42 protein-coding genes, 4 pseudogenes and 3 CRISPR repeat arrays (2 of these 49 only partly in view) are annotated in these 57671 nt (G+C 36.9%); of the genes and pseudogenes, 23 read left to right on the plus strand and 23 right to left on the minus strand.

The window, feature by feature from the left end; all coding sequences use genetic code 11:
- Both SSOP1_RS07440 and SSOP1_RS07450 read right to left on the minus strand, forming a co-directional pair.
- Nucleotides 1-121, minus strand: a pseudogene (locus SSOP1_RS07440) (IS110 family transposase); its annotated part reaches 107 nt to the left of the window's first position; the annotation flags it as partial.
- A 609-nt stretch (nt 122-730) separates the two neighbouring features.
- Nucleotides 731-1692: pseudogene (locus SSOP1_RS07450) on the minus strand (transposase).
- 374 nt (nt 1693-2066) lie between these two features.
- Here SSOP1_RS07450 and SSOP1_RS07455 point away from each other — a divergent pair.
- Nucleotides 2067-3296: an ATP-binding protein gene (locus SSOP1_RS07455; protein WP_009988833.1), complete on the plus strand. Its 1230-nt coding sequence runs from the start codon at nt 2067-2069 to the stop codon at nt 3294-3296.
- 102 nt (nt 3297-3398) lie between these two features.
- Here SSOP1_RS07455 and SSOP1_RS07460 read toward each other — a convergent pair whose 3' ends face one another.
- Nucleotides 3399-5009, minus strand: coding sequence for a S9 family peptidase (locus SSOP1_RS07460; RefSeq protein WP_009988830.1), 1611 nt, complete (start codon nt 5007-5009; stop codon nt 3399-3401).
- Nucleotides 5010-5457: 448 nt separating this feature from the next.
- Between SSOP1_RS07460 and SSOP1_RS07465 the strand changes: the two genes are divergently transcribed.
- The 15 genes from SSOP1_RS07465 to SSOP1_RS07535 all read left to right on the plus strand — a co-directional run bounded on the left by SSOP1_RS07465 (nt 5458) and on the right by SSOP1_RS07535 (nt 18667).
- Nucleotides 5458-6417, plus strand: coding sequence for an IS5-like element ISC1234 family transposase (locus SSOP1_RS07465; protein ID WP_010923364.1), 960 nt, complete (start codon nt 5458-5460; stop codon nt 6415-6417).
- A gap of 1345 nt (nt 6418-7762) precedes the next feature.
- Complete coding sequence (locus SSOP1_RS07470) at nt 7763-8287, plus strand: hypothetical protein (RefSeq protein ID WP_048054220.1); 525 nt, start codon at nt 7763-7765, stop codon at nt 8285-8287.
- Nucleotides 8284-8544, plus strand: coding sequence for a hypothetical protein (locus tag SSOP1_RS07475; protein WP_048054221.1), 261 nt, complete (start codon nt 8284-8286; stop codon nt 8542-8544). Before SSOP1_RS07470 ends, SSOP1_RS07475 begins: the two co-directional genes overlap by 4 nt.
- A gap of 1 nt (nt 8545) precedes the next feature.
- Nucleotides 8546-9268 (plus strand): CRISPR-associated endoribonuclease Cas6, encoded by a 723-nt coding sequence (gene cas6, locus SSOP1_RS07480; protein WP_048054222.1) that lies wholly within the window; start codon nt 8546-8548, stop codon nt 9266-9268.
- A gap of 11 nt (nt 9269-9279) precedes the next feature.
- On the plus strand, nt 9280-9882 hold the full coding sequence (locus SSOP1_RS07485; protein WP_010923389.1) for a helix-turn-helix transcriptional regulator: 603 nt from the start codon (nt 9280-9282) through the stop codon (nt 9880-9882).
- A 7-nt stretch (nt 9883-9889) separates the two neighbouring features.
- Nucleotides 9890-10267: a hypothetical protein gene (locus SSOP1_RS07490; RefSeq protein WP_048054323.1), complete on the plus strand. Its 378-nt coding sequence runs from the start codon at nt 9890-9892 to the stop codon at nt 10265-10267.
- A gap of 11 nt (nt 10268-10278) precedes the next feature.
- Nucleotides 10279-11016, plus strand: a complete 738-nt coding sequence (gene csx7 / locus SSOP1_RS07495) for a type III CRISPR-associated RAMP protein Csx7 (RefSeq protein WP_173645065.1) — start codon at nt 10279-10281, stop codon at nt 11014-11016.
- Nucleotides 11009-11845 carry a type III CRISPR-associated RAMP protein Csx7 gene (csx7, locus tag SSOP1_RS07500; RefSeq protein ID WP_048054225.1) on the plus strand — a complete coding sequence of 279 codons (837 nt, stop codon included), beginning with the start codon at nt 11009-11011 and terminating at the stop codon, nt 11843-11845. The genes csx7 (SSOP1_RS07495) and csx7 (SSOP1_RS07500) overlap by 8 nt, the downstream gene beginning before the upstream one ends.
- Nucleotides 11817-12644 carry an RAMP superfamily CRISPR-associated protein gene (locus tag SSOP1_RS07505; protein WP_010923393.1) on the plus strand — a complete coding sequence of 276 codons (828 nt, stop codon included), beginning with the start codon at nt 11817-11819 and terminating at the stop codon, nt 12642-12644. The genes csx7 (SSOP1_RS07500) and SSOP1_RS07505 overlap by 29 nt, the downstream gene beginning before the upstream one ends.
- A gap of 1 nt (nt 12645) precedes the next feature.
- A complete protein-coding gene (locus tag SSOP1_RS07510) occupies nt 12646-12810 on the plus strand; it encodes a hypothetical protein (RefSeq protein ID WP_231918238.1) in 165 nt (54 codons plus the stop codon).
- A complete protein-coding gene (locus SSOP1_RS07515; protein ID WP_231918241.1) occupies nt 12797-15286 on the plus strand; it encodes an HD domain-containing protein in 2490 nt (829 codons plus the stop codon). Before SSOP1_RS07510 ends, SSOP1_RS07515 begins: the two co-directional genes overlap by 14 nt.
- Nucleotides 15283-15903, plus strand: a complete 621-nt coding sequence (locus tag SSOP1_RS07520; protein ID WP_063492811.1) for an RAMP superfamily CRISPR-associated protein — start codon at nt 15283-15285, stop codon at nt 15901-15903. Before SSOP1_RS07515 ends, SSOP1_RS07520 begins: the two co-directional genes overlap by 4 nt.
- A complete protein-coding gene (locus SSOP1_RS07525; protein WP_010923397.1) occupies nt 15900-16814 on the plus strand; it encodes an RAMP superfamily CRISPR-associated protein in 915 nt (304 codons plus the stop codon). The genes SSOP1_RS07520 and SSOP1_RS07525 overlap by 4 nt, the downstream gene beginning before the upstream one ends.
- A gap of 1 nt (nt 16815) precedes the next feature.
- Complete coding sequence (locus SSOP1_RS07530) at nt 16816-17574, plus strand: RAMP superfamily CRISPR-associated protein (RefSeq protein WP_010923398.1); 759 nt, start codon at nt 16816-16818, stop codon at nt 17572-17574.
- A 511-nt stretch (nt 17575-18085) separates the two neighbouring features.
- Nucleotides 18086-18667, plus strand: coding sequence for an alpha/beta hydrolase family protein (locus tag SSOP1_RS07535; RefSeq protein ID WP_048054325.1), 582 nt, complete (start codon nt 18086-18088; stop codon nt 18665-18667).
- A 621-nt stretch (nt 18668-19288) separates the two neighbouring features.
- Here SSOP1_RS07535 and SSOP1_RS07540 read toward each other — a convergent pair.
- From SSOP1_RS07540 to csa3 (SSOP1_RS07585), 10 genes and pseudogenes are all read right to left on the minus strand, one after another.
- Nucleotides 19289-20227 carry a DUF973 family protein gene (locus SSOP1_RS07540; protein ID WP_010923400.1) on the minus strand — a complete coding sequence of 313 codons (939 nt, stop codon included), beginning with the start codon at nt 20225-20227 and terminating at the stop codon, nt 19289-19291.
- A gap of 232 nt (nt 20228-20459) precedes the next feature.
- Nucleotides 20460-21406 (minus strand): annotated as a pseudogene (locus SSOP1_RS07545) (IS1 family transposase).
- A 225-nt stretch (nt 21407-21631) separates the two neighbouring features.
- Nucleotides 21632-22495: a CRISPR-associated endoribonuclease Cas6 gene (gene cas6, locus SSOP1_RS07550; protein ID WP_010923402.1), complete on the minus strand. Its 864-nt coding sequence runs from the start codon at nt 22493-22495 to the stop codon at nt 21632-21634.
- Nucleotides 22495-23574, minus strand: coding sequence for a type I-A CRISPR-associated protein CsaX (csaX, locus tag SSOP1_RS07555; RefSeq protein ID WP_010923403.1), 1080 nt, complete (start codon nt 23572-23574; stop codon nt 22495-22497). Before csaX ends, cas6 (SSOP1_RS07550) begins: the two co-directional genes overlap by 1 nt.
- The gene (locus tag SSOP1_RS07560; RefSeq protein WP_010923404.1) at nt 23555-24289 is read right to left on the minus strand and encodes a CRISPR-associated endonuclease Cas3''; all 735 of its coding nucleotides are present in this window, start codon (nt 24287-24289) and stop codon (nt 23555-23557) included. The genes csaX and SSOP1_RS07560 overlap by 20 nt, the downstream gene beginning before the upstream one ends.
- Entirely contained in the window at nt 24286-25791 is a 1506-nt protein-coding gene (gene cas3, locus SSOP1_RS07565; protein WP_063492813.1) for a CRISPR-associated helicase Cas3', read from the minus strand. Before cas3 ends, SSOP1_RS07560 begins: the two co-directional genes overlap by 4 nt.
- Nucleotides 25775-26497 carry a type I-A CRISPR-associated protein Cas5a gene (gene cas5a / locus SSOP1_RS07570; protein WP_010923406.1) on the minus strand — a complete coding sequence of 241 codons (723 nt, stop codon included), beginning with the start codon at nt 26495-26497 and terminating at the stop codon, nt 25775-25777. The genes cas3 and cas5a overlap by 17 nt, the downstream gene beginning before the upstream one ends.
- 15 nt (nt 26498-26512) lie before the next feature.
- Nucleotides 26513-27478 (minus strand): type I-A CRISPR-associated protein Cas7/Csa2, encoded by a 966-nt coding sequence (gene cas7a / locus SSOP1_RS07575; RefSeq protein WP_010923407.1) that lies wholly within the window; start codon nt 27476-27478, stop codon nt 26513-26515.
- Entirely contained in the window at nt 27475-27927 is a 453-nt protein-coding gene (gene csa5, locus SSOP1_RS07580) for a type I-A CRISPR-associated protein Csa5 (RefSeq protein WP_010923408.1), read from the minus strand. The genes cas7a and csa5 overlap by 4 nt, the downstream gene beginning before the upstream one ends.
- Before the next feature lie 78 nt (nt 27928-28005).
- A complete protein-coding gene (csa3, locus tag SSOP1_RS07585) occupies nt 28006-28617 on the minus strand; it encodes a CRISPR-associated CARF protein Csa3 (RefSeq protein WP_010923409.1) in 612 nt (203 codons plus the stop codon).
- A 158-nt stretch (nt 28618-28775) separates the two neighbouring features.
- Between csa3 (SSOP1_RS07585) and SSOP1_RS17830 the strand changes: the two genes are divergently transcribed.
- The gene (locus SSOP1_RS17830) at nt 28776-28904 is read left to right on the plus strand and encodes a hypothetical protein (RefSeq protein WP_269454385.1); all 129 of its coding nucleotides are present in this window, start codon (nt 28776-28778) and stop codon (nt 28902-28904) included.
- A gap of 224 nt (nt 28905-29128) precedes the next feature.
- Nucleotides 29129-31253: direct repeats of the CRISPR family, unit length 24 nt; unit sequence CTTTCAATTCTATAAGAGATTATC.
- 300 nt (nt 31254-31553) lie between these two features.
- A complete protein-coding gene (gene csa3, locus SSOP1_RS07590) occupies nt 31554-32267 on the plus strand; it encodes a CRISPR-associated protein Csa3 (protein WP_010923410.1) in 714 nt (237 codons plus the stop codon).
- A gap of 518 nt (nt 32268-32785) precedes the next feature.
- Here csa3 (SSOP1_RS07590) and SSOP1_RS07595 read toward each other — a convergent pair.
- The 5 genes from SSOP1_RS07595 to cas4a form a co-directional block, all read right to left on the minus strand.
- A complete protein-coding gene (locus SSOP1_RS07595; RefSeq protein ID WP_048054228.1) occupies nt 32786-33877 on the minus strand; it encodes an ISH3-like element ISC1359 family transposase in 1092 nt (363 codons plus the stop codon).
- A gap of 919 nt (nt 33878-34796) precedes the next feature.
- Entirely contained in the window at nt 34797-35324 is a 528-nt protein-coding gene (gene cas4 / locus SSOP1_RS07600) for a CRISPR-associated protein Cas4 (protein WP_009990819.1), read from the minus strand.
- Entirely contained in the window at nt 35312-35578 is a 267-nt protein-coding gene (gene cas2 / locus SSOP1_RS07605; protein ID WP_009990820.1) for a CRISPR-associated endonuclease Cas2, read from the minus strand. Before cas2 ends, cas4 begins: the two co-directional genes overlap by 13 nt.
- Nucleotides 35579-36502 (minus strand): CRISPR-associated endonuclease Cas1, encoded by a 924-nt coding sequence (cas1, locus tag SSOP1_RS07610; RefSeq protein WP_010923412.1) that lies wholly within the window; start codon nt 36500-36502, stop codon nt 35579-35581. It abuts the gene before it with no gap.
- The gene (gene cas4a / locus SSOP1_RS07615; RefSeq protein WP_010923413.1) at nt 36499-37347 is read right to left on the minus strand and encodes a type I-A CRISPR-associated protein Cas4/Csa1; all 849 of its coding nucleotides are present in this window, start codon (nt 37345-37347) and stop codon (nt 36499-36501) included. The genes cas1 and cas4a overlap by 4 nt, the downstream gene beginning before the upstream one ends.
- Nucleotides 37348-37738: 391 nt before the next feature.
- A CRISPR array of direct repeats spans nt 37739-38711; the repeat unit is 24 nt; unit sequence GATAATCTCTTATAGAATTGAAAG.
- A 436-nt stretch (nt 38712-39147) separates the two neighbouring features.
- Between cas4a and SSOP1_RS07620 the strand changes: the two genes are divergently transcribed.
- Together SSOP1_RS07620 and SSOP1_RS07625 are read left to right on the plus strand one after the other, a co-directional pair.
- A complete protein-coding gene (locus SSOP1_RS07620; protein WP_231918243.1) occupies nt 39148-39513 on the plus strand; it encodes a hypothetical protein in 366 nt (121 codons plus the stop codon).
- A gap of 98 nt (nt 39514-39611) precedes the next feature.
- Nucleotides 39612-48543: direct repeats of the CRISPR family, unit length 24 nt; unit sequence GATAATCTCTTATAGAATTGAAAG.
- Between the two features lie 16 nt (nt 48544-48559).
- Nucleotides 48560-48790, plus strand: a complete 231-nt coding sequence (locus SSOP1_RS07625) for an ATP-binding protein (RefSeq protein WP_009989264.1) — start codon at nt 48560-48562, stop codon at nt 48788-48790.
- Between the two features lie 242 nt (nt 48791-49032).
- Here SSOP1_RS07625 and SSOP1_RS07630 read toward each other — a convergent pair whose 3' ends face one another.
- Both SSOP1_RS07630 and SSOP1_RS17625 read right to left on the minus strand, forming a co-directional pair.
- Nucleotides 49033-49344 (minus strand): AAA domain-containing protein, encoded by a 312-nt coding sequence (locus SSOP1_RS07630; RefSeq protein WP_231918322.1) that lies wholly within the window; start codon nt 49342-49344, stop codon nt 49033-49035.
- Nucleotides 49333-49552: pseudogene (locus SSOP1_RS17625) on the minus strand (PaREP1 family protein); the annotation flags it as partial. The pseudogene SSOP1_RS17625 and the gene SSOP1_RS07630, both read right to left, overlap by 12 nt.
- A 636-nt stretch (nt 49553-50188) precedes the next feature.
- Between SSOP1_RS17625 and SSOP1_RS07635 the strand changes: the two are divergent.
- On the plus strand, nt 50189-51448 hold the full coding sequence (locus SSOP1_RS07635; protein ID WP_009989136.1) for a Glu/Leu/Phe/Val family dehydrogenase: 1260 nt from the start codon (nt 50189-50191) through the stop codon (nt 51446-51448).
- Nucleotides 51449-52087: 639 nt separating this feature from the next.
- Here the strand turns inward: SSOP1_RS07635 and SSOP1_RS07640 are convergent.
- From SSOP1_RS07640 to SSOP1_RS07650, 3 genes are read right to left on the minus strand one after another with little or no spacing between them, the layout of a single operon-like run.
- Nucleotides 52088-52663 (minus strand): hypothetical protein, encoded by a 576-nt coding sequence (locus SSOP1_RS07640; RefSeq protein WP_009989137.1) that lies wholly within the window; start codon nt 52661-52663, stop codon nt 52088-52090.
- Nucleotides 52657-54324, minus strand: a complete 1668-nt coding sequence (locus SSOP1_RS07645; RefSeq protein WP_009989138.1) for a DNA polymerase domain-containing protein — start codon at nt 54322-54324, stop codon at nt 52657-52659. Before SSOP1_RS07645 ends, SSOP1_RS07640 begins: the two co-directional genes overlap by 7 nt.
- Nucleotides 54270-54536, minus strand: coding sequence for a hypothetical protein (locus SSOP1_RS07650; RefSeq protein ID WP_009989141.1), 267 nt, complete (start codon nt 54534-54536; stop codon nt 54270-54272). The genes SSOP1_RS07645 and SSOP1_RS07650 overlap by 55 nt, the downstream gene beginning before the upstream one ends.
- A 433-nt stretch (nt 54537-54969) precedes the next feature.
- Between SSOP1_RS07650 and SSOP1_RS07655 the strand changes: the two genes are divergently transcribed.
- Both SSOP1_RS07655 and SSOP1_RS07660 read left to right on the plus strand, forming a co-directional pair.
- On the plus strand, nt 54970-57465 hold the full coding sequence (locus SSOP1_RS07655) for a penicillin acylase family protein (protein WP_010923415.1): 2496 nt from the start codon (nt 54970-54972) through the stop codon (nt 57463-57465).
- 5 nt (nt 57466-57470) lie between these two features.
- Nucleotides 57471-57671: the 5' portion of a hypothetical protein gene (locus tag SSOP1_RS07660; protein ID WP_014511652.1), read on the plus strand. It continues 141 nt past the right edge of the window; the window shows 201 of its 342 coding nt (coding positions 1-201); the start codon lies at nt 57471-57473; the stop codon falls past the right edge of the window.

Here is a 57671-nt window from a genome sequence, read left to right on the forward strand (position 1 = left end):
TCACCTCGTTGACCTCTACTTCCCTTTTCTCTTGCGTTATTACAAGTTCAGCTTTCGCTACCGTCAACTTGTCCCTTGAAACGTCTATTGCGAAACCCCTTGTCTTAATCTCACTTTCCATGATAGAATATTACTCGTGTATGCGAGATATTCTTTACTATCATAATACCACGTTTTTCTCGCATAATATTAACTACCTTCAGCCCCTAGAAAAATTTACTTGCGCACTCCTACTCGGGGTTTTGTCCCCTCTTGTTAGATCGTTCTAGGGGCTTCACAGCCAGCCTATTATCTGGGGTTTTTATCCCCATGTTGCGACTGGGCTTATGTTGTTTTTCTCCTTCCTTGCTTATTTGTTTTTCTCTTGTAATACTTGTTTTTACTAGTTCTCTAGTTTTGCGTGAATTCCCCGTAGGAGATGCGAAGGAGAAATTAATATTTCCCAATACAAAATATAGAAGAACACTCGAATAAGTCTGAATAGTTAAGGATATGTATATTAAAAGAAAACCAGTGGTGTTTCACCAAATTATTTCATATGAAAGATATAATATTAGCCCTTTCAAAAAGAGATTGATATAGAGAAAAACAATAAAATTATTATGAAACATAACATGTTAAGGTAATTTGCAAAAAATATAGCGTACAATTCTAATAATAAGAGGAGAATTCTGAATTTTTCTCACGTGGTGAAAACGACGTGCATAGTCTCCTCTGAACACCGAGAAAGTTAGAGAAGCTTGACGAATGAATCGAAGGACAAACCCTTCTTACACGTGGACTTGAAGTTAAAGAGAAGATGATTCACTAGATTCCACGCAGAATCCAGAACCGTGTAATAGAGGAACAAGAAGATCTTATTACTCAACTTCCTAACATACCTTATCCTTGCCTTCCTAACCTTGAAACCCTCCTCAACCTGCCACCTCAACCTATAGAGTTCAGCCAGTTCATAGGGATCTCCCTCGAAGTTCGTCACGAACATAAAGTGCCTCGGCTTTCCCTTAACGTAAACCACATCGTAATAATAAAGCCCTTCAAATTTCAAGACCCTATACGCAACGTAAACCCTGTCCTTAACCTCGTATCTCTTCTCAACTAATGGAACGTTAGATAGTTCCTTGAATCCCTTCAAGTTCGACTTTCCTCTCACAATGGTCTTCACGGGCATTTCCTTGATGACCCCTAGGTTCAAGAATCCGGCGTCAGCTACAACGTAATCTATTTCCATGTATTGGCTTACTTCCATCACGCTCCTGAGTAGGAACTGTGATGGACTGTCGCTTCTCAAATCTGCTATCTCCACTAGGAGGGGTAACCTTAAGGGATATACGAGGTCCAAGGATCTCATCTTTATTCCTTTTCTCTTCCAGTTGTAGAGTAGAAAGCCCTCTGCTTTTTCTTGTTCCTTTTCTCCCACGGTTAATCCGGTCTCATCTACACTACGTTGATCTCTCCCTTTACTTCTCTGTAGATTGGGTAGAACTTGAAGGTTCTCTGACCTTTACTAATTACTTTCTCGCCTTGTCTTACTACCTTCAAGTAGTATTTTCCTCTGTTTCCGGTTAGCAAGGATGGTGCTGCTTTCACTATTTCCAAGTCTAGATCTTGAGAGATAACGTTAATATTGTTTGTTGCTAAAGTTATAGCGAGGGACTTCAGCTCCGTTTTGGATACTTGTATGGTTTGCATAACGGAGTTATGGAGTCCCTCGCTTTAACCTTTTCTTGTTCATCTCGTCCTTCCACCTACTCTCTCTCATTGATAATACTAGACAAATGGTATTACTCTTTATATATAAACTCGTTTTCTGTTAGTTTCTTCAACAAATATGAAAATTTTTTGCTTCTTGTGTTGAAATAAGCCGATTTTTCTAACTCCGCTCTGATATTTTTCTCTTCCATAGAAATTGTATCATTTTGAGTAAAATTGGTGAAACACCACTGAAAGAAAACTTTATTTAACTTTTGGATTTGCCATTATATTGAAAGACCTAAACGCATTTTTAAATCCATTGATACTTAGACTATCAAGATTTTTTAAACCCTTTGATATTCTAAGTATCAATGGAAGAAAACATTTGGTGGAGAGGGAAGGACTATATAGAGGAAGATGAAGATATTAAGAAGTGGAACTCTGCTAAATTTAAGTGGATTCCAAAGGAAATAAACAAGATCTCTCTTCAACCCTTCTCCTTGAACTTTATCGTAGGCCCTAGACAAGTTGGAAAGACCACTCTGATAAAACTCCTAATTAAGAAGCTACTTGAGTCGAATCACAACCCCTTATCAATATTCTACTGTAGTTGCGACCTCGTGTCCGATTACGAAGAACTATTGAAAAGGACAAGGGACTATCTAAAAATTAGGAAGCAGGAGGGCATTAAATCCTCATTCATTTTCCTTGATGAGGTCACTTTTGTTAAGGAGTGGTATAGAGCAGTAAAGCACTTAATTGATACCGGTGAACTAACAAGCGATGTAGTTACGGTTTCAGGTTCAAGTTCATTAACGATTCTAAAGCAGAAAGAGAGTTTTCCCGGTAGGAGGGGAAATGGAACTGATGTAATCTTGTACCCTCTCAGCTTCTCTGGTTATATTAACGTAATTAATCCGAAAATTGAAGTCAGACCAGGTTGGTATAGTGAAATTGAAGAACTCTTTGAGAGTTATCTAAAGGTAGGAGGACTACCCCCGTCGATTAACGGTCTGTCTCCACTGAAAACATATACAGAGTGGATCATTTATGAGATAAATAGGGTAGGAAGAGATGAGATGCTCGCTAAGCAGATACTTTCCGCAGTCCTCTCAACGACACCTAGTAAGGTGAGCTATAACTCAATTGCCAAAGAGATAGGAGTAAATCACAGAACTGTTGCGGAGTATATTAAGCTCTTTAATGATATGTTTTTGACCTTAACACTTCACTTCATAGATGTTAATACCGGTTACTATAACTACAGAAAGCAGATTAAGATACACTTTGTAGACCCGCTGTTTTATGACGTAATGTCTACATGGACTGGAGTCAAGAGACCAGATGATCCAATAATCGTAGAGGGGATAGTTGCATCGCATCTCTCGAGAATTTACAGCATAGGTTATACTGAGGTGGGGAAGGAGGAGATAGACGTCGTAACACTGCCAGAAGTTATCGGCTACGAAGTAAAATACAGAGAGAGGACAAAACAGGTAAAAGTTATTGCTGGAAAGATGAAGAAAGTGATCACATTATCAAAGCACGGAGAAAACGACACATTCCCGGTTCATTTATTCCTCGCCGAGTTAAATATATGAAAATCTTTTAAGAAATTTTCATTTACTTCGACTCTTTTTTAGTAATATTGACTTTTGTACAAATAATCAATTGTCAGAAAATCCGTCATTTGGAAATCGACTTCAGCAGTGACTAGTAATAAACTCCACAGCCTCTTTTATCGAGTCAACATAGTTTTCTATTTTTGCAAATCCGTGTCCCTCATCTTTGTATATCTTATATTTCACTTCTCTACCCAACTTTCTAAGTTCTTCAACTACTTGCAAAGTTTCCTCAGCTGGACATCTTGGGTCATTTTCACCAGCTAAGAGAAGCAATGAAGTTTTTATCCTATCAATAAAGAATATAGGTGATCTATCCCTCAATAAATTTTCATCATTACCAACCTTTATTTCGTCATATAGTTGAAGTATTTCCCTTTCAAGCTTCTTTTCGGTAAACCAATTAACAAAAGGTACTACAGCCACAGCCGAACACCAAAGGTCCGAGAACTTAGTAGTAGCCATCATGGTCAAATAGCCACCATAACTTGCACCAGTTATTGCAATCTTTTTAACTCCTAAGACCTTCACTGAATTTATAACATCTAACAACTCACCTCCTCCTGGGTCTTTATCGTTCAAATGGTTAAACCTCCTTCCATAACCTATAGATCCTCTGTAATTGGGACAAATAACCTTAAATCCTCTCTCCATAAAGAACTGAATTTCTGGGTTGAATGAGTTTACGCATTCCCAATCTGGACCTCCGTGAATATAAACTATACCCTTATCCTCACCACCTTTTTCATAGAGTAAGGCGTAAATCCTCAACCCATTGGAGTCGTAAGAGACAACCTTAGGTTTTATGAAATTCCCTTTAGCATCGTTCATTGAGTCAGTTAACCTCTCTACCTTTTTCCCATATCTGTATAGGTCTGCTGATCTATCATGTTTAGAGTTTACAAAATAAATATAATCTCCATCAACCTTTAAGGAGTAGGTAAAGCCTTCATTAACTATCTCTTTTTCGTGAATTAAGACAAAGTTGCCGTGTCTATCCTCAACATAAGCGATAGAACCCTTATATGGAATAGCCTCAAAGATTTCGTAATCGCTTTCCCTTATTTTTCTGATCTCTCCCTTTAAAATATTAAACTCATAAACCTTAGATAAATCCTCGTGATTTGAGAGAAAGATGAATGATGAAGGAGAAGTAAAACAATTCTCATTTGCAAGCTCTTGCTCTGAGTTTGGGATATTAATTACATTAATTTCATTACCACTGAGATCCATCACGTGAATGTTATTATCATAAATCCCAGTCGAGTAAACTATGTATTTGCCATTAAAACAGTAATTGTTTACCGGTCCTTCACCCTTGCTTAGCTTAATATATTTTCCTTCATTGTAGAGGTAAAGATGTAATGTCTTTTTATCATAGTTTGAGATTACTAGAATCCCTTCGTTTGTCTCGCGAGGAGATAAATTATCAAACTCATTATCAATAATTTTCTCTATCTTCCCGTTATCGTAAAGGTAAATTTTCCTAATTTCACTACCGTTAGGGTCTACTGTGATAAACATTTTGTTTCTATTTATCCAGTCTACTTCTTTGGCATATCCTTCGAGTTGGACTTTTTCCTTGTTGACGTAAAGGACGGGTTTTTCATCTCTTATAATTGTTGCTATTTTTCCGTTATATACGTCGTAATCGAGTACAGGTTTTATCTTAAATAAATCTTCATATTTCATAAATAATAAAAGAGGAGTAGAAATAAAAAGTTATTCAGATAGCAGGCCTCATATCACTAATCGCTCCCATTCGAGTTCATCAACAGAATATGGTATAAATTCCCCATATTAAATTATTATAGTAATTTTTATAATTATTGAAAAGAAGTTAAAGGATTAGTTCTAACCTAAGATATTGAAAATGAATGAATTAATGAAGCAATAATATATATTTTGTATTAACAATTGTCATTTTCCTTATCGCGTTTACTGGGCACTACACACTTAGCTTCTGACAAATCTAAGTTTGCAACGGTGGGAAGAAAAAGACTATATTTCTTTGAGTCTCATTATTGTATGAAAATTTTTGACGAGAGAGTGTCCGGAATGTAAAAAATTGAATTTTTATTGGCAAGAATAAATTGGTTTTTAGCATTATCTTGGATTAAATTGGAGTAACACTTAAGTTATGGGAGTAGAGGGTAGTACCATGGCAAGAACATTAAGACACATACCAAACCTGATGTACTACCCTCTTCCCCCAATAGAGGATATGCCGTGGAGGGAAAAATGGTTAACGGAGATCAAGCCCGTGCTGGACGCCATGGATTTGGAGAGGGTTCTGGGCGAGGGCGCGCTGGTTTACTTGAAGTTGTTAATCGTCATGGTGCTCTACTCTTGCTCCTATAGGGACGCGGTGAAAATGGTTAACGTGAACGTGGTCGTGGCCTGGTTCGTGGGGAGGAAGGTGGGGAAGAGCACGCTGCACGACTTCGTGGGCAGGTTGTACGGGGTGAGGAAGAAGTTGTTGGAGATTTCCTTCAAGCTTGAGGAGAAGTGCCTACCCAGTTACCTCCCTGCGAGCGCGCATCTCGTGGACTTCATGGCGTGGCTAGTGGACTCCTTCCTACTGGACTTACCTCCTGGGAAGAGGAGCGTGGAGACCTTTCGGGAGAAGGCGGAGCTGGAGAGGAGGGAAGGTAACCTGGAGAGGGCCAGGAAGCTGCTCTCCCTGGGGAGAACCAAGAGGAGGTTCGAGGGAAGGTGGACCAAGAAGAGAGGGGTCTCGCACTACGGGCTCAAGGCCATAGCCGTGATCTCCGTCTCCCTCTTCGTGAGGTCCATCACGGTGAAGCCGGCCAACTTCTCGGACAAGAGGTTCAAGTCACCGCTCAAGGGGATTAAGATCGCGGACAGGGGATTCTCTCCCTCCCCGACACAGCTCATAGCGCGGGAGAAGCCCTTCACTACCCTGAGGGCCCACGTGGAGTTCTTCGGCACCTACCTGAACGCGTTCTGGAGGCCCTACGGGACCACGACCTGGAGGAACGACGTCTTCCTTCACGTCCTGGGAGTGATCTACAACATCAAGATGTTCCTCGCGATCCAACGGAGGACTCCTCCAGGACGTAGAGCCGTTCAGCTCTGAGACGCGCCTCCTCGCGATCAAGCAACGCTATGCGCGATAGGTAAATCCTCTCGTCTTGATATTTTTCCATTATAAAGTTTTTCTCGGTGATCCAGGTCCTACCCTTCTGGCAATATTAATATTTATCATTCTGTTTATCTATTCGTTCAGATAATTACATTCCGGACACTCTCACGAATTATACTTGCTTATAGTCTGAAGGGCAACAACATTTCTAAAATTACACAAGACCTTTCTGTATGATAGGAATAGAGTCTTGCCCTTTAAAGTCTCAGAAAGTATAATAGAAGCTTTATGATTTATCTAAAACTTTTAACCACTGGCATAAGATAATACAGAATACCAAAGTGCACACTTTTAATTCCTTTAGGAATTTATCATCATAGTTCAGCGGGACTGGCCTATCTTCATTAAATCCTTTCCAATTCCTTATATGGAGTTATTCATTTTTAAATTCACATGCCGAATACTATAAAAAGTAGCTACTTTCAATCCATTTTAGGATTCATCGGTGTGTCTTTATACTTCTGCCTTTCTTTTTTCCCGTTATTGTTGGGCGATTCAGGTCTCCTTTGCTAATTATAATTTGTAAACAATACGTTGTAAAAATGTTAATATTAATAATCATGCATCTTTGCCAGTTAATCATCTTTATTTAGTTAATTTCGTAGTAATCTTTAAAATAAAGTGAATTCGCAACGGATAACTGAATCGCCCTCTGGATATAAAGGATGTATCATGTGACACCCATTACCAATATCTTAAGGATAATCGAATTTGCATTACGATATATTAAAAAAGTAGTTTCATAGCGCTTACTCTCATTTATTACCCTTAGTCTTCAATTAGACTGTTTCGTATGGGCAATTATACAAAAATTCTCTCATCTTAAGATTTTCTATGAATTTTCATAATATTGAAAGGATTTAGAGTGTGATGAAAAGGGATAGTTTGCTTGTTCTAGCTCGTGTTTCTCATATTCATTTAACTAACAAGTCTTTATGAGGATTCAGTTAAGCTTATAAGCTACGAACGGGCTAATAATAATGTGCCCCAAAATGAATTGATATAAACGAGCGACTTTGTATCTATATTCAATATTATCTACCGCCCAATTTGTCCTACAATGAGTATTTTTTAGTCTTCTTTCACGGGATAAATTACGTCAGATAATGGATTAGAAAAATATTTAAATATCCAGCCAGACCATTCTATACTGGTGGATAAAAATGACTATAAGTACAAGATCGAGTTTGGTATTAGATATAATTTTTCTGAAGCTAAATAAAGGTAAAGAGGAGAAGAAGAAGGTTAATCTACAATAAGGAACTGAGGGGTGAACCCTATGACGTTCCTATTTAAGGGTATAGAATGCGAAGTCTATAAAATTACGTCAGTCAAATTAAATTACAGAGCTAAATTTACCTATACTGACTATTATGTTGAATATCATGATAACTTCCTCTCAGTTAGCGAAATAGCTAACAAGATGCTTAAAATTAAGGAAATTGGACATGACAACGGTAGGACTTTAGAAGATAGTGTGAGGGAACTAATGAATGTTGTTCCAGCACAAAAAGTTTGTAAGCACTATATCTGTGGCAAGGCTGACTTCGTGAGAGAAGGAATTCCGGGTGAGATTAAGACTTTCAAGGAAGAGGTTAATCCAATTTATGAAGAGAAGGGAATACTTCAAGCAGTATTTTACGCAATGCTTTATGGAACAAAAATGTCGGAGTACGTTTCGGCGATTTACGAGGAGGATCTGAATAACGAGGATTACGCTATAATCAAAAGGATTGACTTTCATAGGATAATTCTGAGGAAACTAAGCTTGAAATATTTGCCTAAAGTTGAGGTGGTAGCATGAACATAGATATGGAGTACGTTTACATTTTGGTAACGAGACGCCCTATAACTGACAGTTTTGGAGTAGCGGTTATCTTTGAGGGACTAGGTTTGTGCTTCAACGTATTCGTCTATAAGCCTAGCCGAAATGCCATAATAATGAAAGTAGGCGAATTCAAAAAGCTTCTGAGATTCCTTAAAGAGGTAACGAATGCAGAATACAAAATGCGTGATTTCGGATATAACTCAGCACTCATATACTTTCTCAGGGAGATTTGATATGATAGTTGCGGAAATTTTCGTTAAACCTGAGAGCGACGCTATCATACCGTTTAGTAGTAAAGTGGGGAAGAGTTTGCTTTTGGATCCTAAGAACGTTTCAATATCTCCTCTAAAATACAAGGGCAAATACTTGATAAAGTACGGATCAGTTTTAACTTTTCTGGAGGTTATTGGGGGTAATGTTTACTCTTTTGAGGTAGGTGGGGATGAGAGGAATGTGTACTCTGCTCTAATTAATTTGGGTGATAAGAGTTTATTATTCAATACTTATTGGAAAGTTGTCGACGTTGAGGTTCATGAAGTTGAGGTTAGTTCGATACCGAAGAACTTTGGGGTTGATATTTTAACACCGGCTTTGATAGTCTCTCCCTATGTGAAGGAAAAGAGGAAGGTGTTCACTAATAAGTCTGAGTACGTTTTCTTCAATAACATTATTGACGCTACCGGGTTCAATAGAGGTGATGTAAAGTTAAGTGAGGTGATTTCTCGTTTTGCTCAATTACTTTGGGAGGAACCGTCAATTATAGGATATGCTAATGTGAGGTATGGTGATAAGTTGGTTATTGGGATGATCGGTAAATTGAGGTACTCGGTTAAGGGGGAGGATGAAGTTTTAATTAAGGTATTGGAGGACGCAATTGTGAGGGGTATTGGTTCGTCCAGAAGGAATGGGTTTGGTGTTGTAAGAATTAAGGGGGTGGAGGCAAGCTGGTTACGATAATCGGGTCTGATTTGGTTTACCTTAATTATGAAATAGAGAATTATACGAGGAACGTTAAAAGGGTTATTGTCTGCGGAGACGTTAAGGGATTTAGGTTGAGGGTTAATAGGGTTGAGGTAATTGATAATTGTTTGTCTCTAGATGTTGAGGGAATAGCTGAGAGTATTGCTAGGAGGATTGGAAATAGTAAGGATAGTTATGTTGTTTTGCTTAATGGGAATTCCAATAAGTTCGCTGCAGCTATGTTTTACTTGTTTTCCATTATTTGCAAAAGGGTGAAGTTTGTAATCTACGATAGGGAAAGGGTTGAACTGGATGGAGATGTTTTTAGAAAGGTTGAGATTGACGATAAAATGATTACTGTACTGGGGGAGATAATGAATGGACGTTATAAGATAGAGGAGATTGAGAAGGATACTGGGATTAGTAAGGCTACAATTTCGAGGGTTAGAAGGAAGTTGGAGGAGATGGGGTTGGTTAAAAAGGTTGATGGTGGGAAATATTGTATTAGTGAAAGGGGAAAGATAGTTGTTTACGATGGAGGATTTTTCAGAAATGTGAAAAAGGGAGGAAGGTATTATGAGAGTAAAACATTATATACAGAGAGAGTTTAATTATAGTGTGTCTTCTCAAGATTTACTTGACATTGCTACAAGGATAGCAATATCTGCAATTAAACCTAAACCCAAAAGTAATAAACCAGAACCATATGTGGATTCTAGTACGATAAATAGTTTGTTGAGTTTTCTGCAAAGTAGAAGGAATGTAAATGAGTTGTTACTTTACATTATGCGTCAAGCTGGGAGAGATGAGATAGATGAGGAAACCGGGAAGTTGTTGTTGGCCAGTTTAAAGGATAGGGAGTTAAAGGATGCTGTGAATCTTTTGGGATATGTGAAGTGGGTTTACGATACTTTAACGGGGTTAAAAGTTAATTACAATAATGTGAAGGGTGTTAAGACCTTCAAGGAGCTTGTTAACATTTTGAGTAAGGTGTGAAAATGTCTTGTATGGATCTTGATGTTATAACGACTGTTGTGAAAATTGAGGGTAAGTTGCGTAATGAAACTCTCTTAAGAGTAGGTAAGGGTAAGACTCAAGATTTCGCTGAGGCTACTGATAATCCAATAATTAAATATAGGGATAGACCTTTAATACCCGGTTCTAGTTTGAAGGGGGCATTCAGGAGTTTAGTAGAGTCCTACACCAAGTCATTAAACGACAGTAAATATTACGTGTGTGATTTGGACGATAATAGTTGCGTTAGCTGTGAGGAGAAAAAGAAGGATAATGGGATTGTAGAGGGGAGATATTGTATTCCTTGTATATTATTTGGCTTTAAGGATTTGGCTTCCAGGGTTTATATTTTAGACGCTATTGCTGAGAAGTACTCAATTTCCCAGAGAACGATGGTTGCGATTAATAGGGTTTTCGGCGGACAAATGCCTGGCCATTTGTATACTTTGGATTACGTAGACCCTGGTAGTGAATTTAGTTTTATGATGATGATTTATAATCTTAACTTGATCGAGGGGGAGAAGGATTGGAAGGCGAAGTCTGTTGAAGCCTTGAAGTTCCTTTTAGCGACACTGGTTAGAGAGGGGATTTTCGTAGGAGCTAGGAAGAGTGTTGGTTATGGTTTAATTAAGTTAGTTGACGCTAAGGTGAGTTTATATAAGGCACCAGATCACCTAGTTTCTCCAGTTATTGTGAAGAAATTGGAAGAGGTGATTGGTACTAATGGTTAACTATACATTTATTGATAAGAGAGTGATAAAGAGGACTACTATGATTGAGGGAGATGTGGAAACGGTATCTCCATTAAAGATTGGTGGGGGAAAGGATAATTTCGATCCATCTTCCCTGGCTAAAGATTCCATCCTAAAGGATGTTGAAGGTAGACCGATAATTCCAGGATCATCATGGAAGGGGATATTTAGATCTACTGGTGAAAGAATTTTAAGGTTAAGAAATATAGAAGTTTGTAGCGGTATAGGAAAGGATTACTGTTTGAATAATAATCGAAAAGAAAGGGACTTCAATAGTGCGTTGAAGGAAAACGTTGATCAAGCATTAGAGATATTTTGGGATTATACTTGTTTGAACTGTAAAGTTTTCGGAACGATGAGTGTTATAGGTGCTGTGAGATTTCTAGATTCACTTCCCATTAGTTACTCATTGAACACTAGATCGATGATAGCGATAAGTAGGACGGAGGGAGCTGTAGCTAGGAGGGCCTTAGTAACTGTTGAATACGTTGATGTAGGGTCTAAATTTAGTTTTAAGATGATGGGGTACAATTTGCCTAATTACGCTATTGGTTACTTAATTACGATAATGAAGAATATTCATGATGGCTTTACACAAGTCGGAGGGCATAAGAGTAGGGGGTTCGGTTTTGTGAAGTTCGGTAAGGTTAAGTTTACCGATCTTGGAGAAAAGAGGATTGGTGATGAGGATATTCAAGTTAAGGATGTAGGTGATTTAGTGGAAGGAAATGGAGATGAGTTTTTCGGGAGAATGAAACCTTTTATGGAGGCTTTCAATAATGCAAAGATCCCCTATCCGAAGAAGTAACTATACTCCTAGAAATGAAAAGGGATTAGAAGGGGTTATAGAGTTACAGCTAAATGTAGTTTCCGATTACTTACACGTAGGTTCTGGGAAGTATGATGTGGAGGTAATGCGTAGCGTTAGTGACGTTAAACGATTGGTTGAGGATTATTTAAGCGGAGGTAATAAAAGAATCCCTAATAATGTTGATCAGTATTTCTCAATGGTAGCTTTTCTAATGGTTAGAAATAAGGATAATGTTGTTATTCCCGGGTCAACTATTAAGGGAATGGTTAGGAGTAGGTTGGAGTTATCTGTACCGGGTTCATGTTATATAGTTACTGGGCATTCTACTTCATCTTCTGCAGTTTATAAGAGGATTTTCAATCCTGATCCAAATAGGGGTAGTGATAGGTTTGACGTTAATAAATTTCCACAAGTTTGTCCAGTTTGCGATTTATTAGGCAATATGGGATTAGCTAGTAGGGTATCGTTAAGTGATTTCGTAATGACGTCTGGTAAGGTAGATTACGTAAACGTTAAAGGAAGGGATTATGAAGTTGTTACTAAGGGTTCGATTTTCGCTGGAAAGGTTTTGTATAAGTCTCTGAAGCCTGTTGAAATTGGGATGTTATTATATGGTTTTGGTTTCGTTAAGGATTGTAATGGGTCTAAGGTTATGCTATTGGGTAGGTTTAAGTTTTCTGATAAGAGGTTTGGAAGGGTTAAATTTAGTTTGAAGACTCCTATAGCAGATTGTAATAAACTTGTTTCTGATTTTGTTAAACAATTTAATCCTAGATATATTAATGAGGAGTGGTAGAATGAAGAAGTGTATTAGATATGATTTATATATAGAGGAGTGTAAACCGGGCAAGGATTACCTCTATGAGTTGGATTGTAAAGAAAGTGAGGAGGGCGATATAAGGAAAATTGAATGTAATGGGATAAAGTATATTGAGATGGTGGTTAGGTATGATAAGAGGTAAGTTGTTGTTACCAGAAAAAAAGGTTGTTTTCATTAACGAGAGTGAAGTGCAGAGTTTGAGGAAAGACGTTGTAGATGCATTAAAGGTATTTTCATCCTTAGCGTGTGAACTAGCTGATAATAACGAGACTAAGGCTACCAATATTTTCGCTGATCTAATTTCAATGATTTATAAGCTCCCTATGTTGATTTCTTACGTACCTAGTGATAAGTTATCAACCCCCCATGAGTACTTCTTTGCCTATATAGTGTTTAGGCATCTAGTAGAGGACTCTATGCCAAGTAACGATATTGCCAAGTTATTGGAGATATTAGAGGAGAAGAAAAGAGATGAGATTAAAGAGGTTTTAGATTACGCGAGGACTTTGAGGAAAATTTACGAGAAATTGCTTTACGTTCCAGCTGATACTAGGCCAGGGTATAATTTTACGTCATTGGCCTCTCATCTTCAATTGTCATCAATTTTAGTTTGGCTATTGCAAAAGGGATCAGTGGATTTAAACTACTTGAGGATTTCGGCTTTACTTCATGATATAGGTAAGTTATTTAACCCAACTAACCACGTGAGTGAATCTATTAAGATTTTGGATGAGGTTATTGAGGGATCGGAATGTCTAAAGACCAATTTGAGTAGGGTGAAGAGTTTAGTTGAACAGCATCACGCTCCTTTGGAGACTATTTTGAACGATGCCGATAGATTGGCTGCATCTACTGATAGGTTTAGTGAGATAGTGAAAGGTGCTTTAAATAACACGAAGATAGGTGAGTGTTATAGTTTGTGTTATGGTAGGGATGTGAGAACAAAGGAGTGTATGGAGTGTTTAGAGGAATACGGCGAAGAGACGTATAGTGAGGAGAGCAAGAGGTTGTATGATGTAATAAGTAATTCTGTTGTTAGTCAGAAGGTTGAGGGTAATGCGATAGGTTATTTGGTTTACATTGATTTTCCTGGAATACAGAGATTCATAACGAGTTTTCCAAAGTTAAGAGAGATGAGTTTCGCTAGTTTTCTAGTGGACTTTGTAACTTCAATTTACTCATTTATAGTCTTGGATCAAGCCTATTACGAGAGAACTGGTAAAAAGTCAAGAATCCCCGCAGAGGCTTTGTTAAGTGGTTATGGTGGACATTCATATATTATAGTTAGGAGTGATTTCGGTTCTAAGGATGAGGTTAAGGCGTGGTTGGAAAGCGTTTCTTCTTCAGCTCTTAGTAAGTTAGGTATTAGATTAGACGTTAAGGTCGCTAACTTTGCCTATGAGAACTACGTTAGGAATTATAAGGAGGTCTATGAGGATATGATGTCTAAGAGTTATGAGAGATATTTAATTCGTGATGAGGGGAAGGTTTACTCTTATGGTTTGCATAGAGTTTGTGATAATTGCGGTATAAGGCCTGCTGTTAATAGAAGTGATGATGGGGAGTATTTATGTGAGACTTGTAATTTAGTTAGGGATCTATCTAAGAATAGAGGTTTTATTGCTAAGTATAAGTCAAAATACACTCTATATGAGGAACAACGTATTGAGATTTCACCTAAGGAGGATATAAAGTTTAAGCTTGATAAGAATCAAGACCCTACCAGCTACGCCATGGAGATTATTGCGGGTTATCGTACTACTTCTGACAGTAGGTATATTGCCTTGATTAAGGCTGATGGAAATAACGCTGGAAAGATCTTTGGAAATACCGTTACGTTTTCGGAGTATGTAGATAAAAGTTTTAGGCTAGATTTCGGAGTGAAGAAGATGTTCTACGATACGTTACTGGACATTATGAGGGCTTCTAGTGATGAGTCAATTAAGAAGGACTTAGTCTCAAGGATCTTACTTGGTGTGCTTTATTTGGGTGGAGATGATATAATGTTATTGTCGCCCTCAGCAATTGCAGTGCCATTTGCTGTTAAAATGTTTAAGAGGAGTTTAGAGTATACGGGGTTTACGTTTAAGGTGGGTATTATATCAGTTAAGCCAGATCACCCAGTGCAGTTCGCTTATGGGGCTGTAAATGCGCTTATGGAAGAGAGTAAGATTCATACGGGTGAGAAGTCTTCAATAGGCGTTTTGGTGTTTTCTTCAACTTTAGCCAGTGAGGGTGTTGTTAAGAGCGATTTGAAAAATTATAGGAAAGAGAAGGAGAGTTTTTTGGTAGTTTCCAATGACGTTGATGATGTAGAGAGGCTTTTGAATCTGATGGAGTTGGATGACTTTGGAAAGCTTATGGAATTATATTGGAATCCTGAGGAGGGAAGAAAGGTGATTAGAGATAAGATAAGGTCTTTAGAACGTTTCGTAAATTATGCTGACACTCACGACTTTTACAATACTTTGGCTTACTTAATAAGGTCTAAGGCTAAGAGCGAGGAGAATAGTTTGATTAAGAGGATTATTGATTTGACTATAAAGGGTAGGGACGATTTCGTGTTTCCGCTTTACGATTACTACTTTATTTTAAAGTCAATTAGGGTGGGAATATGATACCGATTAAGGTGAGTATGAGGAATTTGAGTTCACTTACAATAGCTGGAGGTAGTACTATAAGCTCTATCGATATTCCTCTTAACCCACTTGGAGTTCCGCCATCAACGATAAAGGGTACAATGAGGACGGCAGTGCATAATTTACTACCTAATGGGTATACGTCATGTGGGGAAGTAGAGCCTGAAAGTATTAGGGAAGCTCATAAAAATGGAGTTTGTGACGTTTGTAAATTATTCGGTTATCCAGATTCCCTTACGGGGTGTTTTACTATAGAGGTTTCCAAAACTGATTATCGTACATCTTATATAACTAGGGTTTCAATTGACGATAAAACGCAAAGGGCCAAAGAGGGTTCCCTCTTTACCCAACAAATCATATTGCCAAATAGCGATATTTCCTTTACTGTTTATTACAATTGTAATGATGAGAGATTGTTTAAACTTCTACTTTACTCTATCCTGGATTTAAGGTATTGGAGGTTGGGAAGAAATACTATGATTGACGTAAAGGTTAATAATGTTGAGGAGATTTGTAAGAGCGTTAAGTGTGATGAGGAAATTAATGGAATATTAAACCAACTTTCCAGATATTTGTGGGAGGCTGAGAATAAATGATCTTAATAAAGTTAAAGGTTAAAGGCTACATAACTACTCAAATGAGGAGAATTAGGAATTACTACTTCTCAATAACAAATTACATTCCTTCAACAACTCTTAGAGGAGCCATACTAGCTGAGTACTATAATCAAACTGGGAAAATTGATGAAAACTTTTACGTATCTCCAGCCTATCCAATTAAGACTGCCCCAGCCCATTACTTCAGCCCAGCTAAGGAGAGGAAGGGTGATGAGTTCATTGAGGTTAAAAGGATACTTGAGAAGAAGGAAAAGGAGTTTGAAGCCAATAAGCCAATTGAAGAGATAATGAAATTGGAGATTGATGGTAAACATCCCAAGCCTAAAATAGGATCTTTAATAACTTATGAGGGGGAGACTGATAAGGAGAATAAATATAGGGAATTCTCGAGTAAATCAATTATTCAAATGCACGTAGCTATTGATAAGACGTCAATATCCTCATATAAGGGAATGCTGTTCGCCTATGAATACAAGGAATTCGATGAAATGTGGGCTATTGCCTCAGACTCTGAAGTTATTGACACTGTTAAGAGAATAAAGATTGGTAGGGGGAAGAATAGGGGCAATAAGGTTGTTGATGTTGAAAAGGTTAGGGAAGTATCATTGGATCAGTCCAAAGGGTTATTATATTGTCTATCTCCTTGTATAGGATCACTATTTGGTAAAACGTTCTTTAAGGCGAAATATATCATAGGGGATAAGTCAATTTACTCTGGTTGGTTTACGGTAGATAGTTTCAGTGGTCAAAAGCCAGTCTTTGAGACGTTAAGAGAGGGTTCCCTAGTTTACGTTGAGAGTTTTAGTAACGAGAAAAGTTTAATGCCCGCAGGGCTTAATTTCATGCTAAGAATATCAGACTTAAGCTCAATACTTAATAAGGTGAGTTAAAATGGTCATTCAAGTTTTCAGGTTAAATTTCAGATTAAGAACTGGTTTCAGAGTAGGTGGAGGTCAAGAGGTAGGCGATAACGTAATACGTCAATTGAGAATAGGAGTAGAAGGCGTAATGATCCCTGCCAGTAGTTGGAAGGGAATGTTTAGAAGGGTGAGTGAGATCGTTTTGAACAGTGAAGATCATTTTGAAGAGCATAGCAAAAAAGAGGTAGATACTAGGACAATAAACGCTTTACTGAAGAGCGATGAGAAATTCAGAAGGATAGCTATAAGCAAGGTTGGTAAGGAGGTTATTACACAAAATGGTATAAATGTTGATAAGCTAGATAGTGAGAGTTTAAGCGATCTGAGGAGGATTTACAATGAATATAATTGTCCAATTGAGAGATTATACGGAAGTAATTATTTCGCTGGAGGTATTACTATTTCAGATAGCGTTATTCCTAATGCAAGTATAATGGAAAGAACGCATGTAACTATCGAAAGGAAGAGTAAAAAGGCTTCTGAAAAACACTTGTTCAGTGAGGAGATAATTGATGCTGAAAAGATTGAGGTTAAGGTGATAGTTAGAAATGAGTTTGAATTATGGAAAAATAGTTTAAAGTTACTGAGGGAGATCGGCTACTTCATTGGAGGAAGTAAGTCTAGAGGTATCGGCTACATTGTACTGGACGAAAAGGAGAGTGAATATGCAGTTATAAATAACTTTAGTGAAACTCCTAAATTTTCTGAACTTAAGAGATATCTGAGTTAACAAACCTAGAAGTGCGAATGTAGTAAACCATCAGCTTTTTTATATATTATACCGTAGATAAGGAGAAGAAATTCTCATCACCGGTGAAGAATGGTTAGTATAAAGGGAAATATAAGTGTGGAAGGGCGTTTTCACAATACGGTAGAGAGCAGAAGGTGGATTCTTAAAAAATACAAAGTGAGTATTTTTAGCGAAGCCATCCATATGAGTTTGTTGCTGTTGTGACTCCCCCGGTTATTGGGTATGACATATATTAAAAATAACATTAAATTTAGAGTAAGCTCATCTTATTTATACAATCAGACATTTAAAATTATATTTTAGGTTATCAATAACGAGTATAATGGAATAAATTTTCATATATCTAAAAAATGATATTATAATCTTATCTAAATAAATATTTGTAAAACGATTTTGAATTAACCGTAAAAGGGGAGGCTTTCAGTCTTTTGTAATTTTGCACCCCTAATCCCGCTAAGTATAAAAGAGGCAAAAGATAAATTCATGAATGATGAAAAGCTTAGTAATTCACGGGAAAAATTCCTCTCCAGAGAAAGTGGAATGGTTAGCGAAACCGCTTAGGAAGTTTGGAGAAGTTATTGTACCTGAATTCGAGATCGAAGCAAAGGAAGGTGTAGAAAAAGCACTAACTTACGATTTCGACTGCATAGCGGGTCACTCTAGAGGAGGTCTAATCGCACTAATTGCAGCAGCGTTAAAGGGAAAATGGGCTATTGCTGTCTCAGCCCCATCAGATAGGAGAAAACAAAAGGAGTACTTATCGAAGTTCCCACCCGGTACAGTGCAGTATAACATTTACCAAGATTTAATGAAGATGCCGGAGTACGAGCTTGAATATTCGTCACTTTCCTACGCTGATAGGTTAAAGAAAGTACTATTAATACATGGAGAAGATGACGAAATGGTATTAAAGGAACATTCAATTACCTTATGTGATACAATAAAAAGGATGGGAGGGGATTGCGAGTTGCATATAATTCCGAAAATGAAGCACACACCTTTAGGGCAACAGTATCAAACAATTTGGAGTATAATTGAGGATTGGATAAAGAGGAATAGTTCTAGTTTTTAACCAGTTTGTGCCCAGTTCTCATACCTCATGAGTTCATTTCTACCCTTATCTTTAGCCACAATGTCTAGATAACTTATTGAATATTATTCACAAAAACTACTATATTATCTTCATTCTAATTGATGGGTCGACTCTGTTATCTATTGCGAATTCCCTTCTATTTTAAAGATTTTGGCGAATTATGCTTTGTTGAATACTTTAATTTTCTAAGAGGTTAAGCTCATTAATTTTTCTTAAATTCGAAATCAATCCTTGATTTAAAAGTAAGCTCAACGTTAACTCAGATAAAAATTGAAGAGATCCGCAAAGCAGGCGAATTAACTGAATGAAGATGATCGACTAACACACTAGTGCTTTCAGAAAGTTTATAGCTTTAGGCAAAGGATATACCACTAGATCATAGTCTAAGAACTTTTCTAAAATATTAACGTTAAAAGTACCGTTAAAGTATAAAGAAAATTGAATAGGTTCACGTAGCATCAATGCGAGGTTTACGCATCAAATAACTTATAAACATCGGTGTTGCAATTGTAGCTAATAACATCATATTCTAAATTTTACCATAAGATTTACTACTGAACGTCCAAAGCCCCAGTATATGGGATAAGAACTTCGGAACTATTAAGGTTGATATAAAGCATAAGTCTTTACTTCGATTGCGTTCCCATTCACGTCTACTAACAAAGTTATAATGTATGTGGAGCCTTTTACAAGATTGGAAACGTTATCGAACTGTATATTAATTTGATTATTTCCAGGCTGTAACGTTGCGGGGTTTACCTTGAAAGTGAATATATTCATTCCCTCAATTTTAACTGATAATATTGAACCACTTACAGATGAGTAGATTAATATTTGTGCACTACCATCTCCCTTTATCACTCCTCCACCTATCGAATATATTTGTACTTCTCTTGCTCTTTCTGTTATTGGCTTAACATTTCTCAACCCAATATAAGATAGAATACTCCCAATAAACGCTGGTATGACTATGGCTATTAATATCCCACCTACTTTGACTATATTAGTGCTATATTCTCTGCCAACTCTATATATTCCAACTCCCACAAGTATTGAGCCTACAATCAATAGAATAATGGCTATAAATAACGCCGGTAAACTTGCAAGAATTTCTACAAAATTAACTGATAGAAAGCCGAAGAGGTTAAGTAGTAAGCCAATGACAATGAGAGGGTAACTCACAATGTATACTATAATACCAATATTCCCTATACCGATTTCGTTTGACACCGTTTTACTTAGAATATTGAAACCGCTTCTCAATATAATTAATCCTATTATGTTTATCACTCCCACTATTGACGTTAATATTATACTCTCCTCAAAATATCCAATCTCCATTGAGGCTATTTGCGTAAATACTTGCTGTATATTCGTGTTGTTTAGGTTATTAGCAGTTATATTTGAGGGTATTGAAGGAGCGGGAGTTATAAATCTGGGAATTGTAACTGCTAGGTTCAATATGCCAGCTACCATTAATATCATTAATCCTAACCTTAATTTTCTAATGCCTTGAAGTTCGTTGTTCGTATTCGACATTGTAATTAACTATTCTAATTACTGATTTTTATCTTTTACTCATGAAAAACATATATGATTAAGAACAATATTCTTCGGCCAGTGGAGGAATACGACATAACTTCATGTAGCTTGGGAGATTCAGTTATCCATTGCGAATTCACTTTATTTTAAAGATTGCTACGAAATTAACTAAATGAAGATCGCGGGAGTGTTCTCATGCAGTCATCTTATTCGACAATTGTTAGTAAAATTATATCAAGTTTTCTATAATATACCGTACTCCCTTCAAGTAAGCCTCATTTAAGTTATCTCCTTTGAAAATACGTGAGGATACATTACATTTAACAAGGCCAAACTGTACTCCACCATCCTCCCACTCCTAGTAACAGCTTTAGTATCCCTAGCCAGCCTCGCCAAATGAGACCTACACCAAGAATTATGACTCTCCACAAGATAAGTATACTTCTTACTCGCTACACGATTATCGAGAACTTGATAAACACAGTAGTAGTCAGTATAGTTTACCTCACTCCTAGGTAACCAACCCAAGAGATAACGAAAAGTCCCATAACTCCTATCCCCAAACTCATAGAAAGGCACACCATCAGCAAGAGCAGTCCAAATCCACAAATCCTCCCTCATCACCCCATGCCTAACACGGAAATAAGTCCAGAACTCGTCAAACACCGTAGACTTAGCTGTGAAATTCTTGAGCTCACCCTTCAAGATCGTTAGATACGTGAAGGCCCTTATCCCAATCCTCCTCACTAGGCTGTAAACAGTAGTCAATGGTTTACCTTCAACTCTTGATATTGCCCTCATGCTCATCCTGTTCAAGTACTCCTTTAAGATTCTCTCCCTCTGTTCCCTATCCATTCTGTGCTTTAACGCGTCGTAAAACGTCCTTCCACACGCTTTACACTTGTATTTTGCTCTCCCTCTAGATGAACCGTTCTTCACTACTCTGTTAGAGTTACATGATGGGCATGTTGGTCTGCTTTCTCCTCTCCTCCTTATCCCTACTTTCCTCAAGTAGTAGTATAGGGTTGATGGTGGGATTCCCGTTTTCGTGATTTGAACTCCCAAGGAGTAGGCTGCTAATGCTAATGCAATATCCTTTAGCTCGTACTTTCTCGGCTTAAGATTTAAATTTCTTAGAATCATAAGTATTAATTGTGCGAGGGTTACAAGATCCATATTGGTAACCCTCACAAAAAATCTCGTAACCCTCGCACATAAGCTTTTTCAGAGGCTGTTTTCATGTTCTAATTCATTGGCTGCATCTCGATCGAAACGACTAATTGTGGAAATTTCTAGCCTGATTTAATTTTACTATATGATATCGAATAAGATGACTGCATGAGAACACTCCCCATTACAGTTTACAAAGGAGGCTTGAGTCGCCCTATAAACGGAAACCCATTAGTGATTTTCTTCTCTCTTTATGAACTCTAACTTAATCTCTCCAAATCCAATACCTCTACTCCTACCAATACCCAGATAAGATGACGCTAACAAATACCTCAAGGCTCTCCTCTTTAACTTTTCATCTGGAATATCGAACTCAATCCAACCCATAACACCCCTAGCTTTCCTCAAATTTCCCTTACTATCCTCACCAATGACAATGGTAACTGGATGTAGATCATATCCTATAATCCTGGATAAGGCATTTGAAATAACGCCAAATTTAAACGCTCTGACCTCAACTTCCTTCTTCCCAATCAAATTACAATATACATTATAGGCGTAAGCCACAATTAATCCGACAGAAGGCAAAGTTGAATAACCTGCGTTAACTCTCTTATACCTTTCAGAAAGGGAGGGAGGAAGTAAAACCTTAGACGAAAGTAATGTAGGGGAAATAAACCTCACTCTTATATTATCGTTCATGTGTTTCTCAACCTCTTCCTTTAACTTCTCAACTTCCACTATTTCCACACTCTCGATCGTTATGTGAAATTTACCGTAAATAGTTTCGAAGACACCCTCATCTAATTCTGGTAAAACGTTAACTTGTGTAGAAAAGGCTATTGTTGAGGAAAGCTTGCTTCCCCTGCTTATTGTCTTCAAGTTTCCGTTAGTCTGGAAAATTCTCCTCTGGTTTAGACCGAGATGGGATATGAAAATTGGCTTGTATTTATCCCTTGATGTAATTAAGTTATTTAACGAAGGGAGTAGTTTTCCGCTTTGTATTAAATATTTGAGCACCTTGGATGATGGAGTAGGCAAAATGACGTCTTGTAGAGGGATAACGTTATACCCTATTTTAAAAATTAATGGCACTATTCTTCTCCCTTCATTAACTCTCCGTTAACGTATGATGAAATTAACTTCAAGTCTCTAACCTTCTCGTCGTTGGAGTTCAAGTTCATAATTAAGTCCCTATTTGCGAAATATAGCAAGTCCTCGAGCCTTTTAGAGCCAGTTAAATACTCGTAAATGTAATTTGCTAGAACAATATACCTTTCTCTCATATTGCTGCTTATACTTAACGCATTCCTAGCTATTTCTCTCATATTGCTGCTTATACTTAACGCATTCCTAGCTATTGCCTCTAACCTTTCAGTCAACAGATCCTTCTTTTCCAATAATTTAGTTAAGTCTATGGAGAAGCCTCCGTTTATTGTAGTAGGATTCTGTCCAATAGCATCAGACATGGTGTAAATTCTTACCACACTAACGGTGGGATTAGTAACACTACTTACCACCTTTCTAGCTATCCAAAGTCCAAAGGCAGTCTCCGGCTTTATGCCCGGTATAATGCCGTTAACGTTCTGAATCAAACTGTAGAGAATACCCCTTGTTGTAGTGAATACGTTTACTCCTACGTAATCACCCTCACTAACCTTAGCCTTTCCTAATCTAGTTAAAACCCAACCAGCAGCTGCTATAATTAAGTAATGTGGCTCTACCTCCAGTTTCACCCTCCTAGCTCTCTCCACCATTCCCGGTGATCTTCCAAATTCATAAAACTCAGGCTTCACAAAGGACGGTGCGCTAACTTCTTCACACTCATTCACTTGCGAGAAGTTCTTAAAGACATCCGATAGAGCTACGGTTGTGGGGAAATTATAACATTTTAACGTTTCTGACCAAGGGTTCTTGTCATTTCCACTTAAAGGTATAATTAAGTTTGAAGTAGCGGTCTCCCCTTCTTCTCCCTTTTTCTTTTTCGCCTTACCTCTCCTCTCCGCTGCCGCATCTTCATTGTTTTTAGCTATTTTATAGGCTAAGTTCAATACGTTTCTTAACTCGTCATCCTCTATTTCCACCTTATTATTGTATATTGTTGCATTCCCTGCTTCCGTTGCAACTTGGATTACGTAATTATCTCCAAATATATTATAGAGTGGAACCTCCATTCAATTCACCCTCCAATATGCCAACAAATCTAGTTTTACTTCCATTATTTCGAACTAGACTACTATCTAAATTATCCCCCAACATTATGGGGGCTAAAAAAAGATTATATAACTTTAAATACTTATCGCTCTTCTTAGAAAATGCATACAGCATATCGTGATAATCAGTAAAACTATAATCCCTAACTTTTAAACTTTTAGAAATAATGCCTCTCAAGTTTTCCAGCAAAATACTCCCGTACTTACTAAGCTTTATCATCTCTTCATCAAAATTGTCTGGAAACCTATTTAATAAATAGTCAGATATCCCCCTAATTGCATTCAAGTGATTTATAACAGCTAAAGTCAACAAAGACCTAACTTCCTCCGCCTTCTCAACGTTAATAGGTTCATAATCGTTATAGAAAAATAGAGCCGAACCGAGTTCGTGATATATGAAAGAGAATCTACTCTTTAGGGGATTACTCTTTAGGGGATTACAATTATCATCAAACTGATTTTGGTAATATTCCCCGGCTTTTCCCATATCATGAAGTACAACAACGTCCTTAACTATTTCCTTAACACCGTTTAGATCAAGAACTATTCCATATCTCTCCAATCTCCTTGATATAACCTTATAATAGGACTCACTTATTTTATCATGTAAGACCTTATAAGAACCAATCGCGTGATCAATTAAACCTTGCTTCTCATAAGCACAAGGCTTGATCAATACACACCACCTATTTCACTATTATAATCTTGAATCCTAACCCCTAAAATATCATTCTTTATCATTTCCAGCTGAAGGCATTTCCCAGCATATAGTTTAATATTACTATTGCCCACAAACGCAGAACTTCCCTTGCTCTTTATTATTTTTATCGCCTCCTCCTCAGTTAAGGGTATGGCATCATCAACGTTATCACTGTTTGGCGGAAATCCCAATATAATACTTGTCTCCCTAGTTATAGAACAAATATTCTCATACAGCGACTTCACCTTTTTATAGTCCACGAACACAGAGTTGTCTATTACAGATAGATCCCTAGCTAATATTGAGTCAATTTCCTTAGTGTAATCCCTTTCAATAAGCAAACTCTCATCAATAGTCTTCAATTTCCTTACCCTTTTCATGGTCTCCTTAACCTCACCCTCATTATAAACCTTTCCACTAAATGGGAAAATGTAAACCTCACCCTCCAACTTCCCTTTTCCTCCCTTACCATATCTCGCAACCCTACCAGCCCTTTGAATCAGATTATGAGATGGACAAGCTTCAGTTATTAAAACGTCAAAAGAAGTATCAATACCAGCCTCTATGACTTGAGTTGAAACTACCAACTTTGCATCATTTATCTTATTCACCTTATCTATCCTATCCTTTTTACTGAACTTACTGTGAATCAGAATAGGAGATAATCCCCTTTCCTTTAACTTCCAGTAAGCTTCAATTGCCCCCATTCTCGTATTGTAAACTAGGAGAACCCTTTTACCCTCTTTTACCTTTTCATCAGCAATGGAAATCTCATCCTTTTCCAATTCATTAACGTATATCTTTCTGTCGATTTTAAAATCACTCGCGTAAACGACCTTTCCGCTCTTACCTAATTTATCCATTAAAACCCTCTCCAACCCCTTATCTATGGTCGCTGAAGTAACTACTATTGGAACACCCGCATCACTTAAAACCTCTATGGCACTAAGACCAGCTCCTAAACTCTTACCGTCCTCACCTAATAAGTGAAATTCATCAAATATTACAATACTACTATATATCAACGCCCTAGGGAACTCATAATGAGAACCGTAATTTTTAAAAATTAACTTAAAATCAATAGTAGGTAATTTAAATAAATTGAGAATAAAAGTATCTAGAGTCGTAACGTTAACTTTCTTCATGAAAAAAGGCGAATCATGATAATCCATATCTTGAGCTCCTATGCTCTTAGTGTAAATTATCCCTTTATCAGCGTATTTTTTCAGCTTTAAATATAAATCCTGCACAATAGCCCTATACGGCAATACGTGTATAACTCTACTCCCTATGTCAATATTACTACTAACGGCATTAGCTAAGATCATTGTTAACGTTGTTTTACCGTAACCAGTTGGAGCCTTAAGTATAACATTATGTCCGTTCTCCAAATATCGTAAAGTCTCCTCAATACCCTTCCTCTCCTCAAACCCTTGACGAGCAATTAAATCGTTATAGAAGTCAACTAAAGACGACATATTCCCCGCCGACCTCATAGGCTTCCTTAGCCTCAACTTCAACCTCCTTACTAGCTAAGGGATAAGTAGTTATCGGTAAAATGTACCTTACCGGTGACCCTTCCTTCCCCCATATATACCCATTCTCTTCCCAGAAAGTAACGTATTCCAAAAACTCCTTCCTACCTACTACCTTCACTGTATCTCTGAAATAGTATCTAGTTTTTACCCTACCCGAAACCTTTTTAGCCTCACCGACTTCAACGTTCTCCACACTTGCTAAACACTCCTTACATCCTATCCTAGTTATACTCCAGCAGAGTTTCTCCAACTCCTCCTTACTGATGGAATCAGTTACGTAAACCACAACTAACCGACCGTTGGGTATATATACTTTACCAGTGGGGATCACCCCGTAAATATATCTCGGATTCTCCCTCCTCTCTTTACGTTGAAAATATGATATAACGTTCCTAATAATGTCCTCAGTGTAAACTCCCTCAGACTCCAATCTAGCAGTAGCCATAATATTCCTAAAATTATATGCAGGACTACCGTAAACATTACCTAAATTAATATTATCCACTCCCCTAAATTTACCGTAAGATAAGGCTCCAATCAGCGTAGTAGGAGGCGGTAAATAGAAACCTGGCTTCGCCTTAGCAGCTAAAGGCTTAACTACGGAAAACCCCCAATGAAGTTTTAAAAAAACCTTAGAGTAGATCAAAACTACCTTACCTCTCTACTCTTCCTCTAATTTAACTACTAAGTCCTCAACAGTTGACAGTACTGTAACCCCTTCACCCACTTCTATCCCCTCGTTGTTAATCACATACGCCTTAGCCAAATTTCCGTTCAGCACACCTTTAGCCTTCCCTAACCTCATAATAGTGGTCTTAATGTAATCATCATCGTGTGCCGGTTCTGGCATGAATGGGAAATCGGTCTTTGTCACCACTAAAGACATCAACTTCATGGATGGTAAAAACCTAGACCTCTTCCCTCCGAAATTACCTGATAGCAAAGAGTAAAGGGCTTTAATTGCAGACTTCACCCTTTTAGCCTTTTGCCTCTCTAACTCCTCTTCACCTTTAACCTTTTCCCCAAAAGTTGATGGAACTGCTATCAAATCTTCGTCAAGTTCAAACGAAAACGTGTAGAGAGCAGAGGATACTTCCACGTTGAAGATAGCTTGAGAACCGCTAACTGGCTTATTTGAAAACCTCACATGAAATTGCGCTTCCAGTTGTGCAGGTATTTCATCTCCCCTTAAAGCCGGTATCATATAACCTAACTTTATCCTCGACGTCCTTCTTACCGGAGCACCTCCGGCGTACATGAAACCTCCAACATCAGCGATAACGTCCTTAAGCATAACCTCTACCTCGAACCTCCTCGCATCGTTGTAATCCTTAGGCTCCTTTATCCCTTCAATCTTTAACGCCTCATCAGTTGAGAACTTTATGAACTCGTATTGAGAAGATAAACTACCTACTGGTAACCCCTCCTTTTTAGCAATGTCCACTAGACTCGCTTGATAGGCATGGGCTAAGGCTTCCCCAGAAATCACTGGGACATATCTCACTAGATAACCAGTTGAAGTCTTTAACACAACCGGAGCAGTTCTGTGCTTGGTTAAATTTCCTATACTCTCAACACCGTTCAGTGACTCTAGATTTACCAAAAACCTAACTGAACCGCTTATCATTTCTTCTCACCACCTTGCTCACTCTTACTCTGTTTACTACCTAACTTAATTCTATTTGCTATACTCATGGCTAGTGCACCAGCCTTCCTAGCGTAGTACACGTCTTCCTCAATCATTCTAAGAAAGTCTTCTATATCTTGACTAGTTGGTAGATAGCCAACTACAGTATACTTAGCCCCACTTGAATTCACGTTAACTGCAGGATAGTCCTTTCCTTGAGCAGGATAATCCTTTCCTTGAATCGTAATTGTAGTAGTCGCTATCTCACTCCTATCAATGCCCATTTGCACAATCCTTTGAACGTCATATAGAACTTTAGTTACAGCCTCTTTAGACAATGCGTTAGCAAATCTATCCACTAACGTTGGAGACTCACTATATAGGAAGCCCACAGCCAGTAAGTTCGCTATCCTTCCTATGATGTTTTCCTTCTCCGATTTCTGAGCCATGTTATTCTCTATTATTATTCCACTATATAAACATTTCTATTTCTAGTGTACGAAAACTCTTTTCATAAATATGAAAAATTAGAACCCATAGATTTTCAATAAAATCTCACCCTTTATGGTTAATTTATTGAACTCATCAATAAATTTTTCTTTCCTCAACTCATTCAACCTCCTCCAAGTAGTAGTTAGGGGAATTCCCGTGGTCTTACTTATCATATTAGCGGAAGAATATCCATCCTTAATAGCCTTTAATATTGTCAAGTGAGCCTTAGTTAAGAATAGTGAAGGTGAAGTGACATCGCTTACCCTAAAATAATAAACCTTAGTTAAGTCCTCAGTCTCTATCTCTATAGTAGCGTCTATTCCAGTCAATAAAAAGGCGGAAAAAACAGCTAATATCATTAGTCTCATCCCTCCGCTCAAGTTAACCATGAAGTCCTTCCCTGCATTATTTACAATAACTTTGCCAACATTCTCAATAACGTTTTCAAAGTCCCTAGGATCAACTTCAACAATCTCAAAAGGAACGTTAACAGTTCTCAGAAAATTAACGAGAGACTCTAATGCCTTCTTAGCCTTCTCTTCCTCAAAACCCCCAATAATAATAACTTTATCAACATTCTTACCTTGCCTCATCAATGCACGATACTGAAACTTTTCATCGAATCCAAGTGTCAAAATCAATATCATACCCTAAAAACGGAAAAAGAGATATTAAATTTTTCTTGAAAAGGGAAAAGAAATATCTTGTATTACGTCAACCTAATTCACCAAAGATTTTTTCAAGTTTACTGGTTTTATGTAGAGACTGATGAAAAGAAAAGTTAGAAAAAGGAGTTACAAAAACTATGGTCATAATAAGGGCCCTAGATGGTTTGTTGATCTGGGGAGTCATAATTCTTGGTAGGTTAGCGAGGCTGACTAGGGACACTAAAGCTGTTAATAGGAAGTGGGATGGTGGAGTTTGGCCTTGTTGAATGTAATGTATCTTCACGTATTTTCAAGGGAGAAAAGTTATTGAACGAGACTTACCTGAAGGGAGTATAGTATATTAGAGTAAATTTGATATAATTTTACTACTAATTGTGGAATAAGATGACTGCATGAGAACACTCCCGTACCAATTTCTTATTAATATTAGTTAGGAATTGCCATTTTAAACAACTTGGATCACGTCTCAGTGTGTGTTGTTAATCCTACCCTTTCAATTCTATAAGAGATTATCTGAGGATATACTTTAATCGGATTGTGTTAGGTGGAGAGATGTTCTTTCAATTCTATAAGAGATTATCCCATCTACCACACCGCGGACACTGGTATAAACATGCACCGGCTTTCAATTCTATAAGAGATTATCTCAGTCTTATTGTCGAGGAGTAGTGGTAGGAGTGATACCTTTCAATTCTATAAGAGATTATCGGAAGAGACAAGACTCTACAGTACAATATGCCCCAGATGCTTTCAATTCTATAAGAGATTATCAACCGGAAGTACGAACTATGTTGCTGAGATTGTGGTCTATGTCTTTCAATTCTATAAGAGATTATCTTTGTGGTACTTGTAGTTGTGATGCTGACGTTCCACTACTCTTTCAATTCTATAAGAGATTATCTCAAATCAACAAGTTACAGTAACCAACGGTACTTCAAACCCCTTTCAATTCTATAAGAGATTATCTATGTTGTTGTTTGTTGAGTTGTGGTCTGCTGTGTAGTTGCTTTCAATTCTATAAGAGATTATCATCCAGACGAAGTGGGGGCAATCATGCAGCCCCCCTCACTTTCAATTCTATAAGAGATTATCAAAGATAATGGATAATAACTTAACATTACAGAATTTAATGCTTTCAATTCTATAAGAGATTATCTAAACTCATGTAGCGTTAGTTGGAGCGGATCTGCACAAGTACTTTCAATTCTATAAGAGATTATCCCAGTGTTTTACTTAACATCAGTACAAGGATCAAAACCCTTTCAATTCTATAAGAGATTATCAAGAGTTCGATCGGATTAAAGAGGAGATTGAGCAAAACTTTCAATTCTATAAGAGATTATCAGTGACTCAATACCGGTCACAATATCTTCAGGTGCTCCCATTCTTTCAATTCTATAAGAGATTATCCGTCCCCATCGAATACGTAAGAGTCTGGAGGGGAATTTACTTTCAATTCTATAAGAGATTATCTAAAGGTTACGTTAGAACTAGAAAAGAATGGAAATCTGAACTTTCAATTCTATAAGAGATTATCTGGAGTTTTCAGATATTTTGTAAAGTACGTTCAGTTTCTTTCAATTCTATAAGAGATTATCAATAGGCTATGGTGTGTGGATGGACCTGTATCGTAAATACTTTCAATTCTATAAGAGATTATCCACGCAAAAGGATAAACAATATGGTGCGATTCGAATGGACTTTCAATTCTATAAGAGATTATCACAAACAGTGTGTGTTACATTATCCTTCGATTACAACGAACTTTCAATTCTATAAGAGATTATCCTTCTGTTCTGAAATTATAAAGGACATGCTGATAAAATTTCTTTCAATTCTATAAGAGATTATCCTAACTGAAGAAGACCCAATTTATATTGCAGGATTTGTCTTTCAATTCTATAAGAGATTATCTGCAGAACCATTAGCTGGTACAGTAACTGTTTGCCAACTTTCAATTCTATAAGAGATTATCACCATAGTCCCTGATTTCGGTATTCTTTACCCTGTAACCCCTCTTTCAATTCTATAAGAGATTATCGCTTATCTCTCTCATGCGCCATTTCTTCTTTCCTTCTTTCCTTTCAATTCTATAAGAGATTATCTATATCCCAAAAAATCTCAGACATTAGAGAGCATTTTTGTCTTTCAATTCTATAAGAGATTATCAATAGATCCAGAAAATGAATATGTCAAATTAGCTGACATTTCTTTCAATTCTATAAGAGATTATCTTTATTTTCTTGCGATATTTCATTACCGAGACTTTTGCCTCTTTCAATTCTATAAGAGATTATCGTTGGCTGTTGGCTGTTGGCTGTTGTCGGTCGATGGCCCACTTTCAATTCTATAAGAGATTATCAAAGAATATCTTGACGCGTTAGCCGAATTTGACCGAACCTTTCAATTCTATAAGAGATTATCTTGCTTAGTCTTGATAAGTATACTAAAAGTTCGTTCTTGCTTTCAATTCTATAAGAGATTATCTACCCAACTAAATCATAACCTCTTTGTTGCAGAATTGTTCTTTCAATTCTATAAGAGATTATCAAGAAGAACCCCCAACTTGTTACGAGATCTTGCAAAAAGCTCTTTCAATTCTATAAGAGATTATCTGAGGGTTTATTAATCTCTTACTATTTCTTATTTTCTCCTTAGTTATTTATAAGCTTTTCTCTGGTTTGCGTTTTCAATTTTTTTATAGTTTTTTCAATCCCTACTAAGCCCGGGAGGATAAGGTATTCTTCATGGAGGTAATGATTTGAGGATAACGCCCTACCTCCTAAGAAACTAACATCAAACGACCCCCACTTACAAAAACGGGACAAAAAATACAAAATTACTAGATATTTCTCTCATCATCAAGCTTATAAGTTATAGAAAAGTTTATGAATCGGTAATACTAATTTTATGGTATGAAGTCCTATTTTGTCACCATGGGATTTAATGAAACTTTTCTGTTAAGGCTTCTAAATGAAACCTCGGCACAGAAAGAAGATAGCCTCGTAATCGTTGTTCCCTCTCCAATTGTCTCTGGAACTAGGGCTGCAATAGAGAGCTTAAGAGCTCAAATTTCCAGGTTAAACTACCCTCCTCCAAGGATTTACGAAATAGAGATAACCGACTTCAATTTGGCACTCTCCAAGATCCTAGATATCATTTTGACTTTGCCAGAGCCGATAATAAGTGACTTAACTATGGGAATGAGGATGATAAATACTTTAATTCTCTTAGGGATTATTGTGAGTAGGAAGAGGTTCACGGTTTACGTTAGGGACGAGGGTGGGGGTAGTAGAGTTATTTCATTTAATGATAATACTATAAGGGCTTTGATGAGAGATTATAGCAGAGAGGAGATGAAGCTCCTTAATGTACTCTATGAAACGAAAGGAACCGGAATAACGGAGTTAGCTAAAATGTTGGATAAGAGCGAGAAGACTTTGATAAATAAAATAGCTGAGTTAAAGAAATTCGGTATTTTGACCCAGAAAGGTAAAGATAGAAAGGTTGAACTAAACGAGTTGGGATTAAACGTCATCAAACTGAATAAGAGTGTTATAGAAAGTAGTAAAAGTAGTGAGGAGCTAGTTAAAGAAAATAAGGGAAAAGAAGTTAACATACCTTATTAGATTTGTACATTGACGTTATGAGAGTGTGTATAGACATTACAATAGTGTTAAATAACATTTTAACTATTATTATTTACAATAATGTGGTTTTGTAGTATACAAATTCAACTTAAGCCTATATTAGATTTACCTTACACCTTACATATTTGCGTAAATTCTTAATAAGAAGATTTTAATAGCTATGAATATATAAGACGTGTAATCTAAAAATTACATAACTCATAAACGGAGTATGCTGAATATCTTATATTACACGCCACTTCCAGTAAACTTCCAAACATATAATAAATAATGTTATTCGACAGTATGAGAACAGAATCATCTCAGCGGTAGAATATATAGTCTTTTTCTTAATAGGCACTACATCAGTATGGGAATCTCATTTTTCTGATATAAATGATAATATATGTAAGATTGAACCACACCAGTTTTATTCAAATATAACTGCATATATTTTATGAAAATGACAGTTAATAAGTCAGTTTTGAACAGAAGAATATAAATATATAGAATTAATTTCACGTAGCTGGAAGGAGGTGCATAGGGTTAGCTGGAGTCTGGGGGAATGACGTCTTCACTTCACGGAACGCGCGTTCTTGTTCCACTCTTACCTCCCGATCGAGGAGATTCGAGAGGGAGACCGAGAACTCCCACAACTTTACCTTCCTCCAAGAACGGATCAAGAACCAGACATTCAAGAGAAGATAGGAAAGCAGAACGAGAACCAATTCCTTCCTCACGTCACAAGTCCTAGTCTTGATTCTGAACTCCTCAAGGGAGCGGAAGGCGTTCTCTATCCCCCACCTCTCCCTGTACATCTCGGCAAGGACTATGGCATCATAAAGATCCATCTCCCTCCTCACGAGGAAGGCAATAATCTTGCCGTCTTCCTTCCTCAGAATAATGAGATAAGCTCCACTCCCATGTCTCACGCAGAGAAATCCAGTATATCTAACTCCGCTAAAACTCACATCCACATCTTGCAACATCCCCTTGTACTTCTTGTACATCTGGGCCTTGGCAGATATGACGAAGTCCAAGCCCAACTCCAAGAGGAACCTAATCACTTCGTTCACCGCGAACTCCCTGTCCGCGAAGACCATGACGAGCCTCAGCTTGTCCTCCTCCAACTCCTTCACGATTACCTCCATCACCGCCTTGAAACCTTCAGCTACGTTCTTCACGGTCACTGGGATCACGTCCAAGAAGCTCCTCGTCCTCCCCAGGAGGAAGATCGCAGCTTGAACCAGTCCCCACGACGTCCCCTTAGTTGGCTTTATCCTACTCAAGAAACTCTTGTCAGCGTGGTATTGAGGTATGGCATGGAAGTCCACTGCTACCCTCCTGTCCCTGACTCCCCTTAACGTCATCCTCCCCATCTTCCTCAACGCATCCCTCACGTCCTCAACTTGAACCGCGTTCAACTTTCTCAACGCTCTTCTCCCATCTTTTCCCAACCTGCTCAAGTAGCTCCCACTCGCCTTAAGCAAGGCACTGAGGAGTTCCTCAGGGAAAAGTATTTTAGTGAGGACCGAGTAAATTATCTTGAGGGCGGACCTGGCGAAGTCCCGGTTGAACTTCGCCGGTTTAGTTGTATTCTCATGTTTCATATGTTCAAGTCCGCCCTCGTATATACAAACTTTTCTACAGAAATTCTCATCCTCTCGATTTTGTCTGTATTTCATTCATCTCATTTTTTACGCAAAAAATGAGATTCCCATACTGACATGCTCCGCCTCTAACAAAGTGACCGTAGCAGATCGGGATTCTCTGCCACCGTAGGAGTTGTAAAGAAGTAAAAAGGACTATTAACTGAGGGAATGCTAGGAATTGCTGAGTTAAGGATTTAACTGGCTATATTTTGTATTGACAAAAGCTAATTCTCTTCGCATCTACTAAGAAAAAGACTATATAATGAATCAATAATTATGAGGTCCCTTGAAATGGATAACATTGGTCTCCTTTGTGAATTCTAAAATGCGGTGGTAAAGATGTTAACATTGGTAATAGCATATCTCTGCTATTCCGTAGTTTTCATTGAGTTAAATTCGTAGCAATCTTTAATATAAAGTGAATTCACAATGGATAACCGTATGGCCCCCAATATCACTTAAGCCGGATACTTTAATTATGTAAGATTTTTTTGGAAAAAAATTAAGAATTATAGCCTCTCTCTTTGTCATCGGCTAAGTCCATATGTTAAGTCGGACCTGAGGTGGGGACAAAGTACATGTAGTAGTTTTAGGAAATTCCCTTATCATAAAAAGTCAAAATATTTATTCATGTATTTATAAATATCTTTCATTGTACTTCTTAATATTATAGCTTATCAATAAACATTTTTCATCTAACTAGGAAAGATTCATTATATATTTTTAACGTAACGTAAAAGTGTAACGATTTTCCTATAAATGCTATACATGAAAAGGCCAGATGAAGACGCTAAGTCTATATGTTAAGTAGGAAAAATATATAAATACGTTAAATAATTTATACTAAATTGGAACAGTCGTTGTTCACTCCCTTGACTCATAGCAAAACACTAACTGAGCAAACCCTTCTGTACTGGCAAGCCTTACACAACAGAGGTGAGGGATTAACAACTGGAGGACTATCATCTTCTAAGCTCTCAACCAACTCGTTAACTACCTTACCTATATACTCAACGTGTTCTTTCCTAACCTCGATGTTTATCTTCCTCTCCTTATTCATCAATAACACAGTGTTCCTAACCCTAAAACCGTTTCTCTCAGCTAAGTAAGCATAAGCTAACAACTGTATCCTGAAGTGATTGTAGAACCTTCTATAGAACGCCTTAATCTCTATTACGCTATCTTCAGTTAGAACGTCAACAATTCCATTCAATCCGCTATCCTTATCCCTCAAATGAACTTCGTAATATTTAGGTTCGGGAAAGTCCCTCACAATCTCCTTTAAATTCACGTTCTTAGCTATCCTCTGACTATTCGTTATTGGCTCTTTCCATCCCATTTTCTTCCTTATCCAAGGTATGACCTTACATAAGGAATAGTCTTTTAAATCCGTTACACTAACCATTCCTCTAATCCCTCCCTACCTATTACAATCCTCCTCTCCCAATCCCTTATGCCTAAAGGGATTATGTGAACTATGTCAGTATTTGTGTCAACTATTAGCTTAACAACTCTGACTAAATCCTTAACCCTTTGACTGTCAATATCACCCTCAAAGGCACTTCTCTGAATCCTCTCCAATCCCAGTTTCTTCAAATTATTGGCTAGTTTATTTCTCTTACTGTCATCGGAAACGTCATATACTACCAATAATTTCAATCACATCACCAACTTGAAACCCCTATACTCCTTCCCCTCCCTTATACTTGACGCCAACTTTACCGCATGAGCCCTTATTGCTTGTATCAATGTTTTTGGATTATGATCACTCTCCTCCTTAACGTTCTCTTCCATTCCCTTCCTTATCAACTTAGCCAAATCTCCCCTACTGTTCTCCTCTATTAAACCCCCCTTAACCTTTAACCTAAAACCACTTCTGAGAGCCCTAACTAATAAGAAGTCAATGTATGGTTTAAACATTTCTGAGAAATCGTAAACTAGACTCTCATTTCCAGGTCTATCTTTGTGTATAAAGCCTAGGTAGGGGTCTAACCCAGCTATAACCAGATATTTGAAAATTGTGTTATAAAGTATTGCGTAAGAGTAGTTCAATGCCATATTAAATTGGTCAGTCCCATCCACATCTCTACCGTCAAATCCAATATCCTTGGGTAGCAGTTGAGATATGTTCTGCCAATACACTCTAGCAGCAGCCGGTTCATCCTTATCCAACAACTCCTTGTAATCGTTCTTAGTTCCAGTTACCCTAGCCCAATACTTTAAGTGTACACTTTGGTTGTAAATCTTTGAACTTATAATCTCCTCTCCGTATCTATTGTCCTTCCTTACTACAATTGCCTCGTATTGAGCCTTCTTGGTCTTAACAGTCTCAGTTACGATAGAAGGTAATAATATCCCCCAAGGAGTCTCCCTAGAGTTCAAGAACATAACGCTTATACCATGAGTTAAGGCTAACGATAGGGCACTAGTTGAAATCGAACAAGACACAGTTATCAGTATTTCGTCGACTTCAGAAGGCGAAATCTCAACCTTCTTATCACCTTTCTTTATCACTAACATGTTCTTCTTGACGTAAACATATGCACCGTATTCAGATATTACTAAAGTCCTCACGCTTATCACCTCTTATTATTATTACAATAGTTTAGGAAAGGACAAGAGGGGGAGCAAGAAACCGGCATTCCGGGATCCTTCTCTTGACTTATCATGTCAATAACCTCATCCCTAGCGTCCAAGAACTCCTTCCTCATGTCAGGAGAAACGTAAAAGACCTCTACCTTAAACTCTGGGGAGCTAGTGTTAATCCCATTAACGTAGATTAAGGCACCGAAGTCAATCGGAAGTTCTAGAGCGCTCTCTAAAGCCATACCGTATCCAGCTAAGGCTAATCTGTGGAATTCCTGCACGCTTCCTACCTTCATTTCCACTACTAAGGAAAGCTGCATTATCGCGTCAACCGATAACCTAGAGGATAACCCCAAGGGGCTACCATCTACCTTGAATTCGCTTATTACCGGTATGAATGAAGTGGAGTCTGAGAAGTCGCTCAACAAGTCCAAAGCGTAAGCCTTGTAAACTTCCTCGCAATACTTGATGAACTGTGGGGGACATAAACTTCTAACGATCTTGTTGTTCCTAAACAATGTTTCTAGCACACTCCATGGCTTATAGCCAGAGGAAAGGAGCTTAACAACCTCATTTGATACGTTCCTAACTATCTCGTGAATTGCTTGACCTAAGAGCAGTGGAGTTCTTTGTTCCCCTTGTATTTTTAAGACCTTTCTCAAGTACACATCTCTCTTGGTCTCGCAGTATTTGTAGGCAACGTCAGATATTGAGAGACCTAGATAACGTCTAGGCTTTATCGGAGGCATATAATAGTTCCACCCCCGAAGCTCCTCCTCAATAGGGTCTGAGGCCCTATATGAGTGGAGTCTTCGTAGCTGTCTAACTATCTGCGACCTCACAATATAATAGCAGTTGAAAAATCTAAAAACCGTTTTAAGGAGGGGGGTAAAAGAATTCCCGAATTTACTAGGGATTAACCTAGAATTAAGAAGATCATCTCTATATAAAGATTAATAATTAAACTAGGGAAAAAACTTACTTCATCGTTAAGAGAATAGTCTAGTAATTTTGTATTTTTTGTCCCGTTTTTGTAAGTGGGGGTCGTTTGATGTTAGTTTCTTAGGAGGTAGGGCGTTATCCTCAAATCATTACCTCCATGAAGAATACCTTATCCTCCCGGGCTTAGTAGGGATTGAAAAAACTATAAAAAAATTGAAAACACAAACCAGAGAAAAGCTTATAAATAACTAAGGAGAAAATAAGAAATAGTAAGAGATTAATAAACCCTCAGATAATCTCTTATAGAATTGAAAGATGCCAGTATGGTATCTGCACTATACCCTTGTAAGTTGGATAATCTCTTATAGAATTGAAAGGATCTACGGGATTGTCGACCTATACAACATGTTTGCCCGATAATCTCTTATAGAATTGAAAGATCGCTGATTTGATGAAAGAGATCTCTGATGAGATGATGTCGATAATCTCTTATAGAATTGAAAGTCAGTACCGCCCGCTTTCCTCTGTTCTGTCACACCCACGATAATCTCTTATAGAATTGAAAGGCATACTACTATGGCCTAGCAAAAAGCCTATCTGCAAAATTTGATAATCTCTTATAGAATTGAAAGTAGCACGATTACAAAGTTGAGTTTCTGCCACGCCCCCAAGATAATCTCTTATAGAATTGAAAGGTACGATACCAAGCGCCTTACCTCTTTCCTCTAAATATGATAATCTCTTATAGAATTGAAAGCAACACAGCCACGACACGCCCGGTACTTACACACAAACCGATAATCTCTTATAGAATTGAAAGATCGTTATTAACGAGGCGAATGACGTGTTCAGGTATACCGATAATCTCTTATAGAATTGAAAGGTTTTCCCCTGGGCTATCCATTCGGTGATCTCCCCGTTTACGATAATCTCTTATAGAATTGAAAGTCAACTTCTCCTACAATTCTATCTTAGCATTAAAGAATTGATAATCTCTTATAGAATTGAAAGTTCCTCCAGCTGAAGAGTCCAGAAGACGTAACTGAAGGAGGATAATCTCTTATAGAATTGAAAGAAAGATATAATTCTGCATAGATTTTCTGTGACAGAAAGAGGGGATAATCTCTTATAGAATTGAAAGCATGTTTACGCCTTTAGAAGAAAGAGAATCAGTGGGCGGATAATCTCTTATAGAATTGAAAGACTGCTCCCCTGTTCTGTCCACAATCACGATACGCCGATAATCTCTTATAGAATTGAAAGGCCAACGTTTCTGCAATCTCTTCTCTACGTGCAGAAAAAAATGGAACAGCCACAGTATTTCCGGAAACTGCTACCGATCTGAGGAAGAAGAAAGTAGAGGTCGAGGAAACTAAGGCACATGCGCTAGTCCACGGCGCTCTGGGGAATTTGAAGGCAGGGACTACAATGACGTTGGAAAAGTTCGGACAGAGAGTCGACAACTGGTTGGCATCCCACGGCGTAAGTTTCAAACCATCTGAAACGACAAAACAGCTCATAAAGGAGGTAAGACTACAAAGAGCCAGAAGAAAAAGGGCGAAAAACGCATAAGAAGCTATTTATTTTTTATTCTCTATTTCCTATTTTATTATATGGAAGAAACAATAGTTATTCCGGATATATTAGATCTTATCGAAAAGGATAAACTACCAAGAGAACTCTACGCCCCGGACGGCTTTTTGGTTTACAAACCGTACGATCCAGCTATTGAAAGTCCCCTATTAGTCAACAGAAAGAAATGGAAGCTGTTCGCCAACTATACGCCAATAGAAGGCAGACCAGAAGAGGACACATGGATTGTAAAGTTGAATACTACCGAACAGTATGTGGAAATACACGATCCAGAGCTAGTTTGGCTACTTTATTACATTAGGGTGGTACACCCAGGAGCGACACCAGAAGAAGCAGTCAACCACGAACTAGCTGAAGTTGAAAAGGATGGTGGGAAGTTCAAAAATGACGACGAGTTGATTGGCTATGCGATGTACTTGTATACAGCCTTAGCAATCGCCATTGCCTACGGACTCCTTGTCGTAGTCGAATGATTTTTTCTGATTAACCGGGGAGTTAATTCTTTTTTTAACGAATAACGTATGTTCTACCCTTATAATGCCTTAGGAGCGCTGCATACAGATTCCTGTCGGATAATCTCTTATAGAATTGAAAGACATTGTACCAGTGAAGGAATATTTCGATGCTATTATGAGATAATCTCTTATAGAATTGAAAGTCTTTCTATCGAAGTACTTTGCCAATGCTTCCTTGAGGGATAATCTCTTATAGAATTGAAAGAGTTTATTTCTAGTAACTCACGCCACGTTCTTTCAATTGTGATAATCTCTTATAGAATTGAAAGGATGTTGAAGCGGAAGATAGTATAATCACCACCTTGACGATAATCTCTTATAGAATTGAAAGTCGGGTCATCTGCATCCAATGTCACGTATAACAGCTGTGGATAATCTCTTATAGAATTGAAAGTACAACGAGTTTCATCTTCTTTATTTCATGCCACCGTTTTGGATAATCTCTTATAGAATTGAAAGAAATGGGATGATGAGGGTGTTCAACAGATACAACACCGATAATCTCTTATAGAATTGAAAGCAGGATTACCTCTAGAATATAACGTACGTAGGGTGCATTTGATAATCTCTTATAGAATTGAAAGTACAAATAACTAAGAACGCTGACGATTTCGTGAAGACCGCGATAATCTCTTATAGAATTGAAAGCTTCATATGTTAAACCATAACAGATTGCACGTGCCACTAGATAATCTCTTATAGAATTGAAAGAGGACAGCATCAAGGAGTTCTGGTTGTAATTGTTTCTCGTATGATAATCTCTTATAGAATTGAAAGATCTCTCATTTCTTGGCTTACCCTCACACGAATTTGGGCTTGATAATCTCTTATAGAATTGAAAGACAGTAATGAGGTGTAACCCCTGAGACCTCAGGAGAAGATAATCTCTTATAGAATTGAAAGTGGGAATACGTCTATGACTTACTAATGCCAGCGAAAGAGAGATAATCTCTTATAGAATTGAAAGCCGTGCTTCACGCCCTGTTTCTCCAAAACAAGAAAGGAGATAATCTCTTATAGAATTGAAAGATGTACCCATATGGGTGAACTTGAAGAAAAAATGGTTAAGATAATCTCTTATAGAATTGAAAGATGCTGTACAGTTCTGCAGTTATCTTTTGGCTTAGAAATAGTGATAATCTCTTATAGAATTGAAAGTTCAGAAGAGGAAGAGGAAGCAGACAGAGCGGTGGGGCTGATAATCTCTTATAGAATTGAAAGTTCAGTTTGCTAACGCCTGGGCTATTGATCCTTTTGCCGATAATCTCTTATAGAATTGAAAGTTATTTTCGCAATGATAGCTGGATCGATACCGTTCTTTGCCGATAATCTCTTATAGAATTGAAAGGCCACATAGTATTGACTACGTGACGGGAATAATAACTGATAGATAATCTCTTATAGAATTGAAAGCTTCTATGGCCATGATTCTTGCCATTGGACGAAGTCCTCGATAATCTCTTATAGAATTGAAAGATCATCGAGTACGGAAGATTCCTAGGGTGGAGATCATTAGATAATCTCTTATAGAATTGAAAGTTCGTTGCGTTTACCATGTTCATGTAAATTAATACTTGGGATAATCTCTTATAGAATTGAAAGTCTTCGTCATAGCCTGGTCTTCCTGCACGTCCGCAAAGATAATCTCTTATAGAATTGAAAGATTATCTTCACATTAAACCCCACTCCTAGAGTTGAATTTGAGATAATCTCTTATAGAATTGAAAGGTATCAGCAGTGAACCATTCATACTGGATGTTGCGAATCGATAATCTCTTATAGAATTGAAAGGATAATAATCAACGAGGCAAACTCCATGTTCTACAAACGATAATCTCTTATAGAATTGAAAGTTTCAAAGGGAAAATCTGAATAAATACGTCTGGAAATTGGATAATCTCTTATAGAATTGAAAGAGTTGCTTTTTATAGTTTCTCTGACTGTGCACTGTCATGGATAATCTCTTATAGAATTGAAAGAGCTCTTCTCATGAAAGTTTATAAATTTTGTAGTTACATACTGATAATCTCTTATAGAATTGAAAGACAAAATAATTTCTAGTCCAAGCTTTCACGGCTGCTTCTGATAATCTCTTATAGAATTGAAAGTACTGCAATGCGCGTTTCAATGCTAACAATGCTCCGATGATAATCTCTTATAGAATTGAAAGCTTCAAGAATGAGCAAACCGCAAGCACTTAAAAAGATTGATAATCTCTTATAGAATTGAAAGTAACTACTGCAGTAGTATTTTTTGCGTTAGCTACAATGTGATAATCTCTTATAGAATTGAAAGTAATTTCTGCATAAATATCTTCCACAACACGTTTGCTTACGGATAATCTCTTATAGAATTGAAAGTCTTCAAGGCTTAATTCGCCTTGTTGTGTCCCACCCTCTAGATAATCTCTTATAGAATTGAAAGAAAGTACTTAGTCGTATAACAGTCTTCTTGGGCGAGGGATAATCTCTTATAGAATTGAAAGACTCAAAAAGAGTTTGAAAATTTTGTTGAATTTGTAAAGATAATCTCTTATAGAATTGAAAGGTAACTGGGTCGTGGACTGTGTACAACGACGGCGATAATGATAATCTCTTATAGAATTGAAAGGAAACTCGTGCCAATTTGTTGAGTCAAAACTTAAATAGAATGATAATCTCTTATAGAATTGAAAGCATGGTGGGGGGGCGTCAAAAATTCAGAAATATTTTGCATGATAATCTCTTATAGAATTGAAAGAACTCCTTTGCAATCCTATATCTAGTGTAGCCGTCTAAGATAATCTCTTATAGAATTGAAAGCTGCTCCATCAAACGGCCCCGTGAGGGATACTATGAAGATAATCTCTTATAGAATTGAAAGAATTTGAACATAATTCGGCCTCGTCAGTTTTCCACAGATAGATAATCTCTTATAGAATTGAAAGTCCCTAACTTAGGTTGGGGTAAAGAAATAGAACATAGATGATAATCTCTTATAGAATTGAAAGTTTACTGACAACGCCATCATACTTACTAGCCCAACTAAGATAATCTCTTATAGAATTGAAAGGTCCATTCTCCATTTATCTCAACCTTATCACAAATTTGGAGATAATCTCTTATAGAATTGAAAGTCAGTTCTAGAAAGAATTATTAGCATTAGATCTTCTAGACTGATAATCTCTTATAGAATTGAAAGCTCTCTATCCCAGATGGAATTCCAAAGGATCAAGCAGGATAATCTCTTATAGAATTGAAAGATCTGAATTTCCTCAGCTTCCATTGCATAATTTATTCTAGATAATCTCTTATAGAATTGAAAGTATTTACCTTAATATTATGTATAATAGATAAGAGCTCCCTGATAATCTCTTATAGAATTGAAAGACTATGGACCTACTACAGGGCCTATCTGACTTTCTGTCGATAATCTCTTATAGAATTGAAAGTTATTGTCAGAAAAAGAAATTATACTCCGATTAATAGCGATAATCTCTTATAGAATTGAAAGGTCAAAATTGCCCAACCGAACGTTAGCAAAAATGCAGCACGATAATCTCTTATAGAATTGAAAGTCCCTTTCAGATTTGCAATATGTTAGAGCGAGCTTCGCAAAGATAATCTCTTATAGAATTGAAAGGCTGAATTGTAAAATTACGTTTATTACTTTCAGTCAACCGATAATCTCTTATAGAATTGAAAGGTTTTATTTATAAACGGCGGGTCTAGATAAAATACAGTTGATAATCTCTTATAGAATTGAAAGTCACTCTTTCAGTCATCATTCTCTTTGCTGAGATTGCTCTGATAATCTCTTATAGAATTGAAAGGCGAAAACAATAGCAGGCGAAATAGAAGATAAAATGATAATCTCTTATAGAATTGAAAGGCAATAGACAATATAAGGAAGAGCTTACCACCTAGAGGCGATAATCTCTTATAGAATTGAAAGCCTAGAGGCGTAGCGGGCTCACAAGAAAACATTAATGATAATCTCTTATAGAATTGAAAGAATGCCTGAAGCAATAACGCCCAAGTTACATGCTCTTGGATAATCTCTTATAGAATTGAAAGATCCCGCTACGGCAATCCCTACGAATAGATCGGCATTAGATAATCTCTTATAGAATTGAAAGGTGTATAAGCACATTAGTAGGATTAGGCACGGTACAAGGATAATCTCTTATAGAATTGAAAGAATCACGAAAGCGATACTAAGGGCAATACAATACAAACATGGATAATCTCTTATAGAATTGAAAGCTTATTTTGGTGTCAATAATCTGTATGTTGCCGTATTGCGATAATCTCTTATAGAATTGAAAGAGATTGTTTTATTAATACCAAGTAGACAATTATATATTTTGATAATCTCTTATAGAATTGAAAGCCAAAACATGTCACATGTGCCGATATTGATATTTACAAAGATAATCTCTTATAGAATTGAAAGAAATCTACCGATCAACGGACGAGGGGGAACGCTAAGAAGATAATCTCTTATAGAATTGAAAGGGGAGTTCCCATTCGATTTTGGGAACCCTCAAGCACAGTCTGTGGATAATCTCTTATAGAATTGAAAGTTGTGCGCCTAGAGTTGCTACGCCTTGTTTCCACACCTCATGATAATCTCTTATAGAATTGAAAGCTAACTTGTTAAAGTTCTGTTGTAGCTCGTTAAGTTGTGATAATCTCTTATAGAATTGAAAGGTTCCAGCTAAGATGTTCTTTCCTGCAGTCTTTGTTGATAATCTCTTATAGAATTGAAAGAACTAAGCCTTCACTAGGTGAGATAAAGAGCATAGCTATGATAATCTCTTATAGAATTGAAAGATCCGTTCTCCGTCCCGATCCGTACCGTTCTCTGTACTGATAATCTCTTATAGAATTGAAAGAGCATAACTTCATCTTCTTCTACAACTTCGACAGCTTGATAATCTCTTATAGAATTGAAAGTTAATTTATTGTCATCAAATCTATTTAGATACGCTAGTATTAGATAATCTCTTATAGAATTGAAAGATATTTCTTCGAATGGGTTTTCTGTATCACCTTCTTCATGATAATCTCTTATAGAATTGAAAGCATTTGTTATCAACTGTCCGGGTCCAGCGCTAGATGCGGTGATAATCTCTTATAGAATTGAAAGCAAAGTCAGAGCTGGACTATCGTAGACATCTATAATAGATAATCTCTTATAGAATTGAAAGACGTAGCCTAGACTTGCTATAACTCCGTTGTATTGCCCGATAATCTCTTATAGAATTGAAAGATACCAACAGCAACAACAAACTTATTCTTCGCTCATACAGATAATCTCTTATAGAATTGAAAGACGAACACACCCCTTAAAACTCTTTTTCCAACATTCACCTGATAATCTCTTATAGAATTGAAAGCAAAGTCAGAGCTGGACTATCGTAGACATCTATAATAGAGGATAATCTCTTATAGAATTGAAAGTCTTAGCGAACTTGCAAAATATTCCGACCAAAGCTAATAGATAATCTCTTATAGAATTGAAAGTCAGGTGAGGAAGATGGTCTCCAAAACTACTGTTATTGGTGATAATCTCTTATAGAATTGAAAGGAGAGCTACAAACACGCTACCTAATAAAATTTCCAGATTGTAGGATAATCTCTTATAGAATTGAAAGATACAGATTTCGTTATCCATATCCTACATGACTTTCCGATAATCTCTTATAGAATTGAAAGATACATCGATCTTGTAATTAGATATCCATTGACTGTTATGATAATCTCTTATAGAATTGAAAGATGGAATAGGCTCTCAACAGCAGTATAATTGGCAAGTATTGATAATCTCTTATAGAATTGAAAGTCTACTCTTATAATTCCGTTACTTATCTTAACAGAGAACGGATAATCTCTTATAGAATTGAAAGCGTTTCTATTGCAAGGTCTGAGATTTTTGGCCTGAGTAGATAATCTCTTATAGAATTGAAAGGTATTGAAACGCTTAAGGTCAGCTCTAATTCTGTACGGATGATAATCTCTTATAGAATTGAAAGATGTTACTAAGTAAGTTTAATAATATATTATAAAATGCCATATAGATAATCTCTTATAGAATTGAAAGCTAAGCAGTGACTCACAGTTTAGACATTCACAAGTATCGATAATCTCTTATAGAATTGAAAGTTCTAAGCGTGTAAAGATCTATCTGACAACACGAAACTATGGATAATCTCTTATAGAATTGAAAGTTGAATATTGTACAAAGGAACGTTTAACCCTATAATAGACGATAATCTCTTATAGAATTGAAAGCAATCCCATTCGTTTTACTCACTTCTAAGAACCTCGCGATAATCTCTTATAGAATTGAAAGAGTCTCTGCATCATGATCCCTGCCCCAGCTAAGACGTTCTGATAATCTCTTATAGAATTGAAAGACGATTTTCGGTGTGAATAATGTAAATTTGCAAGTATCTGGATAATCTCTTATAGAATTGAAAGGTCTTTATGGCCCTCTGGGTCTTTCCACCATTGAGAGGAGATAATCTCTTATAGAATTGAAAGTTATCCTCATTCTATCGGTGAGTGGAACAAATTGGGTAGCGATAATCTCTTATAGAATTGAAAGATCGTTATGCTGTAAACTTCCCCGGTTCTCAATCCCGTTTGATAATCTCTTATAGAATTGAAAGAGTTAACAATACTTTATTGTCAAAGAAGCAAGGATATGCGGATAATCTCTTATAGAATTGAAAGTTCAAACTAGATCTAGAAGATTTCTATCGGCATCTTTACATGATAATCTCTTATAGAATTGAAAGACGATATGAAAGTTGCCAGAGCCTTAAACAGAATTGGTTCGATAATCTCTTATAGAATTGAAAGGCTTCTTGTCCCTGAACTCCTTCTTGAAATGGATTTATTGATAATCTCTTATAGAATTGAAAGTTTCGTATAAGGACCAGAACGGCAATACCCAAACTGTGATAATCTCTTATAGAATTGAAAGCTACTACATCATCCTCTACCACGCCAAGCCAACAACCGATAATCTCTTATAGAATTGAAAGATCTAGCGTTGTCTCTGCCGTTATATATTTGAAAGTGTGATAATCTCTTATAGAATTGAAAGATCGCTGATCCAGAACCACGTGGCGAATACAGGAAGAACTAGATAATCTCTTATAGAATTGAAAGATCAAAAGTCCGCTATGGTCTAACGGTGTAAATAATTCTGATAATCTCTTATAGAATTGAAAGAATTGGATCCCTACGGTTGACGGATCACCGAAAGTGTGATAATCTCTTATAGAATTGAAAGATCATATTTTGAATTCTCTTATACAGAAATCTTTGATATGATAATCTCTTATAGAATTGAAAGATAGCTATATATGGAAATGTTCCAGACGCGGAATATGTTGCGATAATCTCTTATAGAATTGAAAGAAGCCTACACAGGATAGGATACTCAAATTATATGAAAATGATAATCTCTTATAGAATTGAAAGTTTGCGCATTTACTTTTGTATGAGCTAGGCTATTTACATCATGATAATCTCTTATAGAATTGAAAGCTGAAATATCCTTCAAATTGATTTGCCAATAAATTAAGATAATCTCTTATAGAATTGAAAGTGTTCTGTCGTTACTGTCGTAAAGCACGTCCTATTATGATAATCTCTTATAGAATTGAAAGACAGTGCAGAAGTCTAATCCAAATTATTCTACTTTAGCGATAATCTCTTATAGAATTGAAAGTCCTTGGAGATGTTGATGTTTTATACGGTATTATGTGAAGATAATCTCTTATAGAATTGAAAGGCACAATTCGCCAACGATTTCGGTTCGCTTTATACCTTGATAATCTCTTATAGAATTGAAAGCAAATTTCGGCGAAAATTGTACCGAATTTCGGCATTGCTGGGATAATCTCTTATAGAATTGAAAGAAGATCATGGTATTGATATTCAAAAACATTATTCAGAGTGGATAATCTCTTATAGAATTGAAAGATTAGAAAAGTTTAAGATTACGCATGCAAATATGTTTTTGATGATAATCTCTTATAGAATTGAAAGTTCTGTTTCGAAGAAAACCCGCCTCAGATTCATTATGGGGATAATCTCTTATAGAATTGAAAGAAATCAAACGGAAACTCCCCGGATATTATCATGTCTAAAGATAATCTCTTATAGAATTGAAAGCCTCATCGTAAACATGCAATCTTGCATATTCAGTGTAGATAATCTCTTATAGAATTGAAAGGCGATATATGTTATAAGAGGAGAAGGGACTTTACCCCCTGATAATCTCTTATAGAATTGAAAGATATACATCGCCGGTTTTATAGCAACTGCACAGCAACAAATGATAATCTCTTATAGAATTGAAAGGAAGTTGCAAAAATTGCCAATGTTTTTTTCAAACGCGTGATAATCTCTTATAGAATTGAAAGATTTATGATGAAAATAGGAAATTTTTCAGAAGAATTATAGATAATCTCTTATAGAATTGAAAGAAAAGTTTAAATACCCGAAGCCACAAAGGTAAAAATAGATAATCTCTTATAGAATTGAAAGCGTTCTAGAGCTAAACGATGCATACGCGGTGGTACAACTAGATAATCTCTTATAGAATTGAAAGATTCGGGGAAAACTTATGCATTATAAGAAGAAGAGATATTTGATAATCTCTTATAGAATTGAAAGTCAAATAAGGAACAACTCTGGGTAAGCCCACAATACGCAAGATAATCTCTTATAGAATTGAAAGCTTAGCGTCTCAACCTGAACCAAACTTCCTAGATCAACGATAATCTCTTATAGAATTGAAAGTAAACTAGATCCTTATATTTCACGTAAATGTAAAGGGGGATAATCTCTTATAGAATTGAAAGTAAGGAGTAAGCTAGCACTAGCAATAGCGGTTGCAATAGATAATCTCTTATAGAATTGAAAGGTTCATCAGTTCTACCTTTTGGTCCAAAGGCTGATCCAAGAGAATCTCTTATAGAATTGAAAGATCTTGATGATATTCAATGAAGTCCATTAGTACTTCCCCCCAAGGAGGTTGGAGAGAGGGAGAAAAAGAGTCGTTTGAGAGGTTGATAAATAGGATTATGAGGTTGGGAAGGGTTAGAGGGATGAGAGTGATTTTTGCAACGTATAAACCCCAAGATTTAAATGATTTAATGTTAACGTTAACTAACTTAAAGATTGCATTGAGGGTTAAAGAAGACGCTTTAGATAGGATTAACATGAAGGAATAAGCTAAGTTGTTGCAAGCTTCACCACCAGGGTATGGAGCGTTGAGGACTTTCTCGTTAAAGGTGAGAGATCTGATATTCAGAAATGAGAAGTATCAAGATTCATGAAGATTAGATAGATCTTAGTAGTGTTTAGAAGGTAGTATTATTTCTAGTTAAAGTGCCAAGCACTGCCTTAGGTGTAAAATCCCTTCCATCATAGGTCCACACGCTATTTAAACTGTAAGCGTATTCTAAAAACCTCCTTAACAAATTGTCATTTGGCAACTCATTATGCTATTCTCATTTCCTAAAACGATTAGTTTATACCTTGGTCTAGTAAAGGCAACGTTTAACCTCCTTCTATTGGTAACAAATCTCAAGCCATTAGTCGCGGTCACGCTAAAAATTATCACGTCTTTCTCCCTCCCTTGAAATGCGTCAACTGTGTTTACCTCAACATATGGCTTATAGTTTGCCAATTCTTGGTCTAACTTTCTCACTTGAGTTCTATAAGGCGATATAACTCCAACATCTTGTCCTATTAATTTGGATATAAGAAATTTAATGGCTTTCACGATTTCCTCTGCGACCTTGTAAGCTTTTCCTGAAGCTTGAATAGTATCTCCTTTCTTTAAGTACTCGTAAGCTTCAGCCATATATTTTTCGGCAATTTCTAACCTCAATCTAATTCCTTCTTGTGGGTCATCCTTAGATATTTCTCTGATCAGTAGATCCTCTACGTCAATGCCTTTCTCTCTAGCCTTTTTTTATTAACTCTTCCATAAGTAAATTAAGGTGAGACGGGGTTATAAATTAAAGCTCATATAATCATAACATGACTCAAGCTTTCATTGTGAATTATAATTTATGATTAACATCCCAAGGAAAATTCTAGACTATGAAAATTTTATATTAAAAGGATCAAGAGAGCGAAAGTCTTCTCCCATGAGGAATATGGCTCCCTATACATTTTGCTGAATCCTTTAATTTTCTTAAATGCTAGGATAATAAATTTTCCTTGAACTAGAGTGTTAATTTGAAAGCAAATTCAATGTTAGCATTGTTGAAAATTTAAGCAATCCACAAAGCATTGAAAGCGTTAATGGGTGCAATTATAGGATAGTATTTTTGCGTAAAATCCTAGAATGCGGGGTTTTGGCATACGTTAGTATTACTTATAAAATATAAATCTTGCTCTTTAAAATCTAACGATGTATAAAATCAAGTTAGCGACAGACGCAGTAGTCTTAAACCAAATCTTTAAAATCTAACGATGTATAAACTTCCTATCTTGTTCCTATTACTTTTAGAAGGATTCTGGAATCAATTTATCTTTTGCACTATAGGAAAATTGTGTATTAAAAAATTTTAAAATTAAGTTGGAATAATTTTTTATTCTTAAATCATTAAGGGTAGAACATGGAGGAACTTCTTACTTCGAATTTATTGGTTCAACAAGTTAAGAAGTTGTATAAAGTTGGTGAATTGTTGGGTTTAGATAGTGAGACTATAGATGTCCTTTCTCAACCAGAAAGGGTTATGCAAGTTAAGATACAGATTAGGAGTTCTGATGGTAAGTTAAGGACGTTTATTGGTTGGAGAAGTCAGCATAATTCAGCCTTGGGTCCATATAAGGGAGGAGTTAGATACGGTCCCAATGTTACACAAGATGAAGTAATAGCACTATCGATGATTATGACGTGGAAGAACTCCCTTTTATTACTACCCTATGGGGGAGGAAAGGGTGGGATAAGAGTAGATCCTAAGAAGCTAACATTAAAGGAATTGGAGGATTTGTCTAGGAAATACGTTCAATTGATTCACAAGTATTTGGGTAGTGATGTTGACATTCCTGCACCTGACATTAATACTAACCCGCAAACTATGGCTTGGTTCCTAGATGAATACATAAAGATAACTGGTAAAGTAGATTTCGCAGTGTTTACTGGTAAGCCTTCCGAGCTAGGTGGGATAGGTGTTAGACTCTACAGCACTGGGTTGGGTGTAGCGACAATAGCTAGAGATGCTGCTAATAAGTTTATAGGAGGAATTGAAGGATCAAGGGTTATAATTCAAGGGTTTGGAAACGTTGGTTTTTTTACCGCTAAATTCTTGAGCGAAATGGGGGCTAAAATAATTGGAGTTAGCGATATTGGAGGAGGGGTAATTAATGAAAATGGAATAGACGTTAATAGGGCGTTGGAAGTTGTTCAGAGTACAGGTAGTGTTGTGAATTACCTTGAGGGTAAAAAGGTTACGAATGAGGAGTTGTTAATAAGCGATTGTGATATATTGATTCCGGCTGCAGTGGAAAACGTTATAAATAAGTTTAATGCTCCGAAGGTTAGGGCAAAGCTTATTGTTGAAGGTGCAAATGGTCCATTGACTGCAGATGCTGATGAAATAATGAAGCAAAGGGGTGTAATAGTCATACCAGACATTTTAGCTAACGCAGGGGGAGTTGTGGGTAGTTATGTGGAGTGGGCTAACAATAGGTCTGGTGGAATAATTAGTGATGAGGAGGCTAAGAAACTTATTGTAGATAGAATGATAAATGCTTTTAATACTTTATACGATTTTCACAAGAGAAAGTTTGCTGATCAGGATTTGAGGACTGTAGCGATGGCTTTAGCTGTGGATAGAGTAGTAGGGGCAATGAAGGCGAGGGGTCTACTATAATATGTTCTTCTTTTCTCAGTCTTAAACTTATGCTAGGTATTAGACAGCTATTTTTTTTTTTGTGTTTGTTCACCTATCAAATATTTTTTACTAAGAGCTATATTATCTTATTTTAGAGAAATGATCAGAGATAATATTAGTTCTTCACACCTCTTAACTATTGGTGAAAGTTCGACAATTTCTGCTTAGTTGGTACATTGAATACCTTATATACTATTTTACTATCTTCCTTTCAATTAATGATTGGATGTTCAATTAGATCTATGATGCCTCTTAACTTTTAGTGAGAATGGGAGATTCAGATATCCATTGCGAATTCACTTTATTTTAAAGATTGCTACGAATTTAACTAAATGGAGGCGATTAACTAGCAGAGACACTCAATACCAATATTAACATTTTTTACAACGTATTATTAACAAATTACAATTCGCAAAGGAGAACTGAATCGTCCTGAATGACTGATATGTTTACAAAGATCATTAAAATAGAATTTTTATAGTATTTTTATCAGATAACACTAGACTATAAATCTAATGGAAACAGTAACGTTACTCTAGTCCAGATGTTGGATCGTATTGTTAGCAAAGTAACGTTTTTAGATCTTCATGTTTCTCTAGGGTTAAGAAAAATCAGTTACTAAACCATATATTTCAACAAACCCCCATCATCACTTACTTTACCGTATAAATCCAACAAATAATTAGGAATTTCAATCTCTCTACTAGTAACGCTTTTCACTATAATGAACTTAAAACCCCTAGTGCTCTTAATTAGCTTAATCATTGAGTGAGAAGTGTGTGAACCGAAAATCGAACCTTCTCTTTCCCTATCCATAAAGCTGAACAAGAACTTCCTGCCCTTAACTTTCCTCAATGACGAGACGATCTTAGTGTAGTTCTTTCTATAATGATAAGGATCAATAATAATTAAGTCGTTATCTCCCATTGAGTCTATAGTAATTGGCACATCTTCAGCCTTGAAAGCCCTCCTTATATACACCTCTGCGTGATTGTCGAAGATGTTTTGAAAACGCTCTATTAAGTAAGGATCTAATCCACCTCTTTCGGAAACCACTACAACGTAAACTGGGGCTGAAATGGCTATAACTCTATGATAGAACGTTCTTAACAAATCGTTATCAGTTGAGAAGAACTCCACAATTTCATCCCTCTTTATTATCTCGTCTAAAAAGGGAAAGCCAGTAGTTAACACCTAGACATCACCTCTTCCACGTCTTCATAAACCCTCTTCAAGTAATTGATGTAGTAATTTACGTCCCTTCCCATATAACCTAGCCTAGCCTCATAAAATCCCTTAATTCCCCTTACGTAAGGAACGTCCTTAATCCATATTACGTAATCTATTGGCTCACCGTTTATAGCCCTCTTTCTATAATGCTCGAATAAATCCCTAATCCTAAGCTTTTTAACGTCAGAACAAGTCTTAGCTGATGAGAACTCCCTTAGCACGTCTTCCAAAAACGATTTAACGATATTGGGCATGTTCTCCCTTATTAGTCCCTTAGCTATCATTTCACCGTTCATGTTTGCAATATATCTTGTAGGATATGGTGTATTGTTTCTGGTAATAGTGAAGATAATCCAATTGTAACGTTTATAATCCAGTCTTAACCCCGTTTCTTTCTCGACTTTCTCAATGAATTTATCAACGTTATCACCCTTAACAACCAGTGAATCTATTATACCATGTAAAACCCTTAACCCCATCTCCTCAGCAATCTCCATTGTTCTCCTTAACGTTTTCCTAGCTAAATATGTGACCATTTCGTATGCCTCAATCTTTCCAAACAAGGAATTCCTATAACCTAGATAGCCAAAAGAGGCTACTAAAATCCACTTTATTGCCTCAGCTCTCTCTTCGTCAATTTTCTTCAATTCCGATTTTCTCTCTATCAACCACTGTAAGGCTTCTGGTATAATTCCCTTTTCCTTTAAGCAAATTGAGTGCAACTCAGTTTTTATATCATCACATGCTTCAACGGTTTCAGCTGAAATATTATGCTTTACAATTAAGGAGGGATACATTGAAGAGAAGTCAACTTGATAAACATTATCATAACATCCGGGCTGTGGGAAGAGTATTAGCCCACCCTTATCCACCATCATTATATCCTCTAATCTTCTCAATTTCTCAACTCTAGGAACAACTTTAGGTATGATAATTCTTCTCTTAAATGCGACCCACGCTTCATTTATTGTTAACACTTTACCAATAGTGGCATAGGCTATTTCGTGAATTGGTGTAAGCGAAATAAAGGACCACTCTATTAATCCCTTTGCCGAAACTGGGGACCTCTTCTTCTCAATTCTAATCTTAACGTTTGACTTTACGTAATTGCAGGCTTCTCCTAAACATTCAGCGATATCGACCTCAACTTCAGGCTTTTCGTAAAATCTCCTAACCTCGTTATTTATTTTAACTTCAAACACTTTCCCTTTTAACGATTCACCGTACCAATCCAAGGGTACAACTCTTGCAATGGTTACCTTTGGAAATTCATCATCAGAAGAGCGAAATCTCCTAAATGGTTTTATCCCTAGGCGGTATAGCGTTTGAGATAGTACTGTTGGTGTTTCGTTCACGACGTTTAACCTTTTCCTCATGTAATAATAAGCGTCAAGGGATTCTACCTCAAAGCGATAAACCTTAACCTCTTTCCCATCTAACGTTTTCCACTTTTCCTTTTCGTAATATCTCACCTCTGGGTGCTGTAGTACTATATCTGGGTTATCTGTTATGGTGTAAACTGGGAAGGTTGTTCTGATAGTTTTCTCCTTGAAATTGCTTAGGAATAGTTTCACTCCTCCCTTGATTGGATAAGCGTCAAGTACGTACTCCTCCATTTCTCGCATTCCTCCGCCAAAGCCCAAATTAGCGCAAAGTAAACTAGGTTATAGGGATCAACCAGTTCGTCATATGATGCACTTTGAGTATACCTTACTTTTTCCTTAACCCTTTCTAGTAAAAGGGATAATATGGGAGAGTGTAAGCGTTCTATAATTCTTTCCAGCTTTTCCAATTCTCTGTTCACCGCCATGGTGTATGAGGGTTGTGTTCTTCCCATGTGTTACATCTCTCCTCTGGTAAATTAAGTCTTTAGAGAGAATACTGAAAGTGTAGGTTTTAACTTTTGTAGTTAAATATTAGGAAGATAGTATCTTAAAGAGAGTATTATCTTTTAATTATAGAAGAAAAAGTTTCGACAAGGTGTGAGAGTCTGTCCTAGCGGAATGTATAGATACCCTATAAGGTATTTGCAATTATGAAGATCACTGTTGAGTAACTTAATTTATTGAGATGAAATACTTGTATTACCTTCCTTTCAATTAACCTTAGAGTGTTCAATTTTAGGTTTCTAATACCTCTTTGTGAGAGTTCAACACAAGATAAGAGGCCTATAAATATAAAGATATGTCGGACGACTATTATAGAAACTTTTTTATAAAATTTGGTCAACACAAGTATAATATGGAAAAGAAAAAGAGGTGTAATAGTGATTGAAAAGATATAATTACCTCATAATAGCTGTATTAGGGATTTTATTAGTTATTCTTTCCACCTTTACAACATCCCTATCAATTTTAAATCCATTTCTCGGAATTTGGTACTCTTCTGGTAACGTTAAAATTTTAAACGAAATCGTTTCAATCCCTGGCTTAATCGGCAACGTAAATATATGCATAGATAGCAATGGAATAGCTCACATTTACGCAACCAATCCCGGCGACCTCTTTGTAGCTGAAGGCTATTACGAGGCTAGCCAGAGGTTGTTCGAAATGGAGCTACTTGGTCTTCTGTCCATGGGAAATTTAAGCTCTTGGGTTGGTTCTAAAGCCTTATCTTCAGACATCGCTATGCATTTAATAGGAATACCTCAGAACGCAATAATGAGCTCACAATACTTAGAACAGAATTATCCAACAATTTACTTTTATCTGGAAGCCTTTTCTCAAGGTGTTAACGATTACATAAATACTCTAAACTATAGGAATTTGCCTTTAGAGTTCAAGTTATTAAACGTTAAGCCTTATTATTGGTCTCCCGTATACTCGTTAGCCATCGGTGAATACATGGCGTGGAGCTTAACTTCCGGCTTTAGCGAAGAACTTGAATCCGGGCTTCTTTACGCTTACTTTAACTACACTGAAATTAATGAAATTAACCCATATTATCCTCATTTCATAGATGGGAACCTCACTGTGGTCCCAGGTGATGGTACAGTTAACGGTTATAATTTAACCGATCAAGGGATTTCACCTCAGTATCTGTGGTCGCTAAACTGGTATCAGCCATGGGCTACTGGTATTAGTAAAGATCAGTTAAAAGAGTTAGTACCCCTAATGAAGTATGCCCTACTCAACATTTCGGATCCCTTTATCCCATTTCCGAAATTCGCAAGCAACTCATGGGTCATAACTTCCAACTTTTCCACTCAAGGTCCAATACTGGCTAATGACCCACATTTACCTTTATTCTCACCCTCATTGTGGATCCCATTACAGCTTATAGCAGCAATGTTTAATGTGACTGGTTGGTCATTAGTTGGTATACCCGGAGTACTAATTGGGCACACACCTTACACTGCATGGGGATTGACTACACCCGAAGGAAGCTCCTCAAACGCCTATCTGGAAATACTGAGAGAGAACGGACTTGAATACTACTATAACGGCAAATGGTATTTAACAGGTGTGTATTATTATACATTAATGGGGAAAACATACACTGTCTACTATACGAATAATGGACCGCTAGTAGCTAGGTATAAGAATTACGGAATAAGCTTGTATTGGTCTGCATGGAAGGAGCCTATTCTTACAGTAGTTTCCATAATTCTTTTAGACAGTTCAACGTCCTTTAGCGATCTAATAAACGCAGCAAGGTATTGGGTAATTCCTCCACAGAACTTGGCAATCGTAAGTAGGCACCACGCAGGGATAATCGTAGCTGGGCTATATCCGCTCATAAATGAGACCTTACCTAACGGAAAAAGCGTGTTGGTAGTAGGTGCAAGAATGCCATTAAACGGTACTACTGCGAAATACGAACCAATTGGTTACATACCCTTCAAATACCTACCGCAGACGTTTGATCCCTTAAGGGGTTTCGCTTTCGCACCTAATCAGCCTACTGTTTGGATAAATTATCCATTCCCGTTCATTGGCGGATTCTGGAGCTCTGGTGGTAGGGCTGAGGACATTTATCATTATTTAGAGTATCAGCGATATGTTAACGTTAGCGATATGATGAAATTACAATCTAATGTAACCGATTATTGGGCATCACTACTTACTCCCCTTATAATAAAGGCTATAAACAATAACGTGAACGGCAGTATCCAAGAAGCTGCGTTAAACTATTTACGTAATTGGAACTTCACGTTTTACCAAAACGAGGTCGCGCCAACAATATATACTTATATAGTAGCTGAAATGGTGAACAATAGTATTGCGAAAATACTTAATAACACGGGTTTAGACATATTAGATATAGCTAGTATACCTTATATTGTACCTGACTTCATATACATTGCACAAAACGATCCAACATCAACTTGGGTCAATGGGAACTTCACTAACTTAGTTAGGCAGTCTTTTATTAAAGCAATCTCGTTATTAGAAGAGAATTTAGGAGACAATATAAGTCAATGGTATTGGGGAAGAGTACATTTCTTAGAAATTTACAACCCATTGGGATTAAAGGCACTTTCCGTTGGACCTATTCCAATATTTGGTGATCCTCATACGCTTGCAGTTGGTTCAACTCCCTATATTCCCACAGTTCCTTTACCTTACGTAACAGTAGGTTCATCGCTCAGGTTTATAGCTTCACCATACTCTTCACAATTCTACGGGATATTTCCGGGAGGTCCCTCAGAGAGTCTAGTTAGTGAGTTTAGGGAGAATCAATTACCCTTATGGCTATCCTTCAAATACGTCTCCTATTCTGGGTATAATTACACTACAATAGCGAAAATATCATTAGAGCCGTGATAGTGATGAAAGTTTCAAATATGATTTACATTATCATTTCAATTGTACTAGCGTATATAATGCAAATCTTTGTATTGTATCCATTTACAGCCATAGTTGTAGGAGTACCATTAGGATTATTAAGCAGGAAATATTCAATGATAGGAAGTTTTCTCATAGGGTTCTTGTCCTCGCTTTCCCTTTACCTAATTTACCCTATTGACGGC

It is taken from the genome of Saccharolobus solfataricus, from assembly GCF_900079115.1.
Lineage (GTDB): Archaea > Thermoproteota > Thermoprotei_A > Sulfolobales > Sulfolobaceae > Saccharolobus > Saccharolobus solfataricus.

Coding starts and splice junctions, on each gene's coding strand:
- SSOP1_RS07645 (WP_009989138.1), bottom strand. CDS start 54,324: ATGCGAGAAATGGAGGAGTACGTACTTGACGCTTATCCAATCAAGGGA.
- SSOP1_RS07520 (WP_063492811.1), top strand. CDS start 15,283: ATGATACCGATTAAGGTGAGTATGAGGAATTTGAGTTCACTTACAATA.
- cas3 (WP_063492813.1), bottom strand. CDS start 25,791: ATGTCGTCTTTAGTTGACTTCTATAACGATTTAATTGCTCGTCAAGGG.
- csaX (WP_010923403.1), bottom strand. CDS start 23,574: ATGGAGGTTCCACTCTATAATATATTTGGAGATAATTACGTAATCCAA.
- SSOP1_RS07535 (WP_048054325.1), top strand. CDS start 18,086: ATGAAAAGCTTAGTAATTCACGGGAAAAATTCCTCTCCAGAGAAAGTG.
- SSOP1_RS07465 (WP_010923364.1), top strand. CDS start 5,458: ATGGGAGTAGAGGGTAGTACCATGGCAAGAACATTAAGACACATACCA.
- SSOP1_RS17830 (WP_269454385.1), top strand. CDS start 28,776: ATGGTCATAATAAGGGCCCTAGATGGTTTGTTGATCTGGGGAGTCATA.
- csa3 (WP_010923409.1), bottom strand. CDS start 28,617: ATGATATTGATTTTGACACTTGGATTCGATGAAAAGTTTCAGTATCGT.
- SSOP1_RS07460 (WP_009988830.1), bottom strand. CDS start 5,009: ATGAAATATGAAGATTTATTTAAGATAAAACCTGTACTCGATTACGAC.
- cas7a (WP_010923407.1), bottom strand. CDS start 27,478: ATGATAAGCGGTTCAGTTAGGTTTTTGGTAAATCTAGAGTCACTGAAC.
- cas4 (WP_009990819.1), bottom strand. CDS start 35,324: ATGGTTAGTGTAACGGATTTAAAAGACTATTCCTTATGTAAGGTCATA.
- csa3 (WP_010923410.1), top strand. CDS start 31,554: ATGAAGTCCTATTTTGTCACCATGGGATTTAATGAAACTTTTCTGTTA.
- SSOP1_RS07455 (WP_009988833.1), top strand. CDS start 2,067: ATGGAAGAAAACATTTGGTGGAGAGGGAAGGACTATATAGAGGAAGAT.
- SSOP1_RS07540 (WP_010923400.1), bottom strand. CDS start 20,227: ATGTCGAATACGAACAACGAACTTCAAGGCATTAGAAAATTAAGGTTA.
- SSOP1_RS07525 (WP_010923397.1), top strand. CDS start 15,900: ATGATCTTAATAAAGTTAAAGGTTAAAGGCTACATAACTACTCAAATG.
- cas6 (WP_048054222.1), top strand. CDS start 8,546: ATGATAGTTGCGGAAATTTTCGTTAAACCTGAGAGCGACGCTATCATA.
- csx7 (WP_048054225.1), top strand. CDS start 11,009: ATGGTTAACTATACATTTATTGATAAGAGAGTGATAAAGAGGACTACT.
- SSOP1_RS07505 (WP_010923393.1), top strand. CDS start 11,817: ATGCAAAGATCCCCTATCCGAAGAAGTAACTATACTCCTAGAAATGAA.
- SSOP1_RS07635 (WP_009989136.1), top strand. CDS start 50,189: ATGGAGGAACTTCTTACTTCGAATTTATTGGTTCAACAAGTTAAGAAG.
- SSOP1_RS07515 (WP_231918241.1), top strand. CDS start 12,797: ATGATAAGAGGTAAGTTGTTGTTACCAGAAAAAAAGGTTGTTTTCATT.
- SSOP1_RS07510 (WP_231918238.1), top strand. CDS start 12,646: ATGAAGAAGTGTATTAGATATGATTTATATATAGAGGAGTGTAAACCG.
- SSOP1_RS07475 (WP_048054221.1), top strand. CDS start 8,284: ATGAACATAGATATGGAGTACGTTTACATTTTGGTAACGAGACGCCCT.
- csx7 (WP_173645065.1), top strand. CDS start 10,279: ATGGATCTTGATGTTATAACGACTGTTGTGAAAATTGAGGGTAAGTTG.
- SSOP1_RS07650 (WP_009989141.1), bottom strand. CDS start 54,536: ATGGGAAGAACACAACCCTCATACACCATGGCGGTGAACAGAGAATTG.
- SSOP1_RS07625 (WP_009989264.1), top strand. CDS start 48,560: ATGAAGTCCATTAGTACTTCCCCCCAAGGAGGTTGGAGAGAGGGAGAA.
- csa5 (WP_010923408.1), bottom strand. CDS start 27,927: ATGGCTCAGAAATCGGAGAAGGAAAACATCATAGGAAGGATAGCGAAC.
- SSOP1_RS07470 (WP_048054220.1), top strand. CDS start 7,763: ATGACGTTCCTATTTAAGGGTATAGAATGCGAAGTCTATAAAATTACG.
- SSOP1_RS07530 (WP_010923398.1), top strand. CDS start 16,816: ATGGTCATTCAAGTTTTCAGGTTAAATTTCAGATTAAGAACTGGTTTC.
- SSOP1_RS07595 (WP_048054228.1), bottom strand. CDS start 33,877: ATGAAACATGAGAATACAACTAAACCGGCGAAGTTCAACCGGGACTTC.